The 57,671-nt window shown below is 65.1% G+C and carries 47 protein-coding genes and 1 pseudogene (2 of these 48 cut by a window edge); 29 read left to right on the forward strand and 19 right to left on the reverse strand.

Translation table 11 applies throughout. The annotated features are described in order from the left end of the window. The 4 genes from I6F33_RS31585 to I6F33_RS31600 form a co-directional block, all read left to right on the forward strand. Positions 1-27: the 3' end of an acyl-CoA dehydrogenase family protein gene (locus tag I6F33_RS31585; protein ID WP_225145147.1), read on the forward strand. The gene continues 1,188 nt to the left of window position 1, outside the view; the window shows 27 of its 1,215 coding nt (coding positions 1,189-1,215); its start codon lies beyond the left edge, outside the window; its stop codon occupies positions 25-27. 170 nt (positions 28-197) lie between these two features. Next, positions 198-476 (forward strand): hypothetical protein, encoded by a 279-nt coding sequence (locus tag I6F33_RS31590; protein WP_225145148.1) that lies wholly within the window; start codon positions 198-200, stop codon positions 474-476. A gap of 358 nt (positions 477-834) precedes the next feature. Continuing rightward, positions 835-1,122, forward strand: a complete 288-nt coding sequence (locus I6F33_RS31595) for a hypothetical protein (protein WP_225145149.1) — start codon at positions 835-837, stop codon at positions 1,120-1,122. Between the two features lie 303 nt (positions 1,123-1,425). After that, positions 1,426-2,322, forward strand: coding sequence for a hypothetical protein (locus I6F33_RS31600; protein WP_225145150.1), 897 nt, complete (start codon positions 1,426-1,428; stop codon positions 2,320-2,322). A 456-nt stretch (positions 2,323-2,778) separates the two neighbouring features. On the opposite strand, the gene I6F33_RS31605 is transcribed toward I6F33_RS31600, so the two are convergent. Next, a complete protein-coding gene (locus tag I6F33_RS31605) occupies positions 2,779-4,518 on the reverse strand; it encodes a methyl-accepting chemotaxis protein (RefSeq protein ID WP_225145151.1) in 1,740 nt (579 codons plus the stop codon). A 235-nt stretch (positions 4,519-4,753) separates the two neighbouring features. Here I6F33_RS31605 and I6F33_RS31610 point away from each other — a divergent pair, with 235 nt between their 5' ends. From I6F33_RS31610 to I6F33_RS31630, 5 genes are all read left to right on the forward strand, one after another. Next, complete coding sequence (locus I6F33_RS31610) at positions 4,754-6,136, forward strand: ethanolamine ammonia-lyase subunit EutB (RefSeq protein ID WP_225145152.1); 1,383 nt, start codon at positions 4,754-4,756, stop codon at positions 6,134-6,136. 148 nt (positions 6,137-6,284) lie between these two features. Continuing rightward, positions 6,285-7,871, forward strand: coding sequence for a B12-binding domain-containing radical SAM protein (locus tag I6F33_RS31615; RefSeq protein ID WP_225145153.1), 1,587 nt, complete (start codon positions 6,285-6,287; stop codon positions 7,869-7,871). 6 nt (positions 7,872-7,877) lie between these two features. Further along, positions 7,878-8,663: an ethanolamine ammonia-lyase subunit EutC gene (gene eutC, locus I6F33_RS31620; RefSeq protein ID WP_225145154.1), complete on the forward strand. Its 786-nt coding sequence runs from the start codon at positions 7,878-7,880 to the stop codon at positions 8,661-8,663. Positions 8,664-8,870: 207 nt separating this feature from the next. After that, complete coding sequence (locus I6F33_RS31625) at positions 8,871-11,237, forward strand: RND family transporter (RefSeq protein ID WP_225145155.1); 2,367 nt, start codon at positions 8,871-8,873, stop codon at positions 11,235-11,237. 73 nt (positions 11,238-11,310) lie between these two features. Further along, positions 11,311-12,093, forward strand: coding sequence for a class I SAM-dependent methyltransferase (locus tag I6F33_RS31630; RefSeq protein ID WP_225145156.1), 783 nt, complete (start codon positions 11,311-11,313; stop codon positions 12,091-12,093). Positions 12,094-12,109: 16 nt separating this feature from the next. Here the strand turns inward: I6F33_RS31630 and I6F33_RS31635 are convergent, their stop codons facing one another. Both I6F33_RS31635 and I6F33_RS31640 read right to left on the reverse strand, forming a co-directional pair. Further along, positions 12,110-12,943, reverse strand: coding sequence for a hypothetical protein (locus I6F33_RS31635; RefSeq protein WP_225145157.1), 834 nt, complete (start codon positions 12,941-12,943; stop codon positions 12,110-12,112). A gap of 91 nt (positions 12,944-13,034) precedes the next feature. Then, positions 13,035-13,532, reverse strand: a complete 498-nt coding sequence (locus I6F33_RS31640; protein ID WP_225145158.1) for a hypothetical protein — start codon at positions 13,530-13,532, stop codon at positions 13,035-13,037. Positions 13,533-13,988: 456 nt separating this feature from the next. Here I6F33_RS31640 and I6F33_RS31645 point away from each other — a divergent pair, with 456 nt between their 5' ends. The 6 genes from I6F33_RS31645 (at position 13,989) to I6F33_RS31670 (ending at position 20,148) form a co-directional block, all read left to right on the forward strand. Beyond that, positions 13,989-14,222 (forward strand): hypothetical protein, encoded by a 234-nt coding sequence (locus tag I6F33_RS31645; RefSeq protein ID WP_225145159.1) that lies wholly within the window; start codon positions 13,989-13,991, stop codon positions 14,220-14,222. 193 nt (positions 14,223-14,415) lie between these two features. After that, positions 14,416-15,300 carry a squalene synthase HpnC gene (gene hpnC, locus I6F33_RS31650; RefSeq protein WP_225145160.1) on the forward strand — a complete coding sequence of 295 codons (885 nt, stop codon included), beginning with the start codon at positions 14,416-14,418 and terminating at the stop codon, positions 15,298-15,300. Beyond that, a complete protein-coding gene (gene hpnD, locus I6F33_RS31655; RefSeq protein WP_225145161.1) occupies positions 15,290-16,129 on the forward strand; it encodes a presqualene diphosphate synthase HpnD in 840 nt (279 codons plus the stop codon). Before hpnC ends, hpnD begins: the two co-directional genes overlap by 11 nt. Beyond that, positions 16,129-17,385, forward strand: coding sequence for a hydroxysqualene dehydroxylase HpnE (gene hpnE / locus I6F33_RS31660; protein WP_225145162.1), 1,257 nt, complete (start codon positions 16,129-16,131; stop codon positions 17,383-17,385). The genes hpnD and hpnE overlap by 1 nt, the downstream gene beginning before the upstream one ends. 64 nt (positions 17,386-17,449) lie before the next feature. Continuing rightward, on the forward strand, positions 17,450-19,402 hold the full coding sequence (gene shc, locus I6F33_RS31665; protein ID WP_036023097.1) for a squalene--hopene cyclase: 1,953 nt from the start codon (positions 17,450-17,452) through the stop codon (positions 19,400-19,402). Then, a complete protein-coding gene (locus I6F33_RS31670) occupies positions 19,399-20,148 on the forward strand; it encodes a phosphorylase (RefSeq protein WP_057027145.1) in 750 nt (249 codons plus the stop codon). The genes shc and I6F33_RS31670 overlap by 4 nt, the downstream gene beginning before the upstream one ends. A gap of 165 nt (positions 20,149-20,313) precedes the next feature. Here the strand turns inward: I6F33_RS31670 and hpnH are convergent, their stop codons facing one another. Further along, on the reverse strand, positions 20,314-21,474 hold the full coding sequence (hpnH, locus tag I6F33_RS31675) for an adenosyl-hopene transferase HpnH (protein WP_036006086.1): 1,161 nt from the start codon (positions 21,472-21,474) through the stop codon (positions 20,314-20,316). A 36-nt stretch (positions 21,475-21,510) separates the two neighbouring features. Then, complete coding sequence (gene ispH / locus I6F33_RS31680) at positions 21,511-22,437, reverse strand: 4-hydroxy-3-methylbut-2-enyl diphosphate reductase (protein ID WP_036006084.1); 927 nt, start codon at positions 22,435-22,437, stop codon at positions 21,511-21,513. Positions 22,438-22,894: 457 nt separating this feature from the next. On the opposite strand from ispH, the gene I6F33_RS31685 reads away from it, so the two are divergent. Beyond that, the gene (locus I6F33_RS31685; protein ID WP_109144425.1) at positions 22,895-25,483 is read left to right on the forward strand and encodes an MMPL family transporter; all 2,589 of its coding nucleotides are present in this window, start codon (positions 22,895-22,897) and stop codon (positions 25,481-25,483) included. Here the strand turns inward: I6F33_RS31685 and I6F33_RS31690 are convergent. Beyond that, positions 25,451-26,113: a DUF2147 domain-containing protein gene (locus I6F33_RS31690; RefSeq protein WP_036006080.1), complete on the reverse strand. Its 663-nt coding sequence runs from the start codon at positions 26,111-26,113 to the stop codon at positions 25,451-25,453. The genes I6F33_RS31685 and I6F33_RS31690 overlap by 33 nt on opposite strands. Positions 26,114-26,254: 141 nt before the next feature. Between I6F33_RS31690 and hpnO the strand changes: the two genes are divergently transcribed. Beyond that, a complete protein-coding gene (gene hpnO, locus I6F33_RS31695; RefSeq protein WP_036006078.1) occupies positions 26,255-27,646 on the forward strand; it encodes an aminobacteriohopanetriol synthase HpnO in 1,392 nt (463 codons plus the stop codon). Between the two features lie 38 nt (positions 27,647-27,684). On the opposite strand, the gene I6F33_RS31700 is transcribed toward hpnO, so the two are convergent. Continuing rightward, entirely contained in the window at positions 27,685-28,566 is an 882-nt protein-coding gene (locus tag I6F33_RS31700) for an alpha/beta fold hydrolase (protein WP_036023102.1), read from the reverse strand. Positions 28,567-28,579: 13 nt separating this feature from the next. Beyond that, on the reverse strand, positions 28,580-30,199 hold the full coding sequence (locus tag I6F33_RS31705; RefSeq protein ID WP_036006074.1) for a GMC family oxidoreductase: 1,620 nt from the start codon (positions 30,197-30,199) through the stop codon (positions 28,580-28,582). A gap of 172 nt (positions 30,200-30,371) precedes the next feature. Between I6F33_RS31705 and I6F33_RS31710 the strand changes: the two genes are divergently transcribed. Next, entirely contained in the window at positions 30,372-31,544 is a 1,173-nt protein-coding gene (locus tag I6F33_RS31710; protein WP_036023104.1) for a M20 aminoacylase family protein, read from the forward strand. Positions 31,545-31,648: 104 nt separating this feature from the next. Here I6F33_RS31710 and I6F33_RS31715 read toward each other — a convergent pair whose 3' ends face one another. Together I6F33_RS31715 and I6F33_RS31720 are read right to left on the reverse strand one after the other, a co-directional pair. Then, a complete protein-coding gene (locus I6F33_RS31715) occupies positions 31,649-33,091 on the reverse strand; it encodes a UdgX family uracil-DNA binding protein (protein ID WP_036023106.1) in 1,443 nt (480 codons plus the stop codon). After that, positions 33,091-34,326: a putative DNA modification/repair radical SAM protein gene (locus I6F33_RS31720; protein WP_036023108.1), complete on the reverse strand. Its 1,236-nt coding sequence runs from the start codon at positions 34,324-34,326 to the stop codon at positions 33,091-33,093. The genes I6F33_RS31715 and I6F33_RS31720 overlap by 1 nt, the downstream gene beginning before the upstream one ends. A gap of 162 nt (positions 34,327-34,488) precedes the next feature. Between I6F33_RS31720 and I6F33_RS31725 the strand changes: the two genes are divergently transcribed. From I6F33_RS31725 to I6F33_RS31735, 3 genes are read left to right on the forward strand one after another with little or no spacing between them, the layout of a single operon-like run. Continuing rightward, a complete protein-coding gene (locus I6F33_RS31725; RefSeq protein WP_074447494.1) occupies positions 34,489-35,277 on the forward strand; it encodes an ImuA family protein in 789 nt (262 codons plus the stop codon). Next, complete coding sequence (locus tag I6F33_RS31730; protein ID WP_225145163.1) at positions 35,174-36,769, forward strand: DNA polymerase Y family protein; 1,596 nt, start codon at positions 35,174-35,176, stop codon at positions 36,767-36,769. The genes I6F33_RS31725 and I6F33_RS31730 overlap by 104 nt, the downstream gene beginning before the upstream one ends. Beyond that, positions 36,766-40,230, forward strand: a complete 3,465-nt coding sequence (locus tag I6F33_RS31735; protein ID WP_225145164.1) for an error-prone DNA polymerase — start codon at positions 36,766-36,768, stop codon at positions 40,228-40,230. Before I6F33_RS31730 ends, I6F33_RS31735 begins: the two co-directional genes overlap by 4 nt. Before the next feature lie 166 nt (positions 40,231-40,396). On the opposite strand, the gene I6F33_RS31740 is transcribed toward I6F33_RS31735, so the two are convergent. Both I6F33_RS31740 and I6F33_RS31745 read right to left on the reverse strand, forming a co-directional pair. After that, positions 40,397-41,167 carry an SDR family NAD(P)-dependent oxidoreductase gene (locus I6F33_RS31740; RefSeq protein WP_225145165.1) on the reverse strand — a complete coding sequence of 257 codons (771 nt, stop codon included), beginning with the start codon at positions 41,165-41,167 and terminating at the stop codon, positions 40,397-40,399. Between the two features lie 185 nt (positions 41,168-41,352). Beyond that, entirely contained in the window at positions 41,353-41,640 is a 288-nt protein-coding gene (locus I6F33_RS31745) for a hypothetical protein (protein WP_036006055.1), read from the reverse strand. Positions 41,641-41,730: 90 nt separating this feature from the next. Here I6F33_RS31745 and I6F33_RS31750 point away from each other — a divergent pair. The 3 genes and pseudogenes from I6F33_RS31750 to I6F33_RS31760 form a co-directional block, all read left to right on the forward strand. After that, positions 41,731-41,946: pseudogene (locus I6F33_RS31750) on the forward strand (CoA transferase); the annotation flags it as partial. A 145-nt stretch (positions 41,947-42,091) separates the two neighbouring features. Then, positions 42,092-43,342 carry an efflux RND transporter periplasmic adaptor subunit gene (locus I6F33_RS31755; RefSeq protein ID WP_036006053.1) on the forward strand — a complete coding sequence of 417 codons (1,251 nt, stop codon included), beginning with the start codon at positions 42,092-42,094 and terminating at the stop codon, positions 43,340-43,342. A gap of 29 nt (positions 43,343-43,371) precedes the next feature. Further along, positions 43,372-46,488, forward strand: a complete 3,117-nt coding sequence (locus I6F33_RS31760) for an efflux RND transporter permease subunit (RefSeq protein ID WP_225145166.1) — start codon at positions 43,372-43,374, stop codon at positions 46,486-46,488. 3 nt (positions 46,489-46,491) lie between these two features. Here I6F33_RS31760 and I6F33_RS31765 read toward each other — a convergent pair whose 3' ends face one another. From I6F33_RS31765 to I6F33_RS31785, 5 genes are all read right to left on the reverse strand, one after another. Beyond that, a complete protein-coding gene (locus I6F33_RS31765; RefSeq protein WP_036023125.1) occupies positions 46,492-47,454 on the reverse strand; it encodes an amidohydrolase family protein in 963 nt (320 codons plus the stop codon). Between the two features lie 52 nt (positions 47,455-47,506). After that, entirely contained in the window at positions 47,507-48,064 is a 558-nt protein-coding gene (locus I6F33_RS31770; RefSeq protein WP_225133441.1) for a hypothetical protein, read from the reverse strand. A 25-nt stretch (positions 48,065-48,089) separates the two neighbouring features. Then, positions 48,090-49,520, reverse strand: coding sequence for a TolC family outer membrane protein (locus tag I6F33_RS31775; RefSeq protein ID WP_085972056.1), 1,431 nt, complete (start codon positions 49,518-49,520; stop codon positions 48,090-48,092). 187 nt (positions 49,521-49,707) lie between these two features. Further along, the gene (locus tag I6F33_RS31780) at positions 49,708-50,487 is read right to left on the reverse strand and encodes an enoyl-CoA hydratase (RefSeq protein ID WP_036006037.1); all 780 of its coding nucleotides are present in this window, start codon (positions 50,485-50,487) and stop codon (positions 49,708-49,710) included. Positions 50,488-50,596: 109 nt separating this feature from the next. Further along, positions 50,597-51,253 (reverse strand): hypothetical protein, encoded by a 657-nt coding sequence (locus tag I6F33_RS31785; RefSeq protein ID WP_225145167.1) that lies wholly within the window; start codon positions 51,251-51,253, stop codon positions 50,597-50,599. Positions 51,254-51,543: 290 nt separating this feature from the next. Between I6F33_RS31785 and I6F33_RS31790 the strand changes: the two genes are divergently transcribed. Both I6F33_RS31790 and I6F33_RS31795 read left to right on the forward strand, forming a co-directional pair. Then, positions 51,544-52,089, forward strand: coding sequence for a sigma-70 family RNA polymerase sigma factor (locus I6F33_RS31790; protein ID WP_036006032.1), 546 nt, complete (start codon positions 51,544-51,546; stop codon positions 52,087-52,089). Between the two features lie 2 nt (positions 52,090-52,091). Continuing rightward, on the forward strand, positions 52,092-52,730 hold the full coding sequence (locus I6F33_RS31795; protein ID WP_225145168.1) for an NrsF family protein: 639 nt from the start codon (positions 52,092-52,094) through the stop codon (positions 52,728-52,730). 112 nt (positions 52,731-52,842) lie between these two features. On the opposite strand, the gene I6F33_RS31800 is transcribed toward I6F33_RS31795, so the two are convergent. Together I6F33_RS31800 and I6F33_RS31805 are read right to left on the reverse strand one after the other, a co-directional pair. After that, entirely contained in the window at positions 52,843-53,946 is a 1,104-nt protein-coding gene (locus I6F33_RS31800) for a DUF2336 domain-containing protein (protein ID WP_225145169.1), read from the reverse strand. A gap of 63 nt (positions 53,947-54,009) precedes the next feature. After that, positions 54,010-55,167: a GGDEF domain-containing protein gene (locus tag I6F33_RS31805; protein WP_225145170.1), complete on the reverse strand. Its 1,158-nt coding sequence runs from the start codon at positions 55,165-55,167 to the stop codon at positions 54,010-54,012. Positions 55,168-55,600: 433 nt separating this feature from the next. Here I6F33_RS31805 and I6F33_RS31810 point away from each other — a divergent pair, with 433 nt between their 5' ends. The 3 genes in view from I6F33_RS31810 to I6F33_RS31820 are tightly spaced (at most 16 nt apart) and all read left to right on the forward strand, a layout consistent with a single transcriptional unit that may run on beyond the window. Beyond that, on the forward strand, positions 55,601-56,170 hold the full coding sequence (locus I6F33_RS31810; RefSeq protein ID WP_036006024.1) for a sigma-70 family RNA polymerase sigma factor: 570 nt from the start codon (positions 55,601-55,603) through the stop codon (positions 56,168-56,170). After that, on the forward strand, positions 56,167-56,862 hold the full coding sequence (locus tag I6F33_RS31815) for a hypothetical protein (RefSeq protein WP_225145171.1): 696 nt from the start codon (positions 56,167-56,169) through the stop codon (positions 56,860-56,862). Before I6F33_RS31810 ends, I6F33_RS31815 begins: the two co-directional genes overlap by 4 nt. Positions 56,863-56,878: 16 nt before the next feature. Continuing rightward, positions 56,879-57,671, forward strand: partial view of a S8 family serine peptidase gene (locus tag I6F33_RS31820; protein WP_225145172.1) — the 5' portion only. It continues 917 nt past the right edge of the window; the window shows 793 of its 1,710 coding nt (coding positions 1-793); the start codon lies at positions 56,879-56,881; the stop codon falls past the right edge of the window.

The raw sequence follows: 57,671 nt of genomic DNA on the forward strand, positions 1-57,671 counted from the left end.
ATCAGGCGCGGCGGGGTGATGGGGTAAGTCGCGATGCAGTATGGGCTCCGCCGCTCAAGGAGCGCATCCTAGCCCTCGCAAAGGATCCGCGGCTGATCACGATCGGCGATCACGTCGCGCTGGGGCATCCGCTCGTCCGCGAGGTCAACGGAACCTGGGTGGGCAGCTCCTGCACGCAGCTGTTGGCGGGCGGCGCGATGATGCTTCAGAAGACGACGACGCCAACTGAAGGCGAGCGCGCAAGACTGGACAGCATCATCGATTTCGAGCGGCGGCACTTGCTCGCGGACCTGCGCGCCGGTCGACCGGATGTGATCCTCGTGGATACCCGGCTGCTGAGCGCGGTCCCGTTCGACTGGCTGGCCTGGGCAAGGTCCGATCCGGAGCTCCAGGCCGAGCTAAGTCGTTACCGCGAGCTCGAGGATGCCGGCGGCCGCGTCCGGATCTTGGTCGCTCGATCGGGTTCGGAGCGGTAACGGCCCATTCGGTTGTGCGCCATGGCAGCCCGCATGATCGACCGCGCCATCCTACAACGTGGAATGCCTGCCGAAATGGCCGACAGGCTTGCCTAGCCGGCTCGTTCCGGGGAAGCTCGATCCCCCGTAAATATCCCCAATTGCCGTTTTGGTACAAACTGCACAGGCTTCCGCCCTGTCAGAGTGTAATTTGGGGCATGAGCAGCGCGCTAGTCCTGCGTGTCGTGGCCATCGCAGCCGGCGCGTTCACCGTGGCCGCCGTCTCCGCGCTCATCTTCAGCGATTGATCTATCTCAAACCGCGTGCCGAGCCTCTCGCGTTTCCTGATATGGGCAGGAGATTCGAACGGGGCGCAAAGATGCAGCCGTGGACGTTAGAATACGACAAGAACGAGTTCAGCGCGTCCTATGATCTGACGGAGCTATTCAAGCTCGTTCATGAATGGGCCCCGATCATCGCCAATCTCTTCACGGTTGCGAAGATCCTCTACGATTTCGCCAAAGGCGAGAAGAAAGCGGCGCCGACCGCCGACGAGATCGCCGATGCCTTCGTGAAGAAGTACGGTCAGCTAGAGCCGCACGACCGGCTGCGACAGGCGGCCGAGCTTGTTGCCGGGCGGATGTCGGAAAAGACGTCGGATGACTGAGCATGATGGCCGGGAAAGTCGGCTACGCCTATCCCGCCCGGTCGTTCGGCATCACCTTTCTTCGGGTCGTCGCCGACTGCGGCATTCTCCTCATACTCCTGCCGTCGCTCCTTCACTGCGATCTCGCGACGGCTCTTTTCACTGCCCTCATCGCTCTTTTCTTTACCGCGGCCAGCATAGCGAGCGTCAACCGATTTCGAATCGCGCGCAATCTCGGGCATCTCGGCGAGTTGATCAAGCGACAAGGCGCGGTGAAGGAGTTCTCACCGGAGGACTACCTGGAGCCTCGGCTGGCACACACCCGTGCCGGTCGAGCGGGCCGGCATTTTCGTACGTGGGAGCTATCGCATCCTGCGTGTGCCCGGTCACAACGGTTTCTCGACGATTCAGTATTGGCCGCTGCACTCGTTCATTCTCGTCCCGTTCGAACCGCAAGAGATCAATCCGGGGCGGCTGTTCGCGCTCCTGCATGAAATGGGTCATATCGGCCCGCGAAATCTCAGGAACGCGACCGCGCATATCTTCTACAACATACGTCTCGAAGATCACGGAACCTGGCTCGCATCGGTGCAGAGCGAATATCGCGACATAAAAAGCAGATTGGCCCGCTTTCAGGGAGCGGAGATGCCTGCCACGCTCGCAATCCTCAGCCTGTTCTTCCCCTTGAGCAGCTTTGCAAAAACGATGCTGGTTGCCTTTGCCGATCCCTGGCTGCGCAGTTTCAGGCAGCAGGGAATGCGGCTGGAAGCGGAGATCGAAGCCGATCATTACGCGTTCACCGCGTTGATGGTGATGTCCGATCTCAGCGAGCCCCGGAGCCCGGTCAGCAGATCGAATCCACGGGTCAAGAAACTTTTCGGTCCCGCGCCGATCAACGACAAATATCTCCCCGATATCCACAATACCGTACGGAATGACGCGCGCCGCCTCATGGCCGTGGATGCCGGGCTGTTCCGTCTTCGTCCGTGCGATTTCTATCTTTGGTGCGGTACGCTCCAGATGGAACTCGTGATGCTTGCCCTGCGCATTGTCGTCAGTGTCGTGCTCGGTGCAATTATTGGAGCGGCCGAAGTCCGGTTGATCCCGTGGCAGATCGGGCTTTACATCGCTTTGGCAAGCGCCGGATTGATTTGGAGCTCTGTCGCTTTTGCAAGACGACTGAAGCAGCTCGATCGCATCCTCGAGACATGCCGTGCTTGATGAGTGAGGTTCCGCTCAGCACGACGGCTCGCTCTTCGCACTCAATGCCGTGACATTCGAAGGCGAGGCCTCGTTCTTCGCTCAGCGCCACATGCTGAGGCCCGCACGGTGCGCCGTCTGATGGACAGGGTACTCAATGGGCGCATCAGCCCGACAAGGTGCTTGATCTCACGCTGGCTCTCGACCGGGTCGCCGAAAGGCTGCGAGGCAATGGACCAGCGCCGGGCGATCAAGACGCTGCTGACGGTGCGAGGGGAGCTTGTTCAGGCGCGGGCGGGGACAATCGCCGCGATGACATTATGCTGTGTTTTGCCCGACGGATCAAATTTGATTCGGAAAATCGCAGGCCGCGGCGGCCGGCCGTCAACCCATTGGTTTTGCTGACGCCGGCTACTGTGCATGGGGTTGTTTTCGCACTTTTGCCCGGCACGCGCCGGCGTGGGCTTTGCCGCCCCGTCACCCCGCCTTGGCGATGCGACCGTCCGCCGACCCCGCGCGCAGGTTCTGGAAGAACGTCTCCACCTCCCGCGACAGCGTCTGCGCCGTCTCGGTCAGGCTGCTGGCGGCGGTGAACACCGAAGCCGCCGCGGTATCGGTCTCGCCGATGGCATCGCGCAGCGAGGTGATGTTCGCCACCAGCGTCTCGTTGCCTTGGGCAGCGCTTTGCGCGTTGGAGGAGATTTCGCGCGTGGCCTGGTCCTGCTGACTGACGGCGCCAGCAATCGCGGACGTGACCTCGTTGATCTCGCGCACCGCCCCGCCGATCTCGCGCACGGCGTCGACGGCGTTCCGCGTCGAGGCCTGGATCATCGCGACGTTCTCGCTGATCTCGGCCGTGGCCTTGGCGGTCTGGCCCGCGAGCGCCTTCACCTCGTGGGCGACGACGGCAAAGCCGCGGCCGGCATCGCCGGCGCGCGCCGCCTCGATGGTGGCGTTCAGCGCGAGCAGGTTGGTCTGCTCGGCGATCGCCTGGATCAGGTTGAGCACGCCGTCGATGCGTTGCGTGGCTGCAGCGAGGCTCTCGATCTCGGAGATCGACTTCTCGGTGCGCTGGCCGGTCTGCTCGACCGCGCCGGCGCTCTGCCGCACCTGGCGGCCGATCTCCACCACCGAGGCCGAAAGCTCCTCGGCCGCGCCCGCCACCGCGGTGACGTTGTGCGAGGCCTGCTCGGTGGCATTCGCCGCGGTGCCGGCGCGGCTGCTCGCATCCGCAGTGACCCGCGTGATGGTCTGCGCCGTCTCGCGCATGACGGAGGCGTTGTCGCTGAGGCCGCGCATGATCGCGCCGATCGCCTCGCGAAATTGCTCGACGGACCGCTCGACGTGACGGGCGCGCTCCTCGCGCGCGGCGGCGTCTTGCGACACTTGCGAGGCGAGGTTGCGGTTGCGCCCCATCGAGTCCTGGAACACCTGGATGGCGCGGGCCAGCGCGCCGATCTCGTCGGCGCGGTCGGAGTGCGGCACCACGACATCGTCGGCGCCGTCGGCGACCTGCTTGATGGTGGCGGTGATCGCGGCGAGCGGCCGGGCGATCGAGCGGGCAATGATGACGATGCCAGCGACGACGAGGGCCAGCGCCACGCCGCCGAGGCAGGTGAGGATGAACGACAATGTGCGGGCGATCTCGGTCTGCTGCGCGATCTGCCTGCCGCGCTCGGCATAGACCTTGGACAGCGCCTCGAGGTCCTTGTTCAGCGCCGAGCGGACGCTGCGGTTGGCGTCGTTGTCGCCCCATTCGCGGCCCGCTGCCGCGTTGATCTCGACGCCGCGCCGCACCAGCTCCTTGCGGAACTCGACGAACTGCTCGATGCGCTTCTTGAAGGTCGCGAACTGCTCGGCATCGTCGGCCTTGACGATGGTCTCCCAGCGCTTCACGACGTCGAGGATCTGGGCGTTGAACTTGAGCAGGCCGTCGCCGTATTTCTTCACCACGGCCGGCTCGGTCGACATGTAGATGCCGCGCGATTCCATCACCACCGCATAGACGAGGGAGTTGACCCGCTCGACGTTCAGCGCGGCGGCATTGGCCGTCTCAATCGCGACTGCGAGGTCCGCGCTGCGGCGGCTGTTGTAGTCGGACAAGATCGCGATCGCTGCCGTGAGCAGCGCGAACAGCGCGAAGATCGCATAGAGCTTGCTGGCAAGCGTGAAGCGGCCTGCCGGCTTTGCGGCATTCCCAGATCGGTCGGATGTCATGATGTTCAAGGAGCCCGGATTGGCCTGACCGGCCGGTGAACGGGGTCAGGCAAATTGTTGCAAAACTATGCAGAACGAAGATGGACGCCTCGTTAACGCGCGGCCTGGCCGCCTCCGTCCTTGGTCGAAGGAAAGGCAAGTCATTTCAGCGTCTTGATCCGAAGGTTTAGTTTCAGGATAGTCTTTTGGGATAGTCTTGGAGTCGGCCGTTGGCCGAGCAACCCCGGAGAGACCCTTGGTCTACCGCCACAGCATCGACGCCACGACCTACAGCTTCCCTGACCTGCGCGACCTGCTCGCCAAGGCGACACCCCCGCGCTCCGGCGACCGGCTGGCCGGCATTGCCGCTGCCAGCTCCGAGCAGATGATCGCCGCGCGGATGGCGCTCGCCGATGTGCCGCTCGGCCAGTTCCTGCAGGAAGCCGTCGTTCCCTACGAGGCCGACGAGGTCACCCGCCTCGTCATCGACAGCCATGACGTCAAGGCGTTCGCGCCGGTGGCATCGCTGACGGTCGGCGCCTTCCGCGACTGGCTGCTGTCGGACGCCGCAACGCCCGAGATCCTGCGCAAGCTGGCGCCCGGCATCACGCCGGAGATGGCGGCCGCGGTGTCGAAGCTGATGCGCAACCAGGATCTGATCCTGGCGGCGCGGAAATGCGAGGTCACCACCGCCTTTCGCAACACTATCGGCCTGAGGGGGCGGATGAGCACACGCCTGCAGCCGAACCATCCCTTCGACGATGCAAGGGGCATCACCGCCTCAATCCTCGACGGCATCCTGCTGGGGGCGGGCGATGCCTGCATCGGCATCAATCCCGCCAGCGATGACCCCGCCGTCATCGCGCAATTGCTGCGGCTGCTCGACGAGATCATCGAGCGGCTGCAGATCCCGACGCAAGGCTGCGTCCTGACCCATGTCACGACGACGCTGTCGCTGATCGGGCAGGGCGTGCCGGTCGACCTCGTCTTCCAGTCGGTCGCGGGCACCGAGGCCGCCAACCGCAGCTTCGGCATCGACCTCGCACTGTTGAAGGAGGCGCAAGAGGCCGGGCTGTCGCAGTCGCGCGGCACGGTCGGGCGGAACCTGATGTATTTCGAGACCGGCCAGGGCTCGGCGCTGTCAGCGGGCGCCCATCACGGCGTCGACCAGCAGACCTGCGAGGCGCGCGCCTATGCGGTCGCCCGCGCCTTCGCTCCGCTGCTGGTCAACAGCGTGGTCGGCTTCATCGGCCCGGAATATCTCTATGACGGCAAGGAAATCATCCGCGCGGGGCTGGAGGATCATTTCTGTGGCAAGCTGCTCGGCCTGCCGCTCGGGGTCGACATCTGCTACACCAACCACGCCGAGGCAGATCAGGACGACATGGACAATCTCCTGACGCTGCTCGCCGCCGCCGGCGTCACCTTCATCATGGGTGTTCCCGGTGCCGACGACGTCATGCTGAACTACCAGTCGACGTCTTTTCACGACGCGCTCTATGTCAGGGACGTCTTCGCGCTGCGCCGCGCGCCGGAATTCGACGACTGGCTGGCGCGCTCGGGCATTGCAGGTGCCGATTTCCGGATTGCCGGCGATGCAGGCCTGCTGCCCGATTTTGCCGCGCGGCTGATCGCATGAGGCGGAAGGTCAACTCGGTTGGGAAACCATCGGCGCCTCTCGGAATTATGCTTACGCCACAATATTGAGAAATTCCGGCGACAGCATTACGCTATGTGTCGGGCTGGCAATTTCCGCACCATCGGTTGAGTGTGGCGGGGGAGCTTTGATGCGAGCTGAAAGTAACGGAACGTCCCGGCGGATTCTCTGCGTGTTTCCGCGCTACACCTCGTCCTTCGGCACGTTCGAGCATTCCTATCCCCTGACCGATGGCGTCCGCGCCTTCATGCCGCCGCAGGGCCTGCTGCTGATCTCCGCCTATCTCCCGAAGGAATGGCAGGTCAAATTCGTCGACGAGAACCTGCGCCGCACGACGAGGGAGGAGTTCGAATGGGCGGAAGCGGTCTTCGTCAGCGGCATGCACATCCAGCGCCAGCAGATGAACGACATCTGCCGCCGCGCCCATGAGTTCGATCTGCCGGTCGCGCTCGGCGGGCCTTCCGTCAGCGCCTGTCCCGACTATTACCCGTCCTTCGATTATCTGCATGTCGGCGAGCTCGGCGACGCCACCAACCAGCTGATCGAGATCCTGTCGCGCGACACCTCGCGTCCGGAGAGCCAAGTCGTGCTCACGACCAAGGACCGCGTGCCGATGACGGAGTTTCCGATCCCGGCCTACGAGCTCGCCGACGTGAAGAAGTACTTCCTCGGCAGCATCCAATATTCCAGCGGCTGTCCCTACCAGTGCGAGTTCTGCGACATCCCCGGCCTTTACGGCCGCAATCCGCGCATCAAGACGCCGCAGCAGATCATCGCCGAGCTCGACCGCCTGCGCGAATGCGGCATGACCGACACGGTCTATTTCGTCGACGACAATTTCATCGGCAACCGCAAGGCGGCCATGGACCTGCTGCCGCACCTGATCGAGTGGCAGAAGCGGACCGGCTACGTGGTGCGGCTCGCTTGCGAGGCGACGCTCAACATCGCCAAGCGCCCCGAGATCCTCGAGAAGATGCGCGAGGCCTATTTCATCACCATCTTCTGCGGCATCGAGACGCCGGATCCCGACGCGTTGAAGGCGATGCAGAAGGACCACAACATGATGGTCCCGATCCTGGAGGGCGTGCGCACCATTAACTCCTATGGCATGGAGGTGGTCTCGGGCATCATCATGGGGCTCGACACCGACAAGCCGAACACCTCGGAGGCGCTGCTCGCCTTCGTCGAGGAGTCCCGGATTCCGCTGCTCACCATCAATCTGCTGCAGGCGCTGCCGAAGACGCCGCTATGGGACCGGCTTGAGCGCGAGGGGCGGCTGGTCGAGGACGATGGCCGCGATTCCAACATCGACTTCCTGCTGCCCTATGACGAGGTCGTCGCGTCCTGGAAGCACGCCATGGCAGTCGCTTACGCGCCCGACAAGGTCTACGCGCGCTATCAGCACCAATGCGACCACGTCTATGTGAACCGGCTCAAGGTACCGGTGCCGGACGAGATGAAGACCTGGCGCAGCATCCGGCGCGGCCTCGTCATACTGCGCAACATCTTCTGGAAGGTCGGCGTGCTCGGCGACTATAGGCGCGTGTTCTGGAAGTTCGCGCTGGGCCGCATCAAGCGCGGCGACATCGAAGGCCTGATCGGCTGCACGCTGGTCGCGCACCATCTCATCACCTTTGCGCGCGCGGCCTCCAGCGGCAAGCAGAACGCCTCGAACTATTCGATCCGGCTGCGCGAGGCCGCCGTGCCCGCCGAATGATGCCACATGTCTGACCCGGCCCTGCCGCGCCGTCCGACCCTCGATTTGCGCTCGTTTACGCCTGCGCGCGTCGCGCTGGGGCGCAGCGGCGCGAGCCTGCCGACGAGAGCGTTGCTCGATTTCACGCTGGACCATGCCCGCGCGCGCGATGCTGTGCATGCGGCCTTCGACACGCCGCGTCTCATCGCCGATCTCGACGCACTCGGTGTTGCGGTGACCGAGGTCAGGAGCCGGGCGGTGGATCGCGGCGACTATCTGCGGCGGCCGGATCTGGGACGACAGCTCGACCCCGGCTCGGCTCAGCGTCTGGCACGAAGCATCTCGGCGCCGTGCCAGCTCGCGGTCGTGATCGGAGACGGCCTGTCCGCGGCGGCGGTCCATAGCCATGCGGCGATCGTGGTAAGGCGCCTGTTGCAATCGCTTGCACAGGGGGATGCTGTCGCGGTTCGCCATGTCGTCGTCGCCTCGGGCGCGCGCGTCGCGCTCGGCGACGAGATCGGCGCCATTCTCGGTGCGCGCATGGTCGCGATGCTGATCGGCGAGCGGCCCGGCCTGTCCGCGCCCGACAGCCTCGGCGCCTATCTGACCTTTGCGCCGAGGCCCGGCCGCACCGATGCCGAGCGCAATTGCGTCTCCAACATCCACCACGCCGGGTTGAGCCACGAGGAGGCGGCGTTCAAGATCGCCTGGCTGGTCCGCGAGGGGCTGGCCCGGGAGATCACCGGCGTGGCGCTGAAGGACGAGAGTGCGGACCGCGCGCCGCGCCAGATTGGCACATCCTCGCCGGGATGACGGTCATTCCAGGCCCGGATCGCCGCTTTTCGATCGATTCGGCCGGGCTTGGCCTGCTTGCGAAAAGACCTGTTGACCTGCTAAACCGCTGCCGGCGATTTTCCGCGCATTTTCAAAGGGCAAGCCTCCCATTGGTATGGCGTTTTCAAGCCGGTCGCGCGGCGCGATAAGCTCACAGCCCGAGCCGATTTAGGAACTGGACAAGGCATGCTCGAAAAGCACAGCGAGAGTGAGGTTCATGTCGACAAGGTCGAGCAGGGATCTACGTCCTCCATCGCCTTCGGGCTGGAGCGTCTCGGGCTGATCGCCGTTCGGGCCCCGATCGTCTCCTGCATCGTCCTGCTCGCGTTGATCGTCGGCGCGGTGTTCGGCATCTACCGGATCAAGATCGACGATTCGCTGTCGCAGCTGTTCCGCTCCGACACTCGCGAATTCAAACAATATGAAGAGGTGACCAAGAAGTTCCCGGCCGAAGAGTTCGACGTACTCGTCGTGGTCGAGGGCAAGACCCTCCTGGAACGCAGCAACCTCGAGAAGCTGCGCGACTTCGTCACCGACCTGCAGCTGGTCGAAGGCACGCGCGGGCTGGTCTCGCTGTTCTCGGCGCGCCAGGCGCCGGCCCCCGGCAAGCTGCCGGCGGCGCTGTTCCCGACCGAGCTGCCCGAGGGCGCGGCCTATGACAAGTTCATCGAGACCGTCAAGAACAACGAGATCATCCGCGGCAAGTTGCTGTCGGAGGACGGCACGCTGGCGTTGATCGTGCTGTCGCTCGATCCCGAAGTGGTCGGCTCCAACAAGCTGACCAAGACCGTCGGCGACATCCGCGCGCTGATGAAGGAGGATCTCGGCGACACCGGGCTCAACGTGCAGCTCTCGGGCGTGCCGGTGATGCAGCTCGAGATCCGCAATGCGGTCGAGCGTGACGGGCTGACCTACAACATCCTAGGCATCCTCGCCGGCTGCATCATCGCCATCATCTTCTTCCGCAAGATCTCGTTCATGATCGCGGCGGCATTCCCGCCGATGATCGCGATTCTGCTGGCGCTCGGCGCGCTCGGCTGGGCCAATTTCAACCTCAACATGTTCCTGAACGTGATGACGCCGCTCATCATGGTCATCAGCTTCTCGGACTCGATGCAGCTGACCTTCGCCGCGCGCGACCGGCTGATCGCGGGCCAGGACAAGTTCACCGCGTTCAAGAACGCGGTGCTGGTGGTGGGCCCGGCCTGCGTGCTGACGCATGGCACCGCCGGCATCTCCTTCATCGCGCTGCAATTCTCCGACTCCGACCTGATCCGCAAGTTCGGCGAGGCGGGCCTTGCCGCCACCATCATCGCGCTGGTCGCGGTGCTGTCGCTGGTGCCTGTCTTCGGCGTGCTGTTCGTGCGCAACGAGAAGGTCTTTGCAGTCAAGTTCCAGGGCGCTGATGCCGGCGTACAGGCGCTGCGCAATTTCTGCTACTGGATTGCGGTGCGCATGGTCGGCCGGCCCGGCCTGTTCAGCCTGCTGGCGGTGCTGTTCGTCGGCGGCCTCGGCGTCATCTATGCCAATCTGGAGCCGCGCTACCGGCTCGCCGACCAGGTGCCGGACAAGCGCCAGGCGGTTGCCGCCAGCGACCGGTTAGACGCCAAGCTGACCGGCGCCAATCCCGTCAACGTGCTGATCGTGTTCCCGAAGGGTGAATCGCTTTATTCGCCGCAGACGCTCCAGACCATCGCCGAGGTGCACGCGACAGTCGAGAAGTCCGCAGGGGTCGGCAACGTGTGGTCGCTGGAGACGCTGCGCCGCTGGCTGGCGGAAAAGGCCGGCAGTGCCGACGTCGCGACGCTGAAGGAATATGTCAGCGTCATCCCTGAGCACCTGGTGCGCCGCTTCATCGACGCCGAGCAGACCGCCGTCGTGGTGGCCGGCCGCGTGCCGGACAAGGATTCCAGCCAGCTCCTGCCGATCGTCGACAAGCTCGATTCGGAGCTCGACGCCGTCCGCAAGAAGCATCCGGGCTATGAGATCGCCGTGACGGGTCTTGCCGCCATCGCCGCGCGCAACTCGGCCAACATGATCGAGAAGCTGAACCACGGCCTCACGATCGAATTCGCGCTGGTCGCGATCTTCATCGGCCTCGCCTTCCGCTCCTGGGTGGTGACACTCGCCTGCATCCTGCCGGGCATCTTCCCGGTGGTGATGTCGGGCACGGTGCTGTGGGCGATGGGCGAGGGGCTGCAATTCGCCAGCGTCGTTGCGCTCACGGTCTCGTTCGGCCTCGGCCTTTCCGCTACCATCCACTTCCTCAACCGCCTGCGGCTGGAGAACAAGCCGGGTGTCGGCTCGGCGCTCGCGGTGGAGCGGGCCACCGTGCTGGTGGGACCTGCGCTGATCCTGACCACGGTGGTGCTCGCCTGCGGCCTCGTCGTCACCGTGTTCTCCGACCTGCCATCGCTGCGTCTGTTCGGCTGGCTCAGCGCCTTCTCGATGGTGATGGCATTGGTCGCTGATCTCTTCATCCTCCGGCCGACGGCGATGTGGCTGATCAATCTGCACGCCAAGCTGCATGGCGCGGACAAGCAGGCGATCTGAGTGGCTTCATCCACCGGACATGGAATCGGCGCAGTCTGAATGACTGCGCCGGAGTTCCGGTCGGGGACGAATCATGCAGCACGACGGCGCGATCGTGGCGTTTCAGCAGAAGCGAGGCGGCGATTCAGCCGCCTTTTTCGTCCCGTTCCTGACATCGGGTATGACCCTGCTCGACGCCGGCTGCGGGCCCGGCACCATTACGGCAGCGCTGGCGGGGCACGTCGAAAGGGCCGTCGGCCTCGATATCGAGCCGACGGCCATTACCGCCGCCAATCGGCTCGTGTCGGCGGCGGGCTCGACCAATCTGGCCTTTGTCGAAGCCGACATGACGGCGCTGCCGTTCGACGATGGAACGTTCGATGCCGTGTTCTTTCACGCGGTGCTCTACCATCAGAGCCGAGAGATATTGGCGCGAACGCTGGCCGAAGCGCGACGTGTGCTGAAGCCGGGCGGCCTCGTCGCAACGCGCGATGCCGACGTCGGCGGCAACGTTCTTCACCCTGAAATCGACGGCGTGCGGCTCGCGCTCGATCTTTGGCAACGCTGGTACCAGCACGACGATCCGGAGGCGCTTCGCTTCGGGCGCCGGCAGGGCTCCATCCTCCGAGCCCACGGCTTCGCGCCGGTCTGGGCCGGTGCGAGCTACGTCAACCACAGTGCCGATGCGCAGAGCCGCAGCGAGGCCGTTGCCGATGCGCAGCGGAGCCTGCTGGGGCTCGGACCGCAACTCGTGGCCAGGCGGCTCGCGACAGACGATGAGATCCGGGCCGCGCTTGCCGGCTGGGAGGCCTGGGAACGCGATCCGGACGCGGTCTATTTCCGATGCCGCTGCGAATGCATCGCGCGAAAGGACTGATCCGGCGCGGTTCGGCTCACGCCTCGACGCGGACGATTCCATAGGGATTGAACTTGAAGTCGCCCTCGGCGTAGTCCTGCTCCCGCGACAGCGCGAGCTTGCGGTCGCGCAGCGTTGCCTCGATGCCGCGCTCGGCCATTGCGTCCGCGATTTCGTCCATCAGATTCGCTGCGTTCCGGTCGCTGCCGCGCGATCGCGCGACATAGATTTCCGGCAGTCCGACGAGGTGGAAGCCGACGCTTTCGTTGTAGGTGTCGCCGGCAAGCGGACGCTTGGCGAAGGCGAGGCGACAGGATCGGCCCATCGCTGGCGTGACGGTAAGGCCCTGGTTCGTGTTTGCGGCGGCCTTGCACTCGCGGGCCAGTTGCCGCCATCGCGTGAGTCCGTGGGCAACGCCCGCGCTTTCTCCTTTCACGGCCGTGGCGCCGGCCTCGATCATCTCCTCGACAATTCGCAAGGCGGCAGCTGAATAGGCGACCGTCTTGTGCTGCTCCATCGGCGGGCTCAGCACGTAGAGGACCGCTTTGTGATTGAGTACGGCCATTTCGTCCGCCTCGGACCACGCTTTCGGAAAGACGCGGTCCCAGCACACACCGAAAGAGCGCTCCATGTGCGGATCGGGTTTGGCTTGCGAATAGGTGCGGTCGATCTCGAAGCCGAAATCGGCGATCGTCTTCGCCACCGCCTTGGGCGGATGCAGCAGGCTTTCATTCTTGCCGAGGAAGCAGAGCACGTGACGCGGCTTCACGGACGAAGGCTGCATGTTCGCTCCCTGCTGATCGCTGGCGAAGGCGCGGCTGGCCACGAAGAGCCCGGCGGCCTTCAGCAGATGTCTGCGGATCGGGTCCATCTCAGCAAATCCAGCCGGTCAGTTCGTGTCAGCAAAAAGCCCCCGGCTCGCGAGAACCGGGGGCATGTTCCTCATTGCGTGCGAAAGGCCTTCAGCCCTTCGTCATCGTGATGTTGACGCCGCGGATCTCGCCCTTGGACGAGATCTGCACCGTCTGCTTGGTGCCGTTGGTGCGCAGCGACAGGTTGGCGGCAAAGCCGTTGGCCTCGACGAAGACCTCGATCTGGCCGCCGCCGGCGGTGCCCTGGAGATTGCCGAAGATGTTGCGGCTGGACTCGCTCCAGTTGCCGGAGATGCGGTCGCCCTGGCTCGTCACGTCGCTGGTGAGGTTGAACTTGTAGCTGTCGGAGGCGCAGCTCAGCGCCTGCTTCAGGTTGAGGCCGCTGCCGGCGACCTTATAGTCCGCTTTGCAGCGAATGCGCTCGGTGGAGCCGTCGGACAGCGACACCGTGCCGGTTCCGGTCCACGCGCCGTCGAAACCGGCAAACGGTCCGGACGACTGAGCGTGACTTGTCGATACCGAGAAGAGCAGCGCCGCCCCAATGCCGGCCGCCTTGATTGCCAGTCCAGATCGCCAAAAGAATGTCATCTCGAATATCCCGCTTTGGAACGACGTTCGCTTCGATCGAGAACGTCTCGCCACATCGAAAGTTTAGTGCTCCGAGCAAGTCGCAGGTTCAAAGCCCGGCGGCCAGAGACGGCGGTTCACGCGGCCGCGCCGTGCTTCCAGGGGCCGCGATTTGCCGCGCTTCGTCATGTTTCCGGCAGCCGAGGACGGGCGAAGAGATGCAGCGCGGCAACAGGTCTGCATTAAAGCGCAATGCTCCCGAATTGCGATGTAGTATCAAGCCCTTACATCTGTCAATGAAGGCGCGGGAAGACCTCATTCGGTGGGGCGGCGCCAATTTGGCCGCATTTGCCAGTGCTTGTGCCTTCCCTGAGGCCGCTACAAGCGGCGACTTGCCATCAGAACCAATCCGTTCCGGCCATCCGCCCTGCGCAGTCCGGGATCGGTGCGATTCTGCCGTCAGAATGAAGGAATACAATGCGCAATCTTCTCGTCGCTCTCACCCTGCTGTCGGCCTCCCTTTCGACGACGGCGTTCGCCCAGCAAGGGCGTGGCACGGACGCCGAGCAGAAGGCCTGCACCCGCGATGTGCAGAAGTTCTGCCGCCCGGTCATCGACCAGGGCGATTTCACCATCCTGGCCTGCCTCAAGGAGAACCGGGCCAAGATCTCGCAGGCCTGCGACCAGGTGCTGAAGAACCACAACCAATAAGCTCGGCCATTGGCCCAGAAAGGCGGCCTTCGGCCGCTTTTTTCGGGCGCAATCCGCGAAGGGGCAGTCATCGACGGACAGGATTGGTTTTGCGGTCGTATTCCCCTATATGGGGGCCGCGGCGACGTCGCCGGCGTGAGCCCGCGCGAGCGAAAAAGCCCTTCCTGTCCAAACGATTGTAAACCAGCCCTCGATGACCTCTGCGAGCGAATTGCGATCCGGCAAGGGTGACCGCGACGAGAATTTTCCCGTCGCGTCGTGGATCATTCATCCGCGTCATCGCGCCCTGATCCTGGCCTATTACAATTTCGTCCGCACCGCCGACGACATCGCCGACCACGCGTCGCTGCCTCCCGACCAAAAGCTTGCCTATCTCGATCTGCTCGAGGCGGAACTGCTCGGCAAGGGCGATACCCAGCCCGAGGCGGTCAGCCTGCGCCGTGCGCTGGCCGAGCGCGGCATGGCGCCGCGTCATGCGCTCGACGTGCTGATCGCCTTCCGCATGGACGTGACCAAGCTGCGCTACGAGACCTGGGACGAGGTCATCCATTATTGTCGCTATTCGGCGATGCCGGTCGGCCGCTTCATGCTCGACGTTCACGGCGAGAGCACCTCGACCTGGGCCGCCTCCGACGCGCTCTGCGCAGGCTTGCAGATCAACAATCACCTGCAGGATTGCAGCAAGGATTATCGCGAGCTCAACCGCGTCTACCTGCCGCGCGACGCGCTGGCAGCACACGGCGCCTCGGTCGAGCAGCTCGGTCTCGCCCAGTCGCCGCCGGCGATGCTTGCCTGCCTGCAGTCGCTCGCCGCGCGCAACGAGGCACTGCTCGAGGAGGGCAGGTCGCTCGCAGCCGAGATCCGGGATTTCCGTCTCGGCGTCGACGTCTCCGTCATCCAGGCCTATGCCGACCGCATCGTGCGCCTGCTCAAGGTGCGCGATCCCTTGCGGGAGCGCGTGCATCTGAACAAGTTCGAGCTGCTCGCCTTCAGCCTCGCCGGAATCCTCGGCGAAGTCGGCCGTCGTGCGATCGGTCGCAAGGCCGTTTCCAGACCGGGGACTGCCCATGACGCTTGAGGCGACCACGCCCGGCGCCAATTACGGCTCGACCGCATCCGGCAGCTCGTTCTATGCCGCGATGCGCATCCTGCCGCGTGACCAGCGCGAAGCGATGTTCCAGATCTACAGCTTCTGCCGCCAGGTCGACGACATCGCCGATTCCGACGGCCCGCGCGACGAGCGGCTCGCCGCGCTTCAGGAATGGCGCAACGACATCGACGCGCTGTATGCGGGCCATCCGCCGCCGCGGCTGAAGGACTATGTCGCCTCGGTGAAGACCTTCGGGCTCAAGCGCGAGGATTTCCTCGCCATCGTCGACGGCATGGAGATGGACGTGCCGCAGGACATCCGGGCGCCCGACATGGCGACGCTGGATCTGTATTGCGATCGCGTCGCCAGCGCGGTGGGGCGGCTGTCGGTGCGGGTGTTCGGCATGCCCGAGGAAGACGGCATTCTGCTCGCGCACCATCTCGGCCGCGCGCTGCAGCTCACCAACATCCTGCGCGACATCGACGAGGACGCCGGCCTTGGCCGGCTCTATCTGCCGCGCGAGGCGCTGCTGCATGCCGGCATCACCTCTGATGATCCGAACCGCGTGATCGCCGAGCGCGCGCTGCCGAAGGTCTGCATGCCGCTGGCGCAGCGCGCCAAGGTGCACTTCGAGAAGTCGGACGAGATCATGAACCGCAACAGGCGCCGCGCCGTGCGCGCGCCGCGGATCATGTCGAAATACTACCATTCCATTCTGGACCTCCTGATCGCGCGCGGCTTCACCGCGCCGCGCGAGCCGGTGCGTGTGTCGAAGATCACGCGCATCCTGATCCTGCTCCGTTACGCTTTCATCTGATGCAAAACACAGCTCACATCATCGGCGCTGGAATTTCCGGCCTCTCCGCCGCCGTGCGGCTCGCCAATGCTGGCTTCAAGGTCGCCGTGCACGAGGCGACGCACCAGGCCGGCGGCCGCTGCCGGTCCTATTTCGACGGCGCCACCAATCTCACCATCGACAACGGCAATCATCTGCTGCTGTCGGGCAACAGCCATGCGCGCGCCTATGCGCGCGCGATCGGCACCGAGGCGGGCCTGGTCGGCCCCGAGCGGGCGCAATTTCCGTTTGTCGATGTCAAGACCGGGCAGCGCTGGCAGATCGATCTCGGCGATGGCCGGTGGCCGACCTGGGTGCTCGACGAAAGCCGCCGCGTGCCCGACACCGGCCTTTCCGATTATCTCAAGCTGGCGCCACTGATCTGGGCGTCGGAGGAGACGCTGGTCGGCAAGTCGATTCCGACCGAGGGCATCCTCTATCAGCGCCTGGTGCAGCCGCTGCTGCTGGCAGCTCTCAACGTCGATCCGCCCGAGGGCTCGGCCGGGCTCGCCGGCGCGATCGTGCGGGAGACGCTGCTTGCGGGCGGGCAGGCCTGTCGTCCGCTGATCGCGCGCGACGGTCTCAGCGCGGTTCTGATCGAACCCGCCGTGAAGTTTCTGCAGGAGCGTGGTCACAGCGTTCAGCTCGGCCACGAGCTGCGCTCGTTCGTCAGCACGGACGGCAAGGTGACCGCGCTGAATTTCGGCGGCGAGGATTTGATCCAGCTCGGTGCGGGCGATGTCGTCGTGATGGCGGTGCCGCCGCGCGCGGCCGCTAGCCTGCTGCCGGGGCTGAAGACGCCGACCGAATTCCGCGCCATCGTCAATGCGCATTTCCGCATCACACCGCCGCCGGGCTCGGCGCCCATCCTCGGCGTGATCGGCGGCGTGGTGGAATGGCTGTTCGCGTTCCCGAACCGGCTCTCGGTGACCATCAGCAATGGCGACCGCCTGGTCGACATGCCGCGCGAGGAACTGGCGCAGACGATCTGGAACGAGGTCTGCGAGGCGGGCGGTGTCTCCGGTGAGCTGCCTCCTTGGCAGATCGTGCGCGAGCGCCGCGCCACATTTGCGGCGACGCCGGCCCAGAACGCCCTGCGTCCAGGGCCGGTCACTGCGCTGAAAAACCTGTTCCTCGCCGGCGACTGGACTGCTACGGGATTGCCAGCAACCATCGAGGGATCGGTCCGGTCGGGTGACCGCGCCGCCGATCTGGTTCTGGCCGCCAAAGGATCCTGAAAGGCGGCCCGACGGGCAATTCTCCCGGTCAACTTTCAATCGACTATCGGAGCAATCGAGCGACATGGATTCCGTGACCGCGACCAGCCGCGAAGCTTTGGAATCGAGCATTGCGTCGGCCACCCAGGGCCTCCTCGGCTTCCAGCAAGCCGACGGCCATTGGGTGTTCGAGCTCGAGGCCGACTGCACGATTCCGGCCGAATACGTTCTGCTGCGCCATTATCTCGCCGAGCCCGTCGACACCGTGCTCGAGGCCAAGATCGGCAACTATCTGCGCCGCATCCAGGGTACCCATGGCGGCTGGCCGCTGGTGCATGACGGCGAGTTCGACATGAGCGCCAGCGTGAAGGCGTACTTCGCGCTGAAGATGATCGGCGACTCCATCGACGCGCCGCATATGGTGCGGGCGCGCGAGGCAATCCATGCCCGCGGCGGCGCGATCAACAGCAACGTCTTCACCCGCTTCCTTCTCGCGACCTTCGGTGTCGTGACCTGGCGCGCGGTGCCGGTGCTGCCGATCGAGATCGTATTGCTGCCGTTCTGGTCGCCGTTCCACCTCAACAAGATCTCCTACTGGGCGCGCACCACGATGGTGCCGCTGATGGTGATCGCCGCGCTGAAGCCGCGCGCGAGGAATCCGAAGGGCGTCGGCATCGACGAATTGTTCCTGCAGGATCCGCGCTCGATCGGCATGACCGCCAAGGCGCCGCACCAGAGCATGGCCTGGTTTCTGTTGTTTCGTTCGCTCGATGCGATCCTGCGCGTGATCGAGCCGCTGTTTCCGAAGAGTCTGCGCAAGCGCGCGATCGACGCCGCGCTCGCCTTCACCGAGGAACGGCTCAACGGCGAGGACGGCATGGGCGCGATCTACCCGCCCATGGCCAACATCGTCATGATGTACGACGCCCTCGGCAAGGACGAGAACTTCCCGCCACGCGCGATCACGCGCCGGGGCATCGACAAGTTGCTCGTCATCAAGGACGACGAAGCTTATTGCCAGCCCTGCGTCTCTCCGGTGTGGGACACGACGCTCACCGCGCATGCGCTGCTGGAGGCCGGCGGTGACAAGGCGGTGCCGGCCGCCAAGCAGGGCCTCGACTGGCTGATTCCGAGGCAGGAGCTCGAGGTGAAGGGCGACTGGGCGGTGAAGCGGCCCGACGTGCGCCCGGGCGGCTGGGCCTTCCAATACAACAATGCCCATTACCCCGATCTCGACGACACCGCCGTCGTGGTGATGTCGATGGACCGCATGCGCCGGGAGCACGGTGCGGCCGGCTATGACGACGCGATCGCCCGCGGCCGGGAGTGGATCGAGGGCATGCAGAGCGACGACGGTGGCTGGGCCGCCTTCGACGTCAACAACCTCGAATATTACCTCAACAACATCCCGTTCTCGGACCATGGCGCGCTGCTCGATCCGCCGACTGAGGACGTCACGGCGCGATGCATCTCGATGCTGGCCCAGCTCGGTGAGACCGCCAAGACCAGCAAGCAGGTGGCCGCCGGGGTCGCCTATTTGCGGAAGACCCAGCACCCGGAGGGGTCCTGGTACGGCCGCTGGGGTATGAACTTCATCTATGGAACCTGGTCGGTGCTGTGCGCCCTCAACATGGCCGGCGTCGACCACAAGGACCCCATGATCCGCAAGGCGGCGGCCTGGCTGACCTCGATCCAGAACGACGACGGCGGCTGGGGCGAGGACGCCGTCAGCTACCGGCTCGACTACAAGGGCTGGGAGGCCGCCCCCTCGACCGCCTCGCAAACGGCATGGGCCTTGCTTGCCCTGATGGCGGCAGGCGAGGTTGATCACCCGGCCGTTGCCCGCGGGGTGGAGTACCTGATTGCAACACAAGACAAAAAAGGACTGTGGGACGAGCAGCGGTACACCGCCACAGGCTTCCCCCGCGTGTTCTATCTACGTTATCATGGTTACCCAAAGTTCTTTCCGCTGTGGGCGTTGGCGCGGTATCGGAACTTGCGGAACACCAACAGCAGGGTGGTAGGGGTCGGAATGTGACTTTGGGGACGGGGGACTATGTTACCGCGGGTCAGGCCATCGACCCGCGGCCGATACTGATCGTGACCGGATTGGTTCAGGAGGCCCGCATCGCGGCCGGGCCCGGAATGGCGGTCATCTGTTCATCCAGCAGCCCGACCCAGTTGCGGGCGCTTCTGACGGTGGTGGATCCTGAGACGATTCGCGGCGTGATCTCGTTCGGCGTGGCCGGCGGGCTCGACCCAAGCTTGCGCTCCGGCGACGTCGTGCTGGCGACCGAGGTGCTCTCCGGCGACACACGCTGGGCCGCTGGCCTGTCGCTCGGCGACGACCTGATCGAGCGCCTGACCTCCGGTCGCCGCCGCGTGGTGCGCGGCAGCCTCGCCGGTGCCGAGGAAGTGGTCACGAAGCGCGCCTGCAAGGCGGCCCTGCACTCCGAGACCGGGGCCGCCGCGGTCGACATGGAAAGCCACATCGCCGCGGCATACGCCGCCGAGGCCGGGCTGCCCTTCGCCGCCGTCCGCGTCATCAGCGACCCCGCCCACCGCGCGCTGCCGGCGCTCGCCCGCGCGGCGATCAAGCCGAACGGCCAGATCGACCTCGGAGCCGTGCTGCGCGGCATCGTGCGCAATCCGGCAACGCTGCATGCCCTGGTCTCGACCGGCATCGACTTCAACCGCGCCCTGCGGTCGTTGCGCGGCTGCCGCGATTATCTGATCGGGACGGAGTTCGTCGAGAGCGAGGCCTTGGTGTCGAAGGCGGCGTGAGCGGGGGCTTCGATCTGAGAATAAAGAAAGGGCCCGGTCGCCATTGGCGTCCGGGCCTTTTTGTTTCGACGTTCGTAGCCCGGACGGAGCGAAGCGTAACCCGGGGCCTTGGAGAGACCATCCCGGGTTTCGCTTGCGCTCCATCCGGGCTACGGGCTCTGCGCTTTACGCCGCCGTCGACGCCTTCTGCGCTGCTTTCGCCTGCGCAGCCGCAGCTTCGTCCTTGCGGATCTCCGAGAGCTTCTTCTGGACCTGCTCGGAGAAGATGTACTGCGCCGGGCGCTGCTTGGAGAGGTCGATCTCCGGCGCCATCGGGCCGCTCGTCCGCACGCCGCGCAGCGCCACCCACATCGCCTTCAGCGGGTTGTTGAGCGCTGCGGTCGCAGCCGTGGGCTCGTAGCCGCAATGGGCCATGCAGTCGGCACACTTCTCGTACTTGCCGGTGCCGTAGGAATCCCAGTCGGTGGTCTCCATCAGCTCCTTGAAGGTCTTCGCGTAGCCTTCACCGAGCAGGTAGCAGGGCTTCTGCCAGCCGAAGATGTTGCGCGCGGGCATGCCCCACGGGGTGCATTCGTATTCCTGGTTGCCGGCGAGGAAGTCCAGGAACAGTCCGGAATGCATGAAATTCCACTTCTTGCCCTTGCCCATCGCAAAGACGTCGCGGAATAGCTTCTTGGTCTTGGTGCGGTTGAGGAAGTGCTCCTGGTCCGGCGCGCGCTCATAGGCGTAGCCCGGGGACATCGAGACGCCGACGCCGAGCTCGGTGGTGAGGTCGAGGAATTTGGCGATCTCCTCGGCCGGGTGGCCGTCGAAGATGGTGGCGTTGACGTTGACGGTGAAGCCGCGCGCCTTGGCCGCCTTGATCGCCGACACCGCGCGGTCGAACACGCCCTTCTGCGACACGGCCTTGTCGTGGTGGTCGCGCAGGCCGTCGAGATGCACCGAGAAGAACAGATAAGGCGAGGGCTCGAACAGATCGAGCTTCTTCTCCAGCAGCAGCGCGTTGGTGCAGAGCGAGACGAACTTCTTGCGCGCGACGAGGCCGCGCACGATCTCGCCGATCTCCTTGTGGATCAGCGGCTCGCCGCCGGGAATAGCGACCATCGGCGCGCCGCACTCGTCGGCGGCGTCCCAGCACTCCTGCGCCGTCATGCGGCGGTTGAGGATCGCATCGGGATAATCGATCTTGCCGCAGCCGACGCAGGCGAGGTTGCAGCGGAACAGCGGCTCCAGCATCAGCACGAGCGGATAGCGCTTGCGGCCAAGCAGTTTCTGCTTGAGCAAATAGCCGCCGATACGCATTTCCTTGAAGAACGGGATAGCCATTACAGGTTTCTTTCTGGGCTTTTCAATTCGGGTGGGTCAGCTCGCGGCCAGTTGGGCCGGAAGCCGGAATTCGATGTTTTCCTCGCGGCCCGGCAACACCGAGACCTTTACCGGTCCGATCCGCCGCATCGCTTCGATCACGTCATCCACGAGTACCTCGGGCGCCGAAGCGCCGGCCGTGACGCCGACGGTCCTGGCATCCTTCAACCACTCCGGATTGAGCTCGCTGCCGTCGGCAATCAAATAACTCGCGACGCCGGCCTCGGTGCCGATTTCGCGGAGCCGGTTCGAGTTCGAGCTGTTGGCAGCGCCCACCACCAAGATCACGTCGACCAGCTTGCTCAAGTCCCTTACCGCAGATTGGCGGTTCTGTGTCGCATAGCAGATATCCCGGATATCCGGACCTTGAATGTCTGTAAAGCGGGCCTGAAGGGCCGCGATGATGTCCTTGGTGTCGTCGACCGACAGGGTGGTCTGGGTGATGTAGGCCACTGGCGTATCCGCCGGCAGGGTCAGCGCCTTAACCTCTTCAACGCTCTGGACAAGCTGCACCGGCCCGGGGACCTGGCCCATCGTGCCCTCGACCTCGGGATGGCCGGCGTGGCCGATCAGGATCAGGGTGCGGCCCTTGCCGATGTAGCGCTTCCCCTGATTGTGAACTTTCGTTACCAGCGGGCAGGTGGCATTGAGCACCGGAAGGTCGCGCGCGACGGCCTCTTCCTCGACGCTGCGGGCGACGCCATGCGCGCTGAACACCGTCACCGCCTTCGGCGGTACCTCGGAGAGTTCCTCGACGAAGATGGCTCCTTTGGCCTTCAGGCTCTCGACGACGTATTTGTTGTGCACGATCTCATGGCGCACGTAGACGGGCGGGCCGTACTTCTCCAGCGCCCGCTCCACGATTTCGATTGCTCGTACCACCCCCGCGCAGAAGCCGCGCGGTTGCGCCAGATAAACTTCCATTGGACGCCCATCACGCAAGTTGCACCAATCCGCTCTTTGCAGTCCCCAAGCGGCACTCCGATACTGACCAATGAGTTGCAATATCCGCACCATTGGTTCGCGCCTGCGGTAGCCACCCACCCCTGTGGACGGCTCCGGCGCATGGAGGCGCAATACTTTGTGTCAAAAAATCGGCGGTAGGGGAAGGTGGAACCGCTGAGGGAGGCGTCTATGAGGTATTTTAGTAGGGGATTGCGGTGTGCCTGCGTGCGCGACATTCCTGCATAGTCCTTCGTCACGTTCCCGCCTCAACTCCCTGGCTATACCGGCCGCCCCGCATGATTTTGCCACGGTCTCCCGCCGTTTACCTCGAACCTTCTGGCGGCGAGAACCACCCAAAACAGCAATAGGTTTCGGCCGGGAACTCCGATAAACAGCGGGCGTTTCCGGCAAGCTGTTAACCGCAGAAAGAAAAGAAGTGCTGCAAAGCGTCGTCGTTGCCATCGTCAGGGCCTGCACCCGGTTTGCCTCCCTCGTCGTCGTTCTCGGGCTCCTGCTGTCGGTGGGGGCGGGCTATTACGCTGCGCGCCACTTCGCCATCAACACCGATATCAACTCGCTGATTGCCCAAAATCTGGACTGGCGGCAGCGTGACCAGCAATTCGACAAGGCGTTCGATCAGAACGAAATGATCCTCGCTGTGGTCGAGGCCAGGACGCCGGAAATGGCGAGCGCCGCGGCAGACGCGCTCTATGCCAGGCTGAAGGACGACAGGACCAACTTCCACTCGATGCAGCAGCTCGGCAGCGGCGCGTTCTTCGAGCGGAACGGCCTGTTGTTCCTGCCGACCGAGGAGGTCGGCAAGATCACCGGCCAGTTCGAAGCCGCCGCGCCGCTGATCGAGATCATGGCCGGCGATCCCTCGATCCGCGGCCTGACCGGGGCGCTGGAGACCGGCCTTGCCGGCGTCAAGCGGGGCCAGGTCAAGCTCGATAGCACCGAGCGGCCCTTCAACCTGATCGCGCAGACGGTCGAGACCGTGCTCAACAAGGGCAACGCCAGCTTCTCCTGGCGCGAACTCGTCAGCGACGAGCCGCTCAAGGATTCCGACAAGCGCACCTTTATCGAGTTCAAGCCGATTCTCGACTACAACGCGCTGGAGCCCGGCAAGGATGCGACCGACGCGATCCGGAAAGCGGCGGCGGATCTGGATTTTGCTGGCAAATACCAAGCGCGGGTGCGGCTGACCGGTCCGGTGCCGATCGCCAACGAGGAATACGCGACCGTTCAAGAGGGCGCGGTCGTCAACGCCGTCGGCACGATTCTCGTCGTGCTGGTCATCCTATGGCTCGCGCTGCATTCGTCGAAGATCATCTTCGCGGTGTTCGTCAATCTGTTCGTCGGTCTGGCGATCACGACAGCGGCCGGCCTGATGATGGTCGGATCGTTCAACCTGCTGTCGATCGCGTTCGCGGTGCTGTTCGTCGGCTTAGGGGTCGACTTCGGCATCCAGTACAGCGTCCGCTACCGCTCGGAGCGCTACAAGCACGATGATCTCGCGGGCGCGCTGGTGCTGGCAGCCAAGCGCTCGGCGGTGCCGCTGTCGCTGGCGGCGATGGCGACGGCCGCGGGCTTCCTTTGCTTCATGCCGACCGACTACAAGGGCATCGCAGAGCTCGGCCAGATCGCCGGCGTCGGCATGCTGGTGGCGTTCATCTCGTCGATCACCGTGCTGCCGGCGCTGCTCAAGCTTTTGAACCCGCCCGGCGAGCCGGAGCCTGTCGGGTACGCCTTCCTGGCGCCGCTCGATCACTTCCTGGAAAAGCATCGGGTGCTGATCGTCGGCGGCACGCTGCTGCTCGCGCTCGGCGGCCTGCCGCTGCTCTACTTCATGAAGTTCGACTTCAACCCGATGAACCTGCGCAATCCGCACGCCGAGTCGATCGCCACCTTCCTCGATCTGCGCAAGGACCCCAATACTGGTGCCAATGCCATCAACGTGATGACCACGTCCGAGGAGCAGGCAAGGCAGGTCGAGGCGAAGCTGGAGAAGGTGCCCGAGGTGCTCAGGGTGATGTCGCTCGACAGCTTCGTGCCGCAGGACCAGCCGCCGAAGCTGAAGCTCATCGCGCAGGGCGCCAAGGTGCTGAATCCGGCGCTCAACCCCGATCAGATCGACGCGGCGCCGACGGACCAGGAGAATGTCGAATCGCTGAAATCGTCGGTCGACAATCTGCGCCGGACCGCGGGCGACGCGAAGGGCCCGGGCGCTGTTGCCTCGCGCCGTCTTGCCGACGCGCTCGAGAAGCTCGCCAACGGCGACGAGGCCACGCGCAACAAGGCGCAGGACGTGTTCGTCGCGCCATTGAAGATCGTGTTCGACCAGCTCAGGAACGCGATGCAGGCAGGTCCCGTCACCCTGAGCTCGCTGCCGCCCGATCTCGTCAGCGCCTGGAAGAGCAAGGACGGCATCATCCGCGTCGAGGCGCTGCCCAAGGGCGATCCCAACGACAACGATACGCTGCGCAAATTCGCGGCGGCGGTTCTCCAGGCCGAGCCGACTGCGATCGGCGGTCCGGTCTCGATCCTGAAATCCGGTGACACCGTTGTGAAGGCGTTCATCCACGCCGGCATCTATGCGCTGCTGGTGATCGGGCTGCTGCTGTGGATCACGCTGCGCCGCTTCGTCGACGTGCTGATGACGCTGGTGCCGCTGCTGGTTGCCGGCGCGGTGACGCTCGAGATCTGCGTGTTGATCGGCCTGCCGCTCAACTTCGCCAACATCGTCGCGCTTCCGCTGCTGCTCGGCGTCGGCGTCGCCTTCAAGATCTATTATGTCGTGGCCTGGCGCTCGGGCAGGACGAACCTGCTCCAGACCAGCCTGACGCGCGCGATCTTTTTCAGCGCGCTGACGACCGCGACCGCGTTCGGCAGCCTGTGGCTGTCGAGCCATCCCGGCACGTCCAGCATGGGCAAGCTGCTGGCACTGTCGCTGGTGACGACGCTCGCCGCCGTGCTGCTGTTCCAGCCGGCCCTAATGGGCAAACCCCGCAATCTCAGCGAGTAGGCAGATGTCGCCGACCGGGTCGGCGGCGCCCTTCTGACCGGGCTTGGCTGCGCCGGCGGCCTTGGGAGCTGCGGGCGCAGGCGTGGTGGTGCCGCTCCCGGCTTGGGCTGCTTGGGCCCCTTGCCCCGCTTGCCCCCCTTGGGGCTTCGGCGCAGTGCCGCTGGATTTCGCTGCGCCCTTGGCCATTGCGTTGGCAGGGCTCGAAGGGATCGGCGGGCCGACCCGGGTCCAGGTTTCGCCGCCGCAGAGGAAGCCCATGACGCAGCCCTTGATCTCGAGCTGGTCGGGACCGGCCGGCGTGATGGTCGCGCTGTAGAGCTGGCCGTCCTTGGCGTTGTAGACCTGTCCTTCCCACTGATCGACGCCGGGCTTCTTCTTCATGTCGATCAGGGTTGCCATGCCGAGCGTCGGCCTGTTCTTTTTCGAGGCGTCCGGATTGTTCTCGTCGCGTCCGCCGGGCTGTTTTTCCCAGGAAACCGCGCCCCACATGCTGCCATAGCATTGGGCGACGCGAATGTTGGCAACGCCGTCGGCGACCCGCCAGTCGCCGGTCGGATCCGCGGCGAGCGCGGGCGTCAGGCCGGCGTAACCGCCAGCCAGTATTAGTCCGGTGTAAAGGGCCAAACGCATGTGTGTTCCTTGGCAGTGCAACATGGTCTAAAGCTGTGCTTGCGAAGATGGTCCGAAAAAGGGCAAAAGGCCGCACAGACCGTTTTCAGTAACGGTCCGTTTTCAGTTGACGAGACGGCCCTCAACCGAAGTATGTAGCGGATGCACAGCCCAAATCCAGACATGTCTCAGCTATTCGCGGACCGTCAGGCCCAGCGCAGCACCCTGCATAACCGGTATCTGAACGAGCAGTTCGTCCGGGTTCTCAAGACCATCGGCTACGATGTCGGCTTTCAGAAGGGGCATGGGCAGTATCTCTACGACCGTGAGGGCGCGCGCTATCTCGACCTGTTGTCCGGCTTCGGCGTGTTTGCGATCGGGCGCAATCATCCGGTCATGCGCGAGGCGCTCAAGAGCGTGCTCGATGCCGACCTGCCCAACCTCGTCCAATTCGACGTCTCGACGCTCGCAGGTGTGCTGGCTGAGCGCCTCCTGAAATACGTTCCCTATCTCGACAAGGCGTTCTTCGCCAATTCCGGCGCCGAATGCGTCGAGGCCGCGATCAAGTTCGCGCGCGGCGCGACGGGGCGTCCCGGCATCGTCTATTGCGCGCACGGCTATCACGGACTGACCTACGGCGCGCTGTCGCTGACCGGCGATGCCAATTTCCGCACCGGCTTCGAGCCGCTGCTGCCGGGCTGCACCGCGATCCCGTTCAACGACCTGGCGGCGCTGGAAAAGGCGCTGGCCTCGCGCGAGGTCGCAGCCTTCGTGGTCGAGCCGATCCAAGGCAAGGGCGTCAACATGCCCACCGACGAGTTCCTGCCCGGCGCGGCCGCGCTCTGCAAGAAATACGGCACGCTGTTCGTCGCCGACGAGATCCAGACCGGCATGGGCCGCACCGGCCGCTTCCTCGCGGTCGAGCACTGGAACGTCGAGCCCGACATGGTGCTGCTATCGAAGTCGCTGTCGGGCGGCCACGTGCCGGTCGGCGCCGTGCTGACGCGCAAGAGCATCTTCGACAAGATCTTCAACCAGATGGACCGCGCGGTGGTGCACGGCTCCACCTTCTCCAAGAACGACCTCGCGATGGCCGCGGGCATAGCCACGCTCGACGTCATGGAATCGGAGAAGCTGATCGATGCGGCCGCCAAGCGCGGCGCCGAGCTGCGCCTCGCGCTGACGCGCATGGTGCCAGGCTACGAGCTGCTCAAGGAAGTCCGCGGCAAGGGCTTGATGATCGGTATCGAATTCGGCCCCCCGAAGTCGCTGCGCCTGCGGGCCTCCTGGAACGTGCTGGAGACCGCCAACAAGGGCTTGTTCTGCCAGCTCATCACCGTGCCGCTGTTCAAGGATCACAAGATCCTCACGCAAGTCGCCGGCCACGGCAGCCACACCATCAAGCTCTTGCCGCCGCTCACGATCACCGAGGAAGACTGCGCCTGGATCGAGCGCGCCTTCGACGACGTCATCGCCGGCAGCCACAAGGTCCCCGGTGCGATCTGGTCGCTCGGCAAGACGCTGGTGGACAACGCGGTGCGCAGGTCGGCTTAGAGACGTTCGCTCAGGCCGCCTCGGTCCGCGGCCGAACCTTATTTGGCAAACTCGCGCACGGCTTCCACCACGTGCTCCGGCACTTCCTGCGCGACGCAGTGGCCGGCATTCTCGAAAACCCGTGTGGTCACACCCGGGATCAGCGACACAGCGCGTCGCGCCATCTCCTTGTAGATTGGACCCGACTTCGCCGCTGTCGTGACGCGCACCGGGCAGTCGATCTCGCTGAGCATCGCGAACGGATTGCCGCGGGCATCCCCAATGTAGACCTGCTCCATCGCCTCGTAGATGGGAAGCAAGATCGCGGCTTCGATTTTGGGCGTGCAGCAGAGCCGGACGCGGCCGTCATCCAGGGGCGCGAAGCCGTGGCGCACATACGTCCGTAGTGAGGTTTCGGTCCAATCCGCAAACGCCGGTGCTGCGCGGTAACGTTCGAACACTGCGTCGGGACTGTCGAACTCGGCGCGTCGGCGTAGCGTGCCCTGCACGCGGGCGAGCGATTCTTCGCTCAATCCTCCGGAGCGCGCCGCGCGCGGGTCCATGACGGTCGGCTCCATCACGAACAGGCGTGCGAAGCGACCGGGCAGGAGTTTCGCCGCGAGAAGGAGATCGGTCGCACCCGCGCTGTGGCCGATCCCGTAGATGTCGCGGAGATCGAGCGTATCGACCACCCGGCAGATGTCGTCGGCGTAATCAAGGAAGTGATAGGCGCCGGGTTTGTGGCTTGCGCCATGACCGCGTCGGTCGAGGGCATAGACGGTGTAGGTCGATGCGAGCTCGCGCGCGACCTCGTGCCAGACGTCGGCGACGAAGCCGGTGCCGTGTACGAGCAGGGCAGGCGGCTTGCCGCTGTCGCCCCATTGCAGCATGGCGATCTCTGCGTCGGCGGGACCGATTGAGAAACGGTGCGGATCGATCATGAGCGATGGGATGCTACTTCGCATCCTCCAGAATCATCGTGGCGCCCTTCTCAGCGATCATCGCGGTCGGCGTGTTGGTGTTGCCCGAGGTGATCGTCGGCATGATCGAGGCATCGACGATGCGCAGGCCGTCGAGGCCGTAGAATCGCAACCGCTCGTCCACCACCGCCATTGGATCGTTCGCCGTGCCCATCTTCGCGGTGCCGACGGGATGGAAGATGGTGGTGCCGATGTCGCCGGCGGCTTTTGCGAGGGAGGCATCGTCGTCGCCGACGGAGGGGCCGGGCAGATATTCGCTGGGGCGATATTTGGCCAGCGCTTTCTGCTGCATCAGGCGCCGCGTGGTGCGAATGGCGTCGGCGGCGACCTGGCGGTCGTCGTCGGTCGACAGGTAATTTGGCGCGATGATCGGCTTCTCGTCAGGCGTTGTCGCGCGCAACCGCACAGTGCCGCGCGAGGTCGGTTGCAGATTGCACGCGCTCACCGTGATCGCAGGGAAACGGTGCAGGGGATCGCCGAACTTGTCGAGCGAGAGCGGCTGCACGTGGAATTGGATGTTGGCGCGGGCGCGCGTCGCATCGGAGCGCGTGAAGATGCCGAGCTGCGACGGCGCCATGGTGAGCGGGCCGCGGCGGCGGACAGCGTAGTCGAGCCCCATCAGGCCGCGGCGCAACAGATTGTAATAGGTCTCGTTCAGCGTGCGCACGCCCTCGACCTTGTAGATCGCGCGCTGCTGCAGGTGATCCTGCAGATTGCGCCCGACGCCGGGCTTGTCCATGACGATGTCGATGCCGAGCGGCGACAGCCAGTCGGCCGGTCCAATGCCGGAGCGATGCAGCACCTGCACCGAGCCGATCGAGCCTGCCGAGAGCACCACCTCGCGCTTTGCGCGCGCCTCGATGATCTCGCCGTTCTGGATGAAGCGCACGCCGACGGCGCGGCCCTGCTCGATGATGAGGCGGTCGACCAGCACGTGCTTCTCGAGCCGCAGATTGGGGCGCCTCAAGGCCGGCTTGAGGAAGCCGCGCGCCGAGGACCAGCGCCGGCCGCGCTTCTGGTTGACGTGGAAATAGCTGGTGCCTTCGTTGTCGCCGGTGTTGAAATCCGGGATGCGCTTGATGCCCATCTCCTCGGCGGCGTCACCGACCGCGTCGAGAATGGCCCATGACAGCCGCGGTGCCTCGATGCGCCAGCCACCGCCGGCGCCGTGATGCTCGCTGGCGCCGAGGAAGTGGTCCTCGAGGCGCTTGAACAACGGCAGCACGTCGTCATAGCCCCAGCCGGTCAGGCCAAGCTGGCGCCAATGATCGTAGTCGGCAGCCTGTCCGCGCATCGAGATCATGGCGTTGATTGCCGAGCAGCCGCCGATCACCTTGCCGCGCGGATAGGCCAGCGAGCGGCCGTTCAGGCCGGGCTCGGCCTCGGTCTTGAACATCCAGTCCGAACGCGGATTGCCGATGGCGAAGAGATAGCCGACCGGGATATGGAACCAGATCCAGTTGTCGTCGCCGCCGGCTTCAAGGATGAGAACGCGGTTGCCTGGGACAGCCGACAGCCGGTTGGCGACGATGCAGCCCGCGGTGCCGGCTCCGACGACAATGTAGTCAAACTCACCTTCAAGCCGCCTCGGCATTCTGCTTCCACCCGGATGGTCTCTTTGCTTTCCGTTAATAGGCAGACGCAGCCGACCTGGACAAGCCCGGCCATGCCGGGTGAACAGGGCTAGACCCCGATTGCCGGCGGGTTGGGTGGACCGACGCTTGCATGGTAGACAGACCTGCATTTCCAACAGCTCGAGACCTTCCATGCCCATCGTGAACCGCGTCGCCGACCTTCAACCCGATATCCAGGCCTGGCGGCGGGACATCCATCAGCACCCCGAGCTGCTGTATGATGTCCACCGCACCGCAGCATTCGTTGCGGACCGGTTGCGGGAGTTCGGCTGCGACGAAGTCGTGACCGGTCTCGGCCAGACCGGCGTCGTCGGCGTGATCAAGGGCAACAAGCCCACCGGCGAGGGGCTCAAGGTGATCGGCATGCGTGCCGACATGGACGCGCTGCCGGTCGAGGAGCAGACTAATCTGCCTTACGCCTCCAAGATTCCCGGCAAGATGCACGCCTGCGGCCATGACGGCCACACCGCGATGCTGCTCGGGGCGGCCCGCTATCTCGCCGAGACGCGCAATTTCGCCGGCGATGCCGTGGTGATCTTCCAGCCCGCCGAGGAGGGTGGCGCCGGCGGCGCGGCCATGGTCAAGGACGGCCTGATGGAGCGGTTCGGCATCGAGCAGGTCTACGGCATGCACAACGGCCCGGGCATCCCGGTCGGCTCGTTCGCGATCAGGCCGGGCCCGATCATGGCGGCGACCGACGAAGTCGACATCATGATCGAGGGTGTCGGCGGCCACGCCGCGCGTCCGCACAAATGCGTCGATTCCGTGCTGGTCGGCGCGCAGGTGATCACGGCCCTGCAGTCGATCGTCTCGCGTAGCGTCGATCCCCTGGAATCGGCGGTCGTATCGATTTGCGAATTCCACGCCGGCAACGCCCGCAACGTCATTCCGCAGACTGCGACCCTGAGAGGCACCATCCGCACGCTGTCGCCGGAGGTGCGCAAGCTGGTCGAGAAGCGCGTGCATGAAGTCGTGGCGGGCATGGCGCAGATCACCGGCGCCAAGATCGACCTGCACTACAAGCGCAATTATCCGGTCGTGAACAATCATGCGGCGGAGACCGAAGTGGCACGGCGCATCGCCACGCAGGTCGCGGGCGAGGCCCATGTCCACGAGATGGCGCCGCTGATGGGCGGCGAGGATTTCGCCTACATGCTGGAAGCGCGGCCCGGCGCCTTCATCTTCTGCGGCAACGGCGACAGCGCCGGCCTGCATCATCCCGCCTACAATTTCAACGACGAGGCGATCGTCTACGGCACGTCCTATTGGGTGAAGCTGGTCGAGGAGCAGCTCGCGGCGTCGTAGGACCGGGTCCGAAGCACAGATGAAGGGCCCGTGCATTCCACGGGTCCTTGTCTATTTGAGAAATCGGATCGTCGACAACGGCGTGAAGCCATTTCCCACTGTATTCACGCAGCCCGTGCGGCCTTCTTCTGCAGGCCGGCGGCGATCTTCAGATCTTCGACGAAGCGCCGATATTCCAGAACCTTGGCTTCGGGATCAGGCAGTCGCAGCAAATAGGACGGGTGCACGGTCACCAGCGCCTTGCGGCCTTCGGGAAGCTCGATCAGCCGGCCGCGGTTCTTGCCGATGGGGGTGATCTTGCCGAACACGCTCTGCGCGGCAGTGGCGCCCATTGCCACGATGAGATCGGGCTGGATTGTCGAAACTTCCCGCTCATACCATTGCCGGCACGCCCGGATCTCAGGTGTGTTCGGCTTCTGGTGCAGGCGGATCTTTCCGCGCGGCACGAATTTGAAGTGCTTCACCGCGTTGGTGACATAGACCTTCTTGCGGTCGACGCCGGCCTCCTCCAGTGCGCGATCGAGCATTTGCCCGGCCGGGCCGACGAAGGGATGGCCGGCGAGGTCTTCCTTGTCGCCGGGCTGCTCGCCGACCAGCATGATGTTGGCATTCTTCGGCCCTTCGCCGAACACGGTCTGTGTCGCGTCCTTGTAGAGATGGCAGGCGCGGCAATGCGCGGCCTCCTCGCGGAGCGTTTCGAGATCGTCGGCAGCTGACTTGCGTTTCATCGGAGCCTCCGGCCGCTTCTGAGGCTTGTGCGGATCGGTTGCGGCATTGGCGATCATGGCGCCGGTCATGCGCTCGGCGTCCTCGATCAAGGGCTTAATGATCGAAGCCTCGGGCAGGTTCCTCCAATATTTCTTCGGCATCTCGGCCTGCATCGCCTTCACCTTGAGCCGGGCCGGATTGAAGATGCTGGCATAGTAGCGCCGCCAGGTTTCCTCCAGCCGGTCTTCGCCCGGCGCCTCGCTCTTGCTGACGCCCGGCGTGAACGAGAGCGCATGGCCGTCCCAATGCGCGCAGAGGTCCGGCGTCAGGATCGACCAGGGCATGTCGGCAAAGCGCTTGGCGAAGAACGGCGCGGCGAGCTCGACGACGTGATGCTCCGGCTCGAACCAGGCGACGTAGTGCGCCTGGCGTTCCCGGCCGATCTCGCGGAAGCGCACGAAGGCATGCATCTTGTGCTCGTCGCGATAGACCGCTTTCGCCATGGCCGTGACAAGCGCGACATCGGGGTCGGTCGCGACCTCAATGAGATCGTGATTGTCCTTCAGCCGGAACAGCAGGCGATATAGGATCGCAAAGCGCTCGCCGTCGCGATGCAGGATCGCCGCCTTGGCAAGCTCGACGAATTTTGCCGAGACGGTGAACGTGCCGTCGTTCACCTCGAGGATTGGAGACGGCGAGGACGGTGCGAACAGCTCGGCTTCGTGGCCCTGCACGGTCCAGGTGACCGCGCCGGGCGGCACGTGATGGAGCACGAGGCTGCGCGCGGCTTTGCGCCAGCCGTCGAAATCGGTTTCGGTGTCGAGCATGATGTACTGCATCAGAAGCCAAATCCCAGTTGCGTTGCTTTCGGCTTGAACCGTTCGATCAACCCGGCGGCATCGAGACGATGCGGTGAGGGACGGTGATCGCTGAGGACGATGAACGGCAGCGCCTTGTTGCGGGGCACATGCAGCCGCGCGAGATCGGCGAGGCGGATCGTGGTGGTGCGCCGCGTCGCGAGGATGCGTTCGACCGTCCTGGTGCCGAAGCCCGGAACGCGCAGCAGCTCCTCGCGGCTGGCGCGGTTGACGTCGAGCGGGAAGCGGTCGCGGTGGCGCAGCGCCCAGGCCAGCTTGGGATCGATGTCGAGCGGCAGCATCGCGCTGTCGTCGACGATCTCGCCGACATCGAAGCCGTAGAACCGCATCAGCCAGTCGGCCTGGTAGAGCCGGTGCTCGCGCAGCAGCGGCGGCGCGCGCAGGGGTAGCGCGCGGCTGGCATCGGGGATCGGGCTGAAGGCGGAGTAATAGACGCGCCGCAGCCGGTAGGCGCCGTAGAGATTGGCGCTGGTGTGGAGAATGGTGTGATCGGAGGCGCTATCTGCGCCGACGATCATCTGCGTGCTTTGTCCGGCGGGCGCGAAGCGCTGCGGTTTGGCCTTCGTCTTGGCGCTGCGGCTCTCCTCGGCCTCGTCCAGCTTCAGCCGCAGCCGGCCCATGGTGCGGCGGATCGCGCGCACGTCCTTCTCCGGCGCGAATTGCTGCAGGCTCGTCTCCTCAGGCATCTCGATGTTGATCGAAAGGCGGTCGGCATATTTGCCGGCCTCGGCGATCAGCGCGTCGTCGGCCTCGGGAATGGTCTTCAGATGGATGTAGCCGCGGAAATGATGCTCCTCGCGCAGTTTTCGCGCGACGCTCACCACTTGCTCCATCGTGTAATCAGGGCTGCGGATGATGCCGGAGGAGAGAAACAGGCCCTCGATGTAATTGCGCCGGTAGAAGTCGAGCGTGAGCCTGACCAATTCGTCGATGGTGAAGCGGGCGCGTGGGACATTCGAGGAGGCGCGGTTGACGCAATAAAGGCAATCGTAATTGCAGGCGTTGGTCAGCAGCACCTTGAGCAGGGAGATGCAGCGTCCGTCCGGCGCGTAGGAATGGCAGATGCCCATGCCCGGCGCGGTCGAGCCCATGCCCTTGCCGTCGCTGGAATCCCGCTTCTCGGTACCGCTGGAGGCGCAGGATGCGTCGTATTTGGCGGCATCCGCCAGAATCTCCAGCTTGCGTTGTACGTCCATGTTTGAATCTCTTTGATTCCGCTCATGAATCTTTGGATGCGCCAATTCGATTGACTCTGCCGGCGCCGTTAGCTTTATATTAGAACATATCATGAACAAATGAGCCAGCCGCTGGTTCTCTTTTTGAGAGCCATCGGCAATCACCTCTGAGGAGCGGCGAGCATGAGCGGCGCACGTATGAGCGCGCTTGCGATCCTGCGCGGCCAGATCGAGCGCATCGAGACGGCGGAAGTCGTGCATCCGCGCGATCGCATCGTACTCGGCCATGGCGCGGCCGACGCCGCGCTGAAGGGCGGGCTCGCGCGCGCGGCGATCCACGAGGTGTTTTGCGAGGGGCGACAGGGCGCGGCCGCGACGGGGTTTGTCATGGGCCTTGCGGGACGCGTGAGCGCACGCCGGCCGCTATTGTGGGTGCGGCAGGATTTTTCGGAGCTCGAAACCGGCGCGCTGTCGATGAGCGGGCTATCCGAGCTCGGCCTCGATCCGCGCTGTGTGGTGATGGTGCGCGCCGCCGATGTCGAGAGCGCGCTGCGCACCTCGGCCGACGCGCTCGCCTGCGATGCGCTCGGCGCCGTCGTGCTCGAGCTCTGGGGCGAGACCAGGCAGTTCGATCTGGTGGCAAGCCGCAAGCTGACGCTGGCCGCGCAAGGCTCGGGCGTGACCGGCCTCTTGCTGCGGATGGCCGCGCAGCCGCTGCCCTCGACCGCGGAGACACGATGGATGCTGCGTGCGGCGCCTTCGCCGCCGGGCTCGGTATGGAGTGCCTGGGGCGCGCCGGTGTTCGATGCCGAACTCTTGCGCAATCGTCATGGCCCCTGCGGCCGGTGGATCATGGAATGGAATTGTGATGAGTGCCAGTTCAGTGAACCGTCGACGTATCCTCAGCCTGTGGCTGCCGCGCCTGCCCATCGACAGGATCCAGCGGTTCTTCAGCAGCGCCGGGCTGGGTAAAACCAACCATGAGCCGAGCATTGTCGTCATCAAGGACAACAATGCGCTGGTGATCCATGCGCTGGACGAGGCCGCCGAGCGCCTCGGCCTGTATATCGGCCAACCGCTGGCCAATGCGAGGGCGATGTGCCCGGACTTGCGTGTGTTCGACGCCGATACCGTGGCCGATGCGAAGACGCTCAGCGATATCGCCGATTGGTGTGACCGCTTCACGCCGTTGGTGGCGCTCGATCCGCCGCACGGGCTGTTCCTGGACATCACCGGCTGTGCGCATTTGTTCGGCGGCGAGGCCGCGCTGTTGCGGACATTGGTCCGGGCGCTCGACCGGCAAGGCTTTGCCGTCAGCGCGGCGATCGCGGGCACCTCGGTCTGCGCCCGCACGCTGACGCGGCAGGTATCCGGCACCATTGTGGCCGATGGCGGCGAGGCGGAGGCGATCAGGTCGTTTCCAGTCTCCGCGCTCGGTGCGGGTGAAGCCATCACCACCGGCCTGCGCCGTGCCGGGCTGAAGACCATCGGCGACGTCGCCTCGCGCAGCGCCTCCGAGATCACGGCGCGGTTCGGCGCGCGCTTCTCCACGCTGCTCGCCCATGCGCTGGGGCAGGGTGATGCGCCGATCAGCCCGCGCAAACCGCTGCCCGATTACATCGTCGAGAAGCGCTTTGCCGAGCCGATCGCAACCGACACTATGATCGCGATGACGCTGTCGCGGCTCGCCGACACGTTGATCGCGTCCATGGAGAAGCAGGGCAAAGGCGCGCGGCGGCTTGAAGCGGCGTTCTTCCGCACCGATGGTGTGGTGCGTACGATTACGGTCGAGACCGGGCGTCCGGTGACGCGAAGCGCCGTGGTCGACCGCTTGTTCCGCGAGCGGCTCGATGCCCTCGCCGATCCCCTCGATCCCGGTTTCGGCTTCGACATGGTGCGGTTGTCGGCGAGCCGCACCGAGATCGTGGTGCAGGAGCAGCGCGATCTCGATGCCCATGTCCACGACAATGACGAACTCGCGGCGCTGATCGACCGCATCGCCGCGCGGATCGGCGGCAGGCGTGTCGTCGTGCACCTGCCGCAGGATACCCACATCCCCGAAAGCGCGGTGCTGGCCGCATCGGCGCAGCATCATCTTGCTGCTGCCATGCAGGCCGAATGGCCGGCGCGCGTCGCGAGCGAGCCGCCGCTGCGTCCCTTGCGGCTGTTCGACAAGCCGGAGCCGATCAAGGTGCCGTTCGCGACCGTGCCAGACGGTCCGCCGCATCAATTCACCTGGCGGCGCGCGCTGCATGCGGTGGTGCGGGTAGAGGGGCCCGAGCGCATCGCGATGGAATGGTGGCGGCAGGACGGCAAGCAGCTGACGCGGGATTATTTCCGCATCGAGGATGCCGAGGGCCTGCGCTTCTGGATCTTTCGCGACGGTCTCTATGAAGGCGAGGTGTTCGACGGTGACGGCAAGCCTGCGTCTCCCGGCTGGTATGTGCACGGTCTCTTCGCATGAATACGCTTAGCTATGCCGAGATCGGCATCACCACCAATTTCTCCTTCCTGCGCGGCGGCTCGGATCCGCGCGCCTATGTGCATCAGGCGAGCAAGCTCGGGATTCCCGCGATCGGCATTGCCGACCACAACACGCTTGCCGGCGTGGTGCGCGCCTATCAGGAGCTCGACAATGACGAGGTGCTGCACAAGCCGAAACTGTTGATCGGCGCTCGCATCGTCTTCATCGACGGCACGCCCGACATCCTGGTCTATCCACGCGATCGCGCGGCCTATGGCCGGCTGTGCCAGCTCCTGACAAGGGGCAAGCGTGGCGATGACATCACGCGGATCGAAAAGGGCGAGTGTCATCTCAGGCTTGACGATCTCCTGGAATTCTCGGAAGGCCAGCTCCTGGTGTTGACGCTGCCGCATCGTTTCGAGCTGGCGCGGGCGCTGGATGTCCTCGCAAAGCTGAAGGCGAGCCGTGCCGAGGGCGTGTGGCTGGCGGCGAGCCTGCTCTATCGCGGCGACGACAAGCGTCGCCTCTTGCGGCTCGATGATCTCGCCGCAAAGGCCAAGGTGCCGCTGCTCGCGACCAACGAGGTGCTGTATCACGATCCCGGCCGCCGTCCGCTCCAGGACGTGCTGACCTGCATTCGGGAAAAGACCACGATCGAGGCGATTGGGCGGAAGTTAGAGGCCAATGCCGAGCGCTTCCTGAAGACGCCGCGCGAAATGGCGCGGCTGTTCCGCGATTTTCCCGAGGCGATTGCGCAGACCATGCGCTTTGCGGACGCAATCGAGTTCTCGCTCGATCAGCTCAAGTATCAATATCCCGACGAGCCGGTACCGCCGGGCAAGACCGCGCAAGGGCATCTGGAGGATCTGACCTGGGCGGGCGTCGACAAATATTTCGGCGGCAAGATCGGCGACAAGCTGCGCGCCACCTTGAACAAGGAGCTCGCGCTGATCGCCGAGCTGAAATACGCGCATTACTTCCTCACCGTGCATGACATCGTCCACTACGCGCGCAGCCAGAACATTTTGTGCCAAGGGCGCGGCTCGGCGGCGAATTCGGCCGTGTGCTACGTGCTCGGCATCACCTCGGTCGATCCGACCAAGGTGGACCTCTTGTTCGAGCGCTTCATCTCCAAGGAGCGGCTGGAGCCGCCCGATATCGACGTCGATTTCGAGCATTCGCGCCGTGAGGAGGTGATGCAATATGTCTATCGCCGCTACGGCCGCCACCGCGCCGCGATCATCGCCACCGTCATCCACTACCGCCCGCGCAGCGCCATCCGCGACGTCGGCAAGGCGCTCGGCCTGACCGAGGACGTCACTGCCGCGCTCGCCGACACCGTTTGGGGCAGCTGGGGCAAGGGCCTCAACGACATGCAGGTCCGGCAGGCCGGGCTCGATCCGAACAATCCCATGATCAACCTCGCGGTCGAGCTTGCGACCGAGTTGATCGAATTCCCGCGCCATTTGTCCCAGCATGTCGGCGGCTATGTGCTGACCCAGGACCGGCTCGACACCTATGTGCCGATCGGCAATGCCGCGATGGACGACCGCACCTTCATCGAATGGGACAAAGATGACGTCGATGCACTGAGCATGATGAAGGTCGACGTGCTGGCGCTGGGCATGCTGACCTGCATCAGGAAATGTTTCGATCTGATCGACCAGCACAAGGGCGAGCGTTTTATGCTGGCGAGCGTCCCGCAGGACGACCCCAGGGTTTACGACATGCTGTGCCGCGGGGAATCGCTCGGCGTGTTCCAGGTCGAGAGCCGCGCCCAGATGAACATGCTGCCGCGGCTGAAGCCGCGCACCTTCTACGATCTCGTCATCGAGGTCGCGATCGTGCGCCCCGGGCCGATCCAGGGCGACATGGTGCATCCTTATTTGCGGCGGCGGAACGGGCTGGAAAAGGTGAGCTATCCGTCTCCGTCGCCGGAGCATGGCGACAAGGACGAACTCTACAAGGTGCTGCACAAGACGCTCGGTGTCCCGCTGTTCCAGGAGCAGGCGATGCGCATTGCGATCGAGGCCGCGCATTTCACCTCCGAGGAAGCCAACGGCCTGCGCCGCTCGATGGCGACCTTCCGCAATGTCGGCACCATCGGCCAATATGAGGAGAAGCTGATCGGCAACATGGTGGCGCGCGGCTACGATCCCAACTTCGCCAAAAGCTGCTTTGACCAGATCAAGGGATTTGGATCCTACGGCTTTCCGGAGAGCCATGCCGCGAGCTTTGCACAGCTGGTCTACATTTCGTCGTGGCTGAAACACTACCATCCCGACGCCTTCTGCTGCGGTCTGTTGAATTCGCAACCGATGGGCTTTTATGCGCCGGCGCAGATCGTCAGCGACGCCCGCAAGAACGGCGTCGAGGTGCGCGACATCGACGTGTCCTACAGCTTTGCACAGAACACGCTGGAGGAGGGGAGCGGTCAGTATTGCGCCGTGCGCCTCGGCTTTCGCCAGATCGATGGATTCCACTGGCTGGACGAGGATGAGGAGCGCCTGAAGCGCTCTCAGTCGTCATTCCGGGGCGCGCGTAGCGCGAACCCGGAATCCATCGCGCCGCATACGCCTGGCGGAGGAATGGATTCCGGGCTCGACGCTGACGCGTCGCCCCGGAATGACGGTGTCGAGAAAGCCCAGGACTGGGCCGACCGCATCATTGCCGCGCGCAACCGCCGTCCCTTCACCTCGCTGGAGGATTTCGCCCGCGACACCGGTCTGCCCAAGCGCGCGCTGATCCTCTTGGCGGATGCCGATGCGTTCCGCTCGCTCGGGCTCGACCGCCGCGAAGCGCTGTGGCAGGTGCGGCGGCTGCCCGACGACGTGCCGCTACCGCTGTTCGAGGCGGCGACCGCGCGCGAGCAGCCGGACGAAGGCGCAAAACCGCTGCCGGCGATGCCGCGCGCCGAGCAGGTGGTCGCGGACTACCAGACCATCCGCCTGTCGCTGAAGGGCCATCCGATGGAATTCCTGCGCCAGATGTTTACGCGCGAGCGTATCGTCGCCTGCAAGGAGATCAGCCATGAGAATGAGCGGCGCCGCGTCCGCTGCGCCGGCGTAGTGCTGGTGCGGCAGCGGCCGGGCAGCGCCAGCGGCGTCGTGTTCATGACGCTGGAGGACGAAACCGGCATCGCCAATGTCGTGGTGTGGCCCAAGATCATGGAGCAGTACCGGAAAGAAGTGATGGGCGCGCGCCTCATCCTGGTCGAAGGCTACATCCAGAGCAGCCCGGAGAAGGTGACGCATCTCATCGCCCAGCGCATGATCGATCGCTCGCACGATCTGGTCGGATTGGCCAACGATGCGCTCGGCCGCAAGCATCCGCTGCCCGCAGGCGCCACCGTGGTCGAGCCGCTGAACGAAGACCCTCGCGCGCTTACGGACATGCCCGCGCAAAAAATCCGTCACCCCCGCAACGTCCGTATCCTGCCGCCCTCGCGGGATTTTCATTGAGCGAGCGCGGGCTACTGCCGACGTTTGTTGCGATGATTGCGCCTCATTCTCAGTCGTCATGCCCGGGCTTGACCCGGGCATCCACGTCTTTCGGAGTGCGCAGCAGTGCGTGGATGGCCGGTCAAGCCCGGCCATGACGGAGGAGAGAGAGCTCGGCAAGCTGCCCTCAAAAATTCACCCTGTTCGAAATCGCGCCGTCCACGACGAAATTCGAACCCGTCGTGAATCCCGACACCGGGCTGGCCAGAAACACCGCCGCGCTCGCGATGTCCTGCGGCGTTGCCATGCGGCCGGTCGGGTTGCGCTTCATCGCGTCCTGGTACCGCTCCGGCATGTTCTTCTCGATCATCTCCCAGACGCCGCCTTTGAAATAGACGGTGCCGGGCGACACGACATTCACGCGGATCTTCTTCTTCGCGTATTGCCGCGCCAGTCCCTTGGCCATGTGGATCAGCGCGGCCTTGATCGGGCCGTAGGAGCTGGCCGTGTCCGCCTGCGCCGCGGAGATCGACGAGATGATCACGAAGGCCGCATCGCCGCTGCCGGCGCCGCTTGTCTCGAGGAACGGTCGGGCGGCGTCGAAGGCGTGCACGGCGCCGAGCACATCGAGCCGAAAGTTCTGCTCCCAGGATGCGGGGTCGTGCCCTTGCGCCATTGCGCCGGCATTGGAGAACAGCATGTTGATGCCGCCGAGCTCTTGCGCAGCCGTCTCGATCCAGCTTTTGAGCGCCGCGCCGTCGGTGACGTCGACCGCGCCGCCGGTGGCGCGGATGCCGCTCGCCTTCAACTCCCCGACGGTGGCCGCAACCTGATCGGCGTTGCGCGCGCACACCGCGACATTGGCACCTTCGCCGGCCAGCGTCGCCGCAATCGCCCGCCCGATGCCACGCGTGCCGCCGAGCACCACAGCGTTCTTGCCTTTGAGACCGAGATCCATTGTTGGCTCCTTTTTGTTGGAGCTGCGAGTGTAGCTGTTTCGCGAGGCGCCCAGAAGCCTCCACGTCGTCATTGCGAGCCACCGGATCCGCGCAAAGCGCGGCCCGATGACAGGCTCCGCGAAGCAATCCAGAAATGCATCCATTGCTTCGTCGCAAGGGCTCCTCGCAATGACGCGGAGAGACTTCACTCCGGCGCCGCTCCCACCGGCGGGCCGCCGGGCGGGCGGTGCAGGAAGGTCAACGAGGCATAGGCGCCGGCCCAGGAGCCGATTGCGGCAAAGGCAACGTAGAAGACGTTCTCGGTGTAGCTGATCACGGCGTAAGAGGAGAGCAGGTACCAGACCGCGCTCCAGTTCGCCGCCGGGATGCGCTTGCGCGCGATCACGGCCGAGGTGAACATGACATAGACGGCGTCGGTGGCCGCCGTCGCGATGAACACGGCACCTGCGATGAGGGGATCGATGGCGGCCATTGCAATCCTTTCTGCGATCATGACACGGTCGCGAAAAGTACAGCAAATGAGCGGGGAGAGAAGCAGCGATGCAGAGCCCCGCCGACATTCTGGCTGAGGAATCTCGGTCGACTCGAGGGCGGATTGAATACCCCCGATGTCCCGGGACAGGCCGTACATGCTGCGTTCATAGAGCACATGCAATCTGGCTTCGGCACGTTGAAGGCGGTGCAGCATTCCGCTCGGCTGTCGAAGACGCCGGCGCATTGGAGCCGTCCGGCGATGCCGCTCGGCAGTCATTCGGCACAATGGCCGGGCCGAAGCTGACATGAAGCTGACAAGTCCCAGAATTTTAACGCAAACCGAAAGGGCCGACGCGTTTTTTAGGTTGTTTGAACTCCCAATTCGGCACTATTAGCGCGACCGATGAGGCAATCATTTGCCGAGATCGTCGCAGACACGACCGGGCCCCATGGCAGTTGAGAATACCAAGCGATTGCACGTGATTGCAAAACAACGGGTGATCGCATTCGTAGTCTTACTAGCTGTCGCCGGCGCCGGTGTCGGAGCGTACGGCTTGTTCTCTTCGGGCCCGAAGGCAAAGAAGCACTCCGACATCTCCAGCCAGTCGCGCAGAAACGCGCAGACCTTCACGCCGACACCGTCCGAATGGGCGACGTTGACGATCGAGCCGGTCGCCGCCAGGAGCTTCCGGGCCGAGTATGTCACCGAGGGTAAGGTCGCGGTCGACGAGGATCGTTCGACGCCGGTGTTCTCGCCCTATGCAGGCCGTGTCACCAAGCTGCTCGCCAAGCCCGGCGAGACGCTGAAGCAAGGTCAACCGCTGTTTACGATCGAGGCCGCCGACACCGTGCAGGCCCAGAACGATTTCATCGCGGCGATGACCTCGCAGAACAAGGCGAAGTCGGCGCTCGAGCTTTCCGACATCCAGTTCAAGCGCGCCAAGGACCTCTACGAGGGCCATGCCATTCCGCTCAAGGATTACCAGCAGGCGGAAGCGGCCCAGGTGCAGGCGCAAAACGACATGCGCTCCTCGGTGGCGGCGCTGGAAGCCGCGCGCAACAAGCTGCGCATCCTCGGCTTCACCGACGAAGCCACCAAGACGTTCCAGGAAAAGGGCGTCATCGATCGGGAGATCACGATCTACTCGCCGATCTCCGGCACGGTCGTGCAACGCAAGATCGGCCCGGGCCAATACGTCAATTCCGGCGCCAGCGATCCGGTCTTCGTGGTCGGCGACCTCTCCACGGTCTGGCTCACCGCCTTCGTGCGCGAGAGCGATGCGGCCGCGGTGTGCATCGGGCAGGACATCACCGTCAATGTGATGGCGCTGCCGGGCCGTCCGTTCAGCGCCAAGATCAACTACGTTGCTGCCGCGATCGACCCCGCCACCCGCCGCCTGCAGGTCCGCGCCACGATCGACAACAAGGACGGGCTGCTCAAGCCGGAAATGTTCGCGAACGTCACGATCTATTCGGCCGGCGACCGCGCCGCGCCGGCGGTGCCGAAGCATGCGCTGATCTACGAGGCCGACAAGGTCCGCCTCTGGGTCGCGCGCGAGGACAAGTCGGTCGAGCTGCGCCAGATCAAGATCGGTCTGATCAACGGCAACCTCGTCGAGGTCACCAGCAATCTGAAACCCGGCGAGCAGATCGTCACCAAAGGCAGCTTGTTCATCGACCGCGCGGCGTCCGGCAGCTGATCGACGACCCAAGAAAATTGAAGACCTGAATGGATCGTCTCGTTGCCCTTGCCGTCAACCGGCGTTTCCTGATGGTCGGCATGTTCGTCGCCGTGCTGATCGGCGGCTTGATCGCGTTCAACCGGCTCAACATCGAAGCCTATCCCGATCCGACTCCGCCGATGGTCGACATCGTGACGCAGAGCCCGGGCCTGTCGGCGGAAGAGATCGAGCGCTACATCACGATCCCGATCGAGACCCAGGTTGCCGGTCTGAAGAACGTCACGACCATCCGTACCATCTCGCTCTACGGCCTCTCCGACGTCAAGATCCAGTTCTCCTTCGCCTACACCTATGACGAGGCGTTGCAGCAGGTCTTGAACCGCCTGGCTCAGCTTGCGCCGCTGCCCGGCAACGTGCAGCCGCAGATCTCGCCGCTCAGCCCGATCGGCGAGATATTCCGCTACCGTCTCGTCGGGCCGCCGAACTACAGCGTGCTCGACCTCAAGACCATTCAGGACTGGATCCTGCAGCGCCGCTTCCGCGCCGTGCCGGGAGTCATCGACGTCACCGGCTGGGGCGGCAAGAGCAAGACCTACGAGATCCAGGTCGACTTCAACAAGCTGGTCGCTAACGGGTTGACGTTGCCGCAACTGCTGCAGGCGGTCGGCAATTCCAACGTCAATGTCGGCGGTAACACCGTTGATATCGGCCAGCAATCGGCGGTGGTGCGCGGCGTCGGCCTGATCCGCTCGATCGACGACCTCGCCAACACCATGGTGGCGCAGACCGGCGGCAATCCGGTGCTGGTGAAGGACGTCGCCACCGTCACCGTCGGTCAGAAGCCACGTCTCGGCATTGCCGGCCTCGACGATTCCGACGACATCGTGCAGGGCATCGTCCTGATGCGGCGCGGCGAGCAGAGCTCGCCGACCATCAGGCGCGTCCACGAGCTCGTTCAATCCATCAACAACTCCAGCATCCTGCCGCCCGGCGTGCGCATCGAGCGCATCTACGACCGCGGCGACCTGATCGAGCTCACCACCCACACCGTGCTGCACAACATGGTGGTGGGCATCCTGCTGATCGTGCTGTTGCAGTGGATCTTCCTCGGCGATCTCCGGAGCGCGCTGATCGTCGGCGCCACCATCCCGTTCGCGCTTTTTTTTGCGGTCATCATCCTGGTGCTGCGCGGGGAATCGGCCAACCTTCTGTCGGTCGGTGCGATCGATTTCGGTCTCATTGTCGATGCCACCGTGATCATGGTGGAGGCGATCTTCCGCCGCCTGACGCAAACGACACCGATGTCGGAATCCGAGCATATGTCGCCCGAGACGCTGTTCGGCATGAAGAGCCATGCCATCCTCAGCGCGGCGGCCGACGTCTCGCGATCGATCTTCTTCGCCGCGGCGATCATTATCGCGGCGTTCCTGCCGCTGTTCACGCTCTCTGGCGTCGAGGGCAACATCTTCGGACCGATGGCGCGGACCTATGCCTACGCACTGGCCGGCGGCCTGCTTGCCACCTTCACCGTGACTCCCGCGCTGTCCGCGATCATCCTGCCGGCGCATGTCGAGGAGACCGAGACGAAGGTGATGCTGATCCTGCACCGGCTCTACATGCCTGTGCTGAACTGGGCGGTCGCCAACCGCAACATCGTCCTCGGCGCCGCGGTCGGTCTGGTGTTGATGACGGTCGCGCTCGCCCGGCTGCTCGGCCTCGAATTCCTGCCGAAGCTGGAGGAGGGCAACCTCTGGATCCGCGCCACGCTGCCGCCGACCATCTCGCTTCAGGAAGGCAACAGCTACGTCAATGAGATGCGCAAGGTGATCCGCGCCCGGCCCGAGGTCGAATCCGTCGTCTCGCAACACGGCCGTCCCGACGACGGTACCGACGCCGCCGGCTTCTTCAACGCCGAGTTCTTCGCGCCGCTGAAGCCCGTGAGCCAGTGGCCCGGTACCCGCGACAAGGAAGAGCTGACCGCGCAGCTGCTCAAGCAGCTCGACGATCGCTTCCCCGGCGTCGAGTTCAACTTCTCGCAATATCTCCAGGACAACGTCTCCGAAGCCGTCTCCGGCGTGAAGGGCGAGAACTCGATCAAGCTGTTCGGCAGCGACCTTCAGGCGCTCACCGACACCGCCAACAAGATCAAGTCCGTGCTCGCCACCGTGCAGGGCGTCACCGACCTTGCTGTGTTCACTTCGCTGGGCCAACCGACCGTCCAGATCGACATCGACCGCGCCAAGGCGGCGCGCTACGGCCTTGCACCGGGCGACATCAACGCGACCATCAAGGTCGCGATCGGCGGCGACAGCGCCGGAGATCTTTACGAGCCCGGCAGCGACCGCCACTTCCCGATTATCGTGCGCCTCGCGCCGGAATACCGCCGCAGCGCCGAGGCGATCCAGAATTTGCGGATTGGCGCGCCCGGACCGAACGGCACCGTCACGCAGATTCCCTTAAGCGAGGTCGCGACCATCAGCCTCGTCTCGGGTGCGGCCTACATCTATCGCGAGCAGCAGGAGCGTTATCTGCCGATCAAGTTCTCGGTGCGCGAACGCGATCTCGGCAGCGCGATCCGCGAGGCGCAGCAGAAGATCGCCGCGCAGGTACAGCTGCCGCCGGGCTCGCACATGGAATGGGTCGGCGAGTTCGGCAACCTCCAGGATGCGATCCGGAGGCTGTCGATCGTGGTGCCGATCTCGCTGGCGCTGATCGGCGTGCTGCTCTGGTTTAATTTCGGCTCGATGACCGACACGCTGCTCGCGATGAGCGTGATTCCGATGGCGATCTTCGGCGGCGTGCTCGGCCTCTTGATCTCGGGCACCGCGTTCAGCGTCTCCGCGGCGATCGGCTTCATTGCGCTGTTCGGCATCGCGGTGATGGACGGCATCATCATCCTCTCGCAGTTCAACCAGCTGATCGAAGAGGGCATGGACCGCATGAGCGCGGTGGTGCGCACCGGCGAGCTGCAGCTCCGGCCGGTGCTGATGACCTGTGTCGTCGCAGGCGTCGGCCTCCTGCCGGCAGCGCTGTCCGAAGGCATCGGCTCGCAGGTGCAGAAGCCGCTCGCGGTCGTCGTCGTCACCGGCATGATGCTGGCGCCGGTCGTGATTCTGGTGACCTTGCCGGTGCTGATCTCCTTCTTCTCCCGTCGCGCGCGCTGACCGTCAGAACCCGTAGAGCCGCGCCGGATTGTCGACCAGGATCTTCTTGCGCACCTCGGCATCCGGCGCCCACACCGGAAGCTGGTTGAGCAGGCGGCCGTCGTCGATCTGATAGAGCGGCGCGATGTCGGTGGGCTTGCGGCCCTCGACGCGGCTCGAATCCGGATGCGGCCAGTCGGTGCCCCAGACGATGCGGTCCGCATTGGCCGCGATCAGCGCGCGGGCATAGGGCACCATGTCCTGATAGTCGGGCGCCAGCTTCGACGAGCGATAGGCGCCCGAGATCTTCACATAGGCCTTGCCGGACTTCACCAGCGCGACGAGGTCGGAGAAGCCCGGCTGCTCCAGCCCGAGCGAAGCGTGAAGGCCGCCGAAATGGTCGAACACGACCGGCACCGGCGCCGTCTCGACGAGGTCCTTGATCGCGGAGATCATGGCCAGCGTGGTGTAGAGCTGCACGTGCCAGCCGCGCGCCTTCATGCGCTCGACGGCGGCGGAGAAGCGCGGCCGGCCGACATTGGGGTCGTTGACGCCGCCGGTCGCCAGATTGAGGCGGATGCCGCGGAAGCCGTCCTGGTGCATCGTATCGAGCGCGCTCTCCGGCGTCTTGTCGTCGATTACGGCGACGCCGCGCGCGGTCTCGCCGCGCGCCTTCATGCCGAACAGTGTGGAGGAATTGTCGGTGCCGTAGACGCTCGGTGTCACAATCACCACGCGCTCGATATGCAGCGCCTTGTGCAGCGCCGCCATTTCTTCCGGCGAAGCCGGCTCCGGCGTATAGACGCGGCCCGTGAAGAACGGAAACTTTTCGACATCGCCATGAATGTGGGTGTGGCAGTCGCAGGCATGCGCCGGCACATCGAAATTGATCGGCGTCGCAGGCTGCGCCGCGCGGGCATGGGCTTTGCTGGTCATGGCTACTCCGGCCGCAAGGGAGGCAAGCAGGACGCTGCGTCGGCTGAGCACGGTTTCTCTCCCGGTTTGTTTTTTTATCGGCGAGTGGGAGGAGAATATCACATCAACCGGGCAACCGCTCCGCTTCGCTGCATAGCTGCTCGACAAGCTCCGCAAGCGGACGTGAGCCGTCCACGCGCACGACCGGGCAGGGCAGGCCCGAGAGCCACGCTTCGTGCTTGGCGAGACTGCGGCCTTCGCGATCGCCGGCTTCGTAATGGGAGGCCCATTCGACGAAGTCTTCGGTCTCGCCATGGCGCCAGCCGCCCGGCGCGACGGCATCAGCGCCGAAATGGGCGGCCTCGCGGGCGCGCAGTCGCATCATCCGGATCTCGCGCGGCACGCTCACGAAGACGACCAGGTCGAAGTACGAAACGAGCTCTTCGCCCCAGCCGGTGACGGACCCGCTCAGCACCCAGTCGAGACGCGGCAAGAACATCTCGTGCATCAGGCGCAGGCGGTCGGCGGCCGGGCGGGTCGTCCGATAGGGCGGCACGGTGGGCAGCCAAAAATAGTCGTCGCTGTCGTGATGCGGCAGCGCAAGCTGCCCCGCGAGCGCACGACCGATCGTGGTCACGCCGCAGCCCGAGGCTCCCATCAGATGGATGCGGCGGCTTTTCATCGGCCTCCACCAGAGAGATTTGAGGCTACTGCCCCGACGGCGTGCGCAGGCCGTGCCAAGCGTCGCGGACCTGGTGGTAGTGCACCTCGGGCAGATAATCCGGCGTGTTCAGGTTAAGCGTCTTGACGTCGAGATGGCCGATGGCGCTGAGCAGCGTGTAGGAGGCGATCACGCGGTCGCGTTGCGCGCCGATCAGGCGGGCCTTGGCCTGGATCAGGTCGGCCTGCGAGTTCAAGACGTCCACCGTCGTGCGCTGGCCGCCGGCGGCCTCGCGCTGCACGCCCTGCAGCGCGACGGTGGCCGCCTTCACCTCGGACTCCGAGGCCGAGACCGTGATCTTGGCGCCTTCGTTGGCAACCCAGGCGCTGACCGCCGCCGTCCGCGCTTGATTGCGCACCTGGTCGAGCACGAGCCGGCTCTGCGCCGTGATCTCCTTGGCCTGCCGGGTCTGCGCCGCGGCCTGGCCGCCGTCGTAGATCGGCGCGGTGACATTGGCGACGATCGAAGCCTGGTCCTCGGCGAGGGTGCTGAGCGCCGGGTCGTTGTTGCGGCTTTTGCTGGCGCTGCCCTGGATCGTCGCGCTCGGCAGCAGCGTCCCTTCGGCGATGCGGATGTTGGTGGAGGCGACATCGACGTCGAAGCTGGCGGCCATCACCGCCGGATGCTGGCGGATCGCCATCGTCATGGCATCCTCGCGGCTCTTCGGCAGATAGCGGTCGACGGCCTCGGCAGGCCTGAGCTGCGAGGGCGCATTGCCGATCACCTGCGCATAGGTGGCCTGGCTGACCGCAAGCGCGACCTCGGCCGCGTTGAGATCGGCAAGGCCACGATTGAGGCGGGCCTCGGCCTGCGCGGTGTCGGTCGGCGTGACGTCGCCGGCATTGAGCCGGCGCTGGGTGACGGAGAGCGTCTCGCGCAGGAAGGCGACGTTGGAGCGCTGCGCCTCGACCAGCGACTGGTTGGCGAGAACATTGGTGTAGGCGGTGACCGCATCGAGCAGCACGCCCTGGCCGACGTTGCGGAGCGCTTCGCGGCCCGACTGCACCTGGAGCTCGGCGGCCCGCACGCCGTTGGCGGTGCGGAAGCCGTTGAACAGGCTCTGCGTCACGGTGACGCCGATGATCCAGGGCTTCAGATTGCCGGTCTGGATGGTGTTGTCCGGCAACAGATTGCGCACCGATTGCAGGCCGGCGCTGAGGCTCGCCACGATCTGCGGCCGGTAGCCGGCCAGCGCCTGCGGCACGTTCTCGTCGGTGGCGCGCTGGCGCGCACGCTCGGCATTGAGCTGCGGATTGGTCTGATAGGCTTTTGCCAAGGCGTCCGGCAGGGCTTCGGCCCATGCCGCGGAGGGAAGGGCGCACGAGAACGCCAGCGTGGTCCATGTCGCAAGCGCATGACCCGCGCTCGATCGACGTCGCGTCACCCCGCGACCAGCTCTGGCGGTACGCCCAATCATGTAATCTCGCTTAACCCCGGCTGTCCGCCCCCGCCGACGATGGCCTCTTAACTGTTTAGCCAGCCGAGGTCCCGCAGGCAAACTGCCGCGGGCAAAACTCCCATGTATTCCGTGCTTGTTGCAGGCGCGTCACAGGCTGTGCGCGGGAAAGCGCCAGAGCCTTACACCGGCCTGCCCGGCTCGTGCGCTACCGGTTCTTGTTCACAGGCTTGCGCTTCTCGATGAACGCCGCCATGCCCTCCGAGCGGTCCTCGAGCGCGAAGGTCGAATGGAACAGGTTGCGTTCGACGCTCATGCCTTCGGAGAGCGTGGTCTCGAAGGCGCGGTTCACCGCTTCCTTGGCCATCGCGGCCGCAGGGCGCGACATCGCGGCGATCTTCTCGGCGGCCGCCATGACCTCGTCCATCAGCTTGTCGGCGGGTACGATACGGCTGACCAGGCCGGAGCGCTCGGCTTCGGCGGCGTCCATCATCCGGCCGGTGAGGCAGAGGTCCATGGCCTTGGACTTGCCGATCGCGCGCGTCAACCGCTGGGTGCCGCCGATGCCGGGAATGGTGCCGAGCGTGATCTCGGGCTGGCCGAACTTCGCGGTGTCGGCGGCGATGATGAAATCGCACATCATGGCGAGCTCGCAGCCGCCGCCGAGCGCGTAGCCGGCGACCGCGGCGATGGTTGGCTTGCGACAGCGCGCGATGCGGTCGCCCCCGATCGCGGCGAAATCCTCGGAGAACATGTCGATGAAGCCCTTGGGCTGCATCTCCTTGATGTCGGCGCCGGCGGCAAAGGCCTTCTCGTTGCCGGTCACGACGATGCAGCCGATGGCGTCATCGGCCTCGAGATCGTCGACCGCAGCTGCGATCTCGCGGAAGACGCCGAACGAGAGCGCGTTGAGCATCTTCGGCCGGTTCAGCTTGACGATGCCGACCGCGCCGACGCTCTCGACGATGATGTGTTCGAACGTGCTCATGCTCCACCCACGCTTTCGATTGAGCGGGCAATGTGCCCGCTGGCGCGGATGCCTTCAAGGGGGCCGGACGCGGGACGCGCGCGGGGTCGCGTCCCGGCGGAACCGGCCATCAGGCCATGAACATGCGCGCGGCGGAGGCCAGGGTCAGCAATGTGCCGACGCCGATGAAGATCTTGCCGATCAGGGAGCTCTGGTCCCAGGCGGAGCTCTGCTGGCTGCTGGCCATCACCGGCGCCGGCCGCGGCTGCGCCTCGGTTGCGGCGATCACCGCCTTCTGCGGCGGCCGGGTCTCCTGCAAGGCCCGATCGATGTCGTTGAGTTGATCGGGCGCGACGACCTGGCTTTCGGGGCTCTCGGCGCTGGTATTATCGGCGGCTGCCTGGACGTTGTCGTTGGCGCGGTTCGTCATCGCGGAGGCTGCCGCGGCAGTCGGCGTGTCGGCGGCGAGCTGCGCATTGGCGTTGGCGACCTCCGGAGCCAGCTGGCTCGAGGCCGGGACCTGACTGTCGGCCTTGTCGTTCTTGGCTTCGTCGGGCTTGGCCGCCGTGTCCTTCTTGTCGGCCTTGTCCTCGGATTTCTGCCCCGTCTTCCTGCTGTCGGTGCGGCGCGAGTCTTGGCGCCGGTGCTTGGCCGTATCGGCCCCTTTGTCGGCGCTCTCCGATTTGTTGCCTGCGGCCAAGTTCGGCGCCGCCTGTGCGAGGCCCCCGGACAGCAAGACAAGCCCGGCCAAAACGATCAGGGCCGCGCGCGCGCTGGTTTTCATCATGTCGACGATCTCCCCAATTCCGCCCGTCCCGGCAGCGAACAGAGACCCCGGGGCGTGACGACAGCGGGGCAGAAAATGGGAATCTTCGGGCTACACCGGGCAAAAACGCGGCAGACCCCTCCCGCAGCCGCCCGCCCGATGCAGGACGCACCGATCGGTGTTAAGAGCCGTCGCAGATGTTTGCGGCCGCATCGGTCGCGCGGCCCGGATCTTGATCACGAATTCGTGATATGTTTGGCGCCCGCGTAACAAATTGAAAGAGCGGCCGAATTGCATGGTGAGGGGCGCGCGTGCGCGGACGTGAGGACGAGTGGACCGGCCTGATGCGGTCGGCCATGGCTGGCGATGATGCGGCGTATCATCGTCTGTTGAAGGCAGTCGCGCCGGTGCTGCGGGCCGCCGCGAGGCGTGGCTTGGCGCGGGCGGGTCAGCCGCCCGACCAGGCCGAGGATATCGTGCAGGAGATTCTGTTGGCGGTACATCTGAAGCGGCATACCTGGGACAGCGAAGCCCCCTTCGCGCCCTGGCTGTTTGCGATCGGCCGCAACAAGCTGATCGATGCGCTCCGGCGGCGCGGCAGGCGCGTGTTCGTCAACATCGACGATTTCGCCGAGACGCTGCCGGGCGAGGCGCCGCAGGACACCGCTTCAGCCGGCGAGGTCGCCGCCCAGCTCGGAACCCTGCCGCAGCGTCAGCGCGACGTGCTGCAATCGATCGCGGTCGAGGCCGCCTCGATCAAGGATACGGCGGCAAGGTTGTCGATGAGCGAGGGTGCGGTCCGGGTCGCGCTGCATCGCGGACTTGCGGCGCTGACCGCCAAATTGCGGGACCATTGATCATGGACACCGATCAACTCATTCGCTCGCTTGCCGCCGACAATCCGCACCGCGCGCCCCGCGTCGGCGCGGTGCTGAGCATGGCGCTGCTGGTGGCTGCGCCGCTGTCGATCCTGATCTTTGCGACGTTCTTCGGCGTGCGCGCCGACGTCATGAGCGCCATGCGCAACCCGTTCTTCGACATGAAGTTCGCGGTGACGTTGTCGCTCGCAATCCCCGCCATCATCGTCAGCCTTCATATGTCGCGTCCCGAAGCCCTGCTGCGCGGCTGGGGCTGGCTGCTGCTGCTTCCCGTCGGCCTGCTCGCCGTGGCGATTGGCAGCGAGGCGATGATGGCGCCGGCGATGCCGATGACGATGCGCCTGGTGGGTAAGAACTCCAGGGTCTGCATGGTCGCGATCCCCGCAATGGCGCTGCCGCTGCTTGCGGGGGCGCTGTTCGGCCTGCGCCACGGCGCGCCGTCTAGTCCCGCGCTCGCCGGAGCGCTCGCAGGGCTGGTGTCGGCGGGACTTGCGGCGACCCTCTATGCCTCGCACTGCACCGACGATTCCCCGCTGTTCGTCGCGACCTGGTACACGCTCGCAACCGCGCTGGTGACGGCGATCGGCACGGCGGTCGGATCGAGGGTCTTGCGGTATTAAAGCATGATCCGGAAAAGTGCGAAGCGGTTTTCCGGAAAGATCATGCGCAACCAACAACCTAAAGCGCGATGACGATCCATCGAAATCTCATCGCGCTTTAGTCGCGCCGGCTTCATGCCGCCGGCGTCGCGTGCAACTGCATGCGGTGGAAGCGCAGCGCCTGTTGCGCGGTCGATGGGCGCAGCGCCTCATAGGTGTCGCGCAGCTTCAGCATGTCGGTCTGCGACCCGCCGGAGAGCTTCTCGCGCAAGGCGATGATGGCGCGCACGCTCGACCATTGCATGCCCGCGGCCTTGGCGAGGATCATCACGCCTTCGGTGCGGCTCTCGATCATCATGGTCTCGGCGGTCTCGACCGCGATCCCTGCGAGTGCGGCCAGCGCCGCGTTCGTCTCGTCGAACTTGCCCTGCTCGGCGAAGGTGGCGACCTGGAGCTCGTTGAGGCGGCCGTCCTCGTGCAGCGACTTCACCAGCGCGCGAGCCATCTCCGTCTGTTTCGTCCTGGCGACGGCGCGAACCCGTTGGGCCGCTTCCTCGACCGCCCTCGACACCTCGTCCGCGAGCTTGGGATGCGCAGCCGCGAGCTTCCTGCGCACGCTCGAGGATGCCTTGGCGACCAGCCTCAGATAGTGATGGCGCGGCAGGTCGGGCCGCAGGCCGATGCAGCCGGCGAGGTCGTCGTCGCGCTCGGCGCGGACGACGAGGTCGGCGAGACACTCCTCCGAGAACCGCGCGCCCGGATTGCCGACCGTCGACTGCACCACGTCCTCATTGCCCCGCGCCACCAGCACGTCGGTCAGCGCTTCCGACAGCGTCCGCCGCAGCGAGATCGCCTTGAGATGCGCCTGGCTCCTGGTGCGCGCAATCTCGACCAATGTTGCCTCGTCCAGCCGCTCCGACTTCGACAGCACGGGGCCGGAGACCTCGATCACCTCGTCGAGCGCGAGCGTGCGGATGATCTGCGGCGGCGCAGCTGCGATCGGCGCGAGCCGCTCGGCGAGCAGCGCCTTGGCCGACGTCTCGATCTGCTCGATCAGGCACTGGAACACGTCGTCGAACACGCGGATATGGTCGTCGGAATAGTCGACCGCGTTGCCCACGAAGAGATCGGTGACGCGGCGGAGCGTCTCCAACCGGCGCGCGACGGTGCCGTGCGAGAGGGCGGCCTGCAATTCCTCGAGCAGGCTTTCGGATGGTCTTGCGGAATTGGATCTCATTGCTCTGTCCTGGAGCGGTCGGTCCGGCAGCGGCTTCTGTCGCGCCGGAGGAAAAAGGATCGGTCAGCTCGCTGCAATGCAGTTGCGCCCTTGCGCCTTGGCGGAATAGAGCGCGCTGTCGGCGCGCGCGAGAAACGTGTCGGCAGTATCGACGTCGCGCAGCGTCACGACGCCCGCGGAAATGGTCACCCGCATGCTGGGGGAGAACGCGCCCCAGTCGAGATCGGCGACGATGCCGCGCAGGCGCTCGAGCGTGCGGAGCGCGACGTCACCCGACGTATCCGGCAGCAGCAGCAGGAATTCCTCGCCGCCGTAGCGGCCGAAACTGTCGGCCGGGCGGATGTTGGCGAAAATGGTGATCGCGAAGGTGCGCAGCACCTCATCGCCAATGGGATGGCCGTAAGCGTCGTTGATGCGCTTGAACCAGTCGAGATCGATCAGCGCGATCGCGAAGGGCGTGGATGCCCGCCGCGACCTCTCGATCTCGGCGTCGAGCAGGCGCATGATGCAGCGGCGATTGTAGGAGCCGGTGAGTTCGTCGAGCTCGGCCAGTTCCTCGATGCGTCGATAGGCGGCCTTCAATTCGATGCTGCGCTTGTACAGGATCTTGCGTAACGTGGCGCCGAACAGGCCGAGGAAGGCGCACTGCCCGATCACCAGCACGAAGCAGAGCATCGAGGCGGTCCGCTGCAGCCGGGTCGCGACCGGCAGTCCGATCGGCAGGTCCGATCCCAGGAAAACCACGGTGAGCCCGCAGGTGGCGAGGCCCCAGGTGAGCATGGCCTGGCTCGACGTCATCCGCAGCGTGCCGAACGCGAAGATCAGAAACAATACGGCAAGGAACGCGACCCCGATGGTGGGCACCGCGAGCAGGAACACCAGTTGCAGCGCCATATGCAGCGAGATCTGATAGACGGTGAGGTAATGATCGTCGAAACGGTCGCCGAAACCGGCCTCCGACAGCACCGTGAAAGTCCCGATGATCAGAAGGCCGCCGAGCCAGAACAGCGTCGGAACGGCCATGGAGACCGCGCCGTCATAGGCGTAGAGCAGCAGGACCGCGCCGCCCAGCGAGTAGCTCGCGACCTGGCCGATATACATCTGGCGACGCTGCCAGACGCGGCGCGCCCTGACCTCGGGCGCCGTCGTCTCGGGCGCAAGGACGAGATCCGCGACCTCTGCGGCATTCCTCTCTGGAAAGGACGTCGCGGCCGTACCCATGGTCCCGCCAATGGTGGATGTCAGCGTAAAAACCTACGTGGCAAGCCTTTAGGTTTGGTATCCTTTGAAATCGAATCCGAACCGTGCAGCAGGGAACAAGGCGATCATCTAGCGTGAGAATTTTACCGATGATCATCGTGTGCGCTGCGGTCGAGCCGAAGCGAGGCTTGGCGCGACAAAGGTGGTGCGGGGCTGCTATGGAACTGGATGAGGCCGGGCTGCCTATGTCCGGGCAGGCATTCCGCAGGGAATATCGCAGTATTATGGTACCGATTCGGATGAGCGACGCTGACCACCACGGGTGGGACAAGAAAAATGCCCGGATGTGGGGTAGCTCACACAAGCCCCCGTATGACTGCGGTAGGTTCAACAATTTTGCCCCCCACATCGAACCGGCCACCGCATCGACCCGACCAACCTTGCGAGACGGCCATTGAGCGCGACACAGGCGGCTTCAGACGAGATCCTGATCGCCAGGATAGCTCAAGGTGACCGGCTCGCCATGCAGGTGCTGTACGGGCGGCACCATGTCAGGGTTTACCGGTTCGGGCTGAGGCTCGTGCGGGACGAGCAGGCGGCGGAAGACCTCATCAGCGAGGTGTTTCTCGACGTCTGGCGTCAAGCGGGCAAATTCGAGGGCCGATCTGCCGTTTCCACCTGGCTGCTGGCAATCACCCGATTCAAGGCCCTGTCTGCGCTCCGGCGCAGGAAGGATTTCGAGCTGGACGAAGACGCCGCCAACGCGATCGAGGATACGTCCGACGATCCGGAAACGGTGGTGCAGAAGAAGGATACCAGTGAGGCGTTGCGGGAGTGTCTGACGGGCCTCTCGCCGGATCATCGGGAAATCGTCGATCTCGTCTACTACCACGAGAAGTCCGTGGAAGAGGTGGCCGAAATCGTCGGGATACCAGAGAACACTGTGAAGACGCGCTTGTTCTATGCGCGCAAGAAACTGGCCGAACTGCTGAAGGCAGCCGGCGTCGAGCGAGGCTGGCCATGATGGCTTTGAGCAAGAAGATGCTGGAGCAAGAGCCCAGTGAAATTGAACTGCTGCTGCCCTGGCACGCTGCCGGCACGCTGAACGCGCGCGATGCGCGCCGTGTCGAGGAAGCGCTGGCGCGCGATCCGGACCTGGCGAAGCAATATGCGGCGATCCGCGGCGAGTACGAAGAGACCATTCATCTGAACGAGAGCCTGGGCGCTCCGTCGGCGCGCGCGATGCAGAAGCTGTTCGCCGCGATCGATGCCGAGCCGGCGAAGGCGAGCGGCTCGCTGCCGCTGTCGGCGCGTATCTCGACCTTCTTCGCGAGCTTGTCGCCGCGCACGCTGGCGTGGTCGGCGAGCCTCGGTGCCGTCGCGCTCGTGCTGCAGGCCGGCATCATCGGCGCCGTGCTGATGAAGAACCAGCCGGCGACCTTCCAGACCGCTTCGCTCTCGACCAGCGCACCGATCACGCGCGAGCTTGGTAGCGCCGCCGCGCCGGCGCGCGCGCTGGTGCGCTTCACCCCTGAGGCGCGCGTCGCCGACATCACCGCGCTGCTCGACAGCTACCAGGCCTCGATCATCGGCGATGCCAAGGGAGGCATGTTCCGCCTCCAGTTCGACAAGGCGATGAGCCAGGACGAGCTCGCTTCCCTGCTCGGCAGGATGCAGCGCGAGAAGTTCGTCAACCTCGCCGTCGCGGCGCCCTAGGCGCGCCGCCGAGCCGATGACGGGCAAATCCGAGAGCAGGGTGCGCACTGGGGCCCGCGCTTCATCCGTCGGCGTTGCGCTTCTGGTCGCCTTCTGTTTCGGCGTGGAGCTTGCGCAGGCGCAGGCGATCATGCGCACGCCGACGATCAGCGTTCCCTCGCGCACGCCGACCGTCTCTCCAAACATCACCCCGCGGGTCAGCCCGAACATCGCTGCGCGCGCGGTGAGCGTTGGCCGCGGCCCGCGGACGATGGCGAGCATTCCCACGACGTCGCGCATCCGGCCGACGACGCCGGTGCTGCCCCATGCGCGTTACTCGCCGAATCTCTATCCGGCCTGCACCGCAGCCTATCGCAGTGCCGACGGCGAATGTCTGGCGCAGCCGAACGCGGGCGGCGAGGGCACCGGAAAATCCGGCAAGAAGAGCACCGGCAAAGGGCGTGGGAACAACACGCCGGTGGTGCTGACCTCGCGCAGCTTCGCAGGCGAATTCGTCGCCGAGATCGACGGCGCGCTGTCGACGGCCGAGGCCGACGAGCTGGCGCGTCGCCACGGCCTGACCCGCCTCGCTTCCGAGAATTTCCCGCTGATCGGAGCCACGTTCGGCCTGTTCCGCATCGCCGACGGCCGGCCCTATGAGACCGTGCGGCGCGAATTCGCGGCCGACGGCAGCGTGCGCTCGCTGCAGCCGAACTTCCGCTACGTGCTCCAGGACCAGAAATCGTCGGCCGCCACCGAGGGCGATCCTGCGCAATACGCGTTGGCAAAGCTGCGCCTGCCGCAGGCGCATACGTTGGCGCACGGGGCCA

This window comes from Bradyrhizobium sp. BRP20, assembly GCF_020194215.1.
GTDB lineage: Bacteria > Pseudomonadota > Alphaproteobacteria > Rhizobiales > Xanthobacteraceae > Bradyrhizobium > Bradyrhizobium yuanmingense.

Excerpts from the sequence above, each read along its gene's own strand:
- I6F33_RS31590 (WP_225145148.1), top strand. The coding sequence starts at position 198 with ATGATGCTTCAGAAGACGACGACGCCAACTGAAGGCGAGCGCGCAAGA.
- I6F33_RS31595 (WP_225145149.1), top strand. The coding sequence starts at position 835 with ATGCAGCCGTGGACGTTAGAATACGACAAGAACGAGTTCAGCGCGTCC.
- I6F33_RS31605 (WP_225145151.1), bottom strand. The coding sequence starts at position 4,518 with ATGACATCCGACCGATCTGGGAATGCCGCAAAGCCGGCAGGCCGCTTC.
- I6F33_RS31615 (WP_225145153.1), top strand. The coding sequence starts at position 6,285 with ATGCGAGCTGAAAGTAACGGAACGTCCCGGCGGATTCTCTGCGTGTTT.
- eutC (WP_225145154.1), top strand. The coding sequence starts at position 7,878 with ATGTCTGACCCGGCCCTGCCGCGCCGTCCGACCCTCGATTTGCGCTCG.
- I6F33_RS31625 (WP_225145155.1), top strand. The coding sequence starts at position 8,871 with ATGCTCGAAAAGCACAGCGAGAGTGAGGTTCATGTCGACAAGGTCGAG.
- I6F33_RS31630 (WP_225145156.1), top strand. The coding sequence starts at position 11,311 with ATGCAGCACGACGGCGCGATCGTGGCGTTTCAGCAGAAGCGAGGCGGC.
- I6F33_RS31635 (WP_225145157.1), bottom strand. The coding sequence starts at position 12,943 with ATGGACCCGATCCGCAGACATCTGCTGAAGGCCGCCGGGCTCTTCGTG.
- I6F33_RS31640 (WP_225145158.1), bottom strand. The coding sequence starts at position 13,532 with ATGACATTCTTTTGGCGATCTGGACTGGCAATCAAGGCGGCCGGCATT.
- I6F33_RS31645 (WP_225145159.1), top strand. The coding sequence starts at position 13,989 with ATGCGCAATCTTCTCGTCGCTCTCACCCTGCTGTCGGCCTCCCTTTCG.
- hpnC (WP_225145160.1), top strand. The coding sequence starts at position 14,416 with ATGACCTCTGCGAGCGAATTGCGATCCGGCAAGGGTGACCGCGACGAG.
- hpnD (WP_225145161.1), top strand. The coding sequence starts at position 15,290 with ATGACGCTTGAGGCGACCACGCCCGGCGCCAATTACGGCTCGACCGCA.
- hpnE (WP_225145162.1), top strand. The coding sequence starts at position 16,129 with ATGCAAAACACAGCTCACATCATCGGCGCTGGAATTTCCGGCCTCTCC.
- shc (WP_036023097.1), top strand. The coding sequence starts at position 17,450 with ATGGATTCCGTGACCGCGACCAGCCGCGAAGCTTTGGAATCGAGCATT.
- hpnH (WP_036006086.1), bottom strand. The coding sequence starts at position 21,474 with ATGGCTATCCCGTTCTTCAAGGAAATGCGTATCGGCGGCTATTTGCTC.
- ispH (WP_036006084.1), bottom strand. The coding sequence starts at position 22,437 with ATGGAAGTTTATCTGGCGCAACCGCGCGGCTTCTGCGCGGGGGTGGTA.
- I6F33_RS31690 (WP_036006080.1), bottom strand. The coding sequence starts at position 26,113 with ATGCGTTTGGCCCTTTACACCGGACTAATACTGGCTGGCGGTTACGCC.
- hpnO (WP_036006078.1), top strand. The coding sequence starts at position 26,255 with ATGCACAGCCCAAATCCAGACATGTCTCAGCTATTCGCGGACCGTCAG.
- I6F33_RS31700 (WP_036023102.1), bottom strand. The coding sequence starts at position 28,566 with ATGATCGATCCGCACCGTTTCTCAATCGGTCCCGCCGACGCAGAGATC.
- I6F33_RS31705 (WP_036006074.1), bottom strand. The coding sequence starts at position 30,199 with ATGCCGAGGCGGCTTGAAGGTGAGTTTGACTACATTGTCGTCGGAGCC.
- I6F33_RS31710 (WP_036023104.1), top strand. The coding sequence starts at position 30,372 with ATGCCCATCGTGAACCGCGTCGCCGACCTTCAACCCGATATCCAGGCC.
- I6F33_RS31715 (WP_036023106.1), bottom strand. The coding sequence starts at position 33,091 with ATGCAGTACATCATGCTCGACACCGAAACCGATTTCGACGGCTGGCGC.
- I6F33_RS31720 (WP_036023108.1), bottom strand. The coding sequence starts at position 34,326 with ATGGACGTACAACGCAAGCTGGAGATTCTGGCGGATGCCGCCAAATAC.
- I6F33_RS31725 (WP_074447494.1), top strand. The coding sequence starts at position 34,489 with ATGAGCGGCGCACGTATGAGCGCGCTTGCGATCCTGCGCGGCCAGATC.
- I6F33_RS31730 (WP_225145163.1), top strand. The coding sequence starts at position 35,174 with ATGAGTGCCAGTTCAGTGAACCGTCGACGTATCCTCAGCCTGTGGCTG.
- I6F33_RS31735 (WP_225145164.1), top strand. The coding sequence starts at position 36,766 with ATGAATACGCTTAGCTATGCCGAGATCGGCATCACCACCAATTTCTCC.
- I6F33_RS31740 (WP_225145165.1), bottom strand. The coding sequence starts at position 41,167 with ATGGATCTCGGTCTCAAAGGCAAGAACGCTGTGGTGCTCGGCGGCACG.
- I6F33_RS31745 (WP_036006055.1), bottom strand. The coding sequence starts at position 41,640 with ATGGCCGCCATCGATCCCCTCATCGCAGGTGCCGTGTTCATCGCGACG.
- I6F33_RS31755 (WP_036006053.1), top strand. The coding sequence starts at position 42,092 with ATGGCAGTTGAGAATACCAAGCGATTGCACGTGATTGCAAAACAACGG.
- I6F33_RS31760 (WP_225145166.1), top strand. The coding sequence starts at position 43,372 with ATGGATCGTCTCGTTGCCCTTGCCGTCAACCGGCGTTTCCTGATGGTC.
- I6F33_RS31770 (WP_225133441.1), bottom strand. The coding sequence starts at position 48,064 with ATGAAAAGCCGCCGCATCCATCTGATGGGAGCCTCGGGCTGCGGCGTG.
- I6F33_RS31775 (WP_085972056.1), bottom strand. The coding sequence starts at position 49,520 with ATGATTGGGCGTACCGCCAGAGCTGGTCGCGGGGTGACGCGACGTCGA.
- I6F33_RS31780 (WP_036006037.1), bottom strand. The coding sequence starts at position 50,487 with ATGAGCACGTTCGAACACATCATCGTCGAGAGCGTCGGCGCGGTCGGC.
- I6F33_RS31785 (WP_225145167.1), bottom strand. The coding sequence starts at position 51,253 with ATGATGAAAACCAGCGCGCGCGCGGCCCTGATCGTTTTGGCCGGGCTT.
- I6F33_RS31795 (WP_225145168.1), top strand. The coding sequence starts at position 52,092 with ATGGACACCGATCAACTCATTCGCTCGCTTGCCGCCGACAATCCGCAC.
- I6F33_RS31800 (WP_225145169.1), bottom strand. The coding sequence starts at position 53,946 with ATGAGATCCAATTCCGCAAGACCATCCGAAAGCCTGCTCGAGGAATTG.
- I6F33_RS31805 (WP_225145170.1), bottom strand. The coding sequence starts at position 55,167 with ATGGGTACGGCCGCGACGTCCTTTCCAGAGAGGAATGCCGCAGAGGTC.
- I6F33_RS31815 (WP_225145171.1), top strand. The coding sequence starts at position 56,167 with ATGATGGCTTTGAGCAAGAAGATGCTGGAGCAAGAGCCCAGTGAAATT.